This window comes from Tritonibacter litoralis (genome assembly GCF_009496005.1).
Classification (GTDB): Bacteria; Pseudomonadota; Alphaproteobacteria; order Rhodobacterales; family Rhodobacteraceae; genus Epibacterium; species Epibacterium litoralis.
The window spans coordinates 455,056-512,021 of sequence record NZ_WIBF01000001.1; the positions used below are offsets into that span (position 1 = coordinate 455,056).

At 57.6% G+C, this 56,966-nt stretch carries 55 protein-coding genes, 1 tRNA gene and 1 other RNA gene (2 of these 57 only partly in view); 17 read left to right on the plus strand and 40 right to left on the minus strand.

The genetic code is table 11. From position 1 onward, the window contains the following. On the minus strand, window positions 1–37 hold the 5' portion of the coding sequence (pyrH, locus tag GFB49_RS02175) for a UMP kinase (protein ID WP_153214151.1). The gene continues 713 nt to the left of window position 1, outside the view; 37 of the gene's 750 nt are visible here — the first part of the coding sequence; it begins with the start codon at window positions 35–37; the stop codon falls past the left edge of the window. 130 nt (window positions 38–167) lie between these two features. Here pyrH and miaA point away from each other — a divergent pair, with 130 nt between their 5' ends. Next, a complete protein-coding gene (miaA, locus tag GFB49_RS02180; protein ID WP_153214152.1) occupies window positions 168–1,031 on the plus strand; it encodes a tRNA (adenosine(37)-N6)-dimethylallyltransferase MiaA in 864 nt (287 codons plus the stop codon). 178 nt (window positions 1,032–1,209) lie between these two features. Continuing rightward, window positions 1,210–2,019, plus strand: coding sequence for an AraC family transcriptional regulator (locus GFB49_RS02185; RefSeq protein ID WP_153214153.1), 810 nt, complete (start codon window positions 1,210–1,212; stop codon window positions 2,017–2,019). Here the strand turns inward: GFB49_RS02185 and GFB49_RS02190 are convergent, their stop codons facing one another. Together GFB49_RS02190 and GFB49_RS02195 are read right to left on the minus strand one after the other, a co-directional pair. Next, a complete protein-coding gene (locus GFB49_RS02190) occupies window positions 2,020–2,391 on the minus strand; it encodes a hypothetical protein (protein WP_153214154.1) in 372 nt (123 codons plus the stop codon). Between the two features lie 129 nt (window positions 2,392–2,520). After that, window positions 2,521–3,105 (minus strand): lytic transglycosylase domain-containing protein, encoded by a 585-nt coding sequence (locus GFB49_RS02195; protein ID WP_153214155.1) that lies wholly within the window; start codon window positions 3,103–3,105, stop codon window positions 2,521–2,523. 266 nt (window positions 3,106–3,371) lie between these two features. Here GFB49_RS02195 and ssb point away from each other — a divergent pair, with 266 nt between their 5' ends. Next, window positions 3,372–3,911, plus strand: coding sequence for a single-stranded DNA-binding protein (gene ssb / locus GFB49_RS02200; protein ID WP_153214156.1), 540 nt, complete (start codon window positions 3,372–3,374; stop codon window positions 3,909–3,911). 70 nt (window positions 3,912–3,981) lie between these two features. On the opposite strand, the gene hypE is transcribed toward ssb, so the two are convergent. From hypE to GFB49_RS02305, 21 genes are all read right to left on the minus strand, one after another. After that, window positions 3,982–4,998: a hydrogenase expression/formation protein HypE gene (gene hypE, locus GFB49_RS02205; protein WP_153214543.1), complete on the minus strand. Its 1,017-nt coding sequence runs from the start codon at window positions 4,996–4,998 to the stop codon at window positions 3,982–3,984. A gap of 31 nt (window positions 4,999–5,029) precedes the next feature. Continuing rightward, window positions 5,030–6,172, minus strand: a complete 1,143-nt coding sequence (hypD, locus tag GFB49_RS02210; RefSeq protein WP_153214157.1) for a hydrogenase formation protein HypD — start codon at window positions 6,170–6,172, stop codon at window positions 5,030–5,032. After that, window positions 6,169–6,459, minus strand: a complete 291-nt coding sequence (gene hypC / locus GFB49_RS02215) for a HypC/HybG/HupF family hydrogenase formation chaperone (protein ID WP_153214158.1) — start codon at window positions 6,457–6,459, stop codon at window positions 6,169–6,171. The genes hypD and hypC (GFB49_RS02215) overlap by 4 nt, the downstream gene beginning before the upstream one ends. A 2-nt stretch (window positions 6,460–6,461) precedes the next feature. Continuing rightward, entirely contained in the window at window positions 6,462–7,952 is a 1,491-nt protein-coding gene (locus GFB49_RS02220) for a sigma-54-dependent transcriptional regulator (RefSeq protein WP_153214159.1), read from the minus strand. 3 nt (window positions 7,953–7,955) lie between these two features. Next, window positions 7,956–8,828 carry a hydrogenase nickel incorporation protein HypB gene (gene hypB, locus GFB49_RS02225; RefSeq protein WP_153214160.1) on the minus strand — a complete coding sequence of 291 codons (873 nt, stop codon included), beginning with the start codon at window positions 8,826–8,828 and terminating at the stop codon, window positions 7,956–7,958. Continuing rightward, window positions 8,828–9,169, minus strand: a complete 342-nt coding sequence (gene hypA, locus GFB49_RS02230) for a hydrogenase maturation nickel metallochaperone HypA (protein WP_153214161.1) — start codon at window positions 9,167–9,169, stop codon at window positions 8,828–8,830. The genes hypB and hypA overlap by 1 nt, the downstream gene beginning before the upstream one ends. Next, complete coding sequence (locus tag GFB49_RS02235) at window positions 9,162–10,049, minus strand: hypothetical protein (RefSeq protein ID WP_153214162.1); 888 nt, start codon at window positions 10,047–10,049, stop codon at window positions 9,162–9,164. The genes hypA and GFB49_RS02235 overlap by 8 nt, the downstream gene beginning before the upstream one ends. A 3-nt stretch (window positions 10,050–10,052) precedes the next feature. Continuing rightward, complete coding sequence (gene hybE / locus GFB49_RS02240) at window positions 10,053–10,868, minus strand: [NiFe]-hydrogenase assembly chaperone HybE (RefSeq protein WP_153214163.1); 816 nt, start codon at window positions 10,866–10,868, stop codon at window positions 10,053–10,055. Further along, complete coding sequence (locus GFB49_RS02245; protein WP_153214164.1) at window positions 10,865–11,704, minus strand: hydrogenase expression/formation protein; 840 nt, start codon at window positions 11,702–11,704, stop codon at window positions 10,865–10,867. Before GFB49_RS02245 ends, hybE begins: the two co-directional genes overlap by 4 nt. Before the next feature lie 11 nt (window positions 11,705–11,715). Then, window positions 11,716–12,099, minus strand: coding sequence for a thioredoxin domain-containing protein (locus tag GFB49_RS02250; protein ID WP_153214165.1), 384 nt, complete (start codon window positions 12,097–12,099; stop codon window positions 11,716–11,718). A gap of 17 nt (window positions 12,100–12,116) precedes the next feature. Then, entirely contained in the window at window positions 12,117–12,443 is a 327-nt protein-coding gene (hypC, locus tag GFB49_RS02255; protein WP_153214166.1) for a HypC/HybG/HupF family hydrogenase formation chaperone, read from the minus strand. Between the two features lie 4 nt (window positions 12,444–12,447). Further along, window positions 12,448–13,056, minus strand: coding sequence for a HyaD/HybD family hydrogenase maturation endopeptidase (locus GFB49_RS02260; RefSeq protein ID WP_153214167.1), 609 nt, complete (start codon window positions 13,054–13,056; stop codon window positions 12,448–12,450). Between the two features lie 280 nt (window positions 13,057–13,336). Continuing rightward, window positions 13,337–14,113, minus strand: coding sequence for a Ni/Fe-hydrogenase, b-type cytochrome subunit (gene cybH, locus GFB49_RS02265; protein ID WP_153214168.1), 777 nt, complete (start codon window positions 14,111–14,113; stop codon window positions 13,337–13,339). 3 nt (window positions 14,114–14,116) lie between these two features. Beyond that, window positions 14,117–14,305 (minus strand): hypothetical protein, encoded by a 189-nt coding sequence (locus GFB49_RS02270; protein ID WP_153214169.1) that lies wholly within the window; start codon window positions 14,303–14,305, stop codon window positions 14,117–14,119. 12 nt (window positions 14,306–14,317) lie between these two features. Further along, complete coding sequence (locus GFB49_RS02275) at window positions 14,318–16,108, minus strand: nickel-dependent hydrogenase large subunit (RefSeq protein ID WP_153214170.1); 1,791 nt, start codon at window positions 16,106–16,108, stop codon at window positions 14,318–14,320. 3 nt (window positions 16,109–16,111) lie between these two features. Further along, window positions 16,112–17,206, minus strand: a complete 1,095-nt coding sequence (locus GFB49_RS02280; protein ID WP_153214171.1) for a hydrogenase small subunit — start codon at window positions 17,204–17,206, stop codon at window positions 16,112–16,114. A gap of 234 nt (window positions 17,207–17,440) precedes the next feature. Continuing rightward, window positions 17,441–19,699, minus strand: coding sequence for a carbamoyltransferase HypF (gene hypF / locus GFB49_RS02285; protein WP_153214172.1), 2,259 nt, complete (start codon window positions 19,697–19,699; stop codon window positions 17,441–17,443). A gap of 35 nt (window positions 19,700–19,734) precedes the next feature. Further along, the gene (locus tag GFB49_RS02290; protein WP_153214173.1) at window positions 19,735–21,165 is read right to left on the minus strand and encodes a nickel-dependent hydrogenase large subunit; all 1,431 of its coding nucleotides are present in this window, start codon (window positions 21,163–21,165) and stop codon (window positions 19,735–19,737) included. Beyond that, window positions 21,162–22,154 carry an NADH-quinone oxidoreductase subunit B family protein gene (locus tag GFB49_RS02295; RefSeq protein WP_153214174.1) on the minus strand — a complete coding sequence of 331 codons (993 nt, stop codon included), beginning with the start codon at window positions 22,152–22,154 and terminating at the stop codon, window positions 21,162–21,164. Before GFB49_RS02295 ends, GFB49_RS02290 begins: the two co-directional genes overlap by 4 nt. Continuing rightward, window positions 22,151–23,488, minus strand: a complete 1,338-nt coding sequence (locus GFB49_RS02300) for a sensor histidine kinase (RefSeq protein WP_343032465.1) — start codon at window positions 23,486–23,488, stop codon at window positions 22,151–22,153. Before GFB49_RS02300 ends, GFB49_RS02295 begins: the two co-directional genes overlap by 4 nt. Before the next feature lie 146 nt (window positions 23,489–23,634). Next, a complete protein-coding gene (locus tag GFB49_RS02305; RefSeq protein WP_153214175.1) occupies window positions 23,635–24,264 on the minus strand; it encodes an NAD(P)-dependent oxidoreductase in 630 nt (209 codons plus the stop codon). Window positions 24,265–24,355: 91 nt separating this feature from the next. Here GFB49_RS02305 and GFB49_RS02310 point away from each other — a divergent pair, with 91 nt between their 5' ends. After that, on the plus strand, window positions 24,356–24,940 hold the full coding sequence (locus tag GFB49_RS02310) for a TetR/AcrR family transcriptional regulator (protein ID WP_153214176.1): 585 nt from the start codon (window positions 24,356–24,358) through the stop codon (window positions 24,938–24,940). A gap of 23 nt (window positions 24,941–24,963) precedes the next feature. Here GFB49_RS02310 and aroB read toward each other — a convergent pair whose 3' ends face one another. Both aroB and GFB49_RS02320 read right to left on the minus strand, forming a co-directional pair. Then, entirely contained in the window at window positions 24,964–26,067 is a 1,104-nt protein-coding gene (gene aroB, locus GFB49_RS02315; RefSeq protein ID WP_153214177.1) for a 3-dehydroquinate synthase, read from the minus strand. Next, on the minus strand, window positions 26,067–26,654 hold the full coding sequence (locus GFB49_RS02320) for a shikimate kinase (protein ID WP_153214178.1): 588 nt from the start codon (window positions 26,652–26,654) through the stop codon (window positions 26,067–26,069). Before GFB49_RS02320 ends, aroB begins: the two co-directional genes overlap by 1 nt. Window positions 26,655–26,733: 79 nt before the next feature. Here GFB49_RS02320 and GFB49_RS20975 point away from each other — a divergent pair, with 79 nt between their 5' ends. The 5 genes from GFB49_RS20975 to GFB49_RS02340 all read left to right on the plus strand — a co-directional run bounded on the left by GFB49_RS20975 (window position 26,734) and on the right by GFB49_RS02340 (window position 31,364). Next, complete coding sequence (locus GFB49_RS20975; protein WP_194269245.1) at window positions 26,734–26,883, plus strand: hypothetical protein; 150 nt, start codon at window positions 26,734–26,736, stop codon at window positions 26,881–26,883. Beyond that, window positions 26,873–28,420 carry a hypothetical protein gene (locus GFB49_RS02325; protein ID WP_425505176.1) on the plus strand — a complete coding sequence of 516 codons (1,548 nt, stop codon included), beginning with the start codon at window positions 26,873–26,875 and terminating at the stop codon, window positions 28,418–28,420. Before GFB49_RS20975 ends, GFB49_RS02325 begins: the two co-directional genes overlap by 11 nt. Before the next feature lie 2 nt (window positions 28,421–28,422). Next, window positions 28,423–29,370: a site-specific tyrosine recombinase XerD gene (locus GFB49_RS02330; RefSeq protein WP_153214180.1), complete on the plus strand. Its 948-nt coding sequence runs from the start codon at window positions 28,423–28,425 to the stop codon at window positions 29,368–29,370. Window positions 29,371–29,466: 96 nt separating this feature from the next. Then, window positions 29,467–30,780, plus strand: a complete 1,314-nt coding sequence (locus tag GFB49_RS02335; RefSeq protein WP_153214181.1) for an HlyC/CorC family transporter — start codon at window positions 29,467–29,469, stop codon at window positions 30,778–30,780. Beyond that, entirely contained in the window at window positions 30,777–31,364 is a 588-nt protein-coding gene (locus GFB49_RS02340) for a nucleotidyltransferase family protein (protein WP_153214182.1), read from the plus strand. The genes GFB49_RS02335 and GFB49_RS02340 overlap by 4 nt, the downstream gene beginning before the upstream one ends. Before the next feature lie 51 nt (window positions 31,365–31,415). On the opposite strand, the gene GFB49_RS02345 is transcribed toward GFB49_RS02340, so the two are convergent. The 9 genes from GFB49_RS02345 to GFB49_RS02385 all read right to left on the minus strand — a co-directional run bounded on the left by GFB49_RS02345 (window position 31,416) and on the right by GFB49_RS02385 (window position 44,735). After that, window positions 31,416–34,571: a Hint domain-containing protein gene (locus GFB49_RS02345; RefSeq protein WP_153214183.1), complete on the minus strand. Its 3,156-nt coding sequence runs from the start codon at window positions 34,569–34,571 to the stop codon at window positions 31,416–31,418. 890 nt (window positions 34,572–35,461) lie between these two features. Next, window positions 35,462–35,551, minus strand: a tRNA-Ser gene (locus GFB49_RS02350). Window positions 35,552–35,712: 161 nt separating this feature from the next. Continuing rightward, the gene (locus GFB49_RS02355; RefSeq protein WP_153214184.1) at window positions 35,713–38,049 is read right to left on the minus strand and encodes a DUF3772 domain-containing protein; all 2,337 of its coding nucleotides are present in this window, start codon (window positions 38,047–38,049) and stop codon (window positions 35,713–35,715) included. Between the two features lie 17 nt (window positions 38,050–38,066). Further along, entirely contained in the window at window positions 38,067–39,101 is a 1,035-nt protein-coding gene (locus tag GFB49_RS02360; protein WP_153214545.1) for a cysteine synthase A, read from the minus strand. Window positions 39,102–39,180: 79 nt separating this feature from the next. Beyond that, entirely contained in the window at window positions 39,181–40,305 is a 1,125-nt protein-coding gene (locus GFB49_RS02365) for an NUDIX domain-containing protein (protein ID WP_343032442.1), read from the minus strand. Window positions 40,306–40,329: 24 nt separating this feature from the next. Next, window positions 40,330–40,770, minus strand: coding sequence for a TrgA family protein (locus GFB49_RS02370; protein WP_153214185.1), 441 nt, complete (start codon window positions 40,768–40,770; stop codon window positions 40,330–40,332). Window positions 40,771–40,782: 12 nt separating this feature from the next. Then, window positions 40,783–41,991 carry an SAM-dependent methyltransferase gene (locus GFB49_RS02375; protein WP_153214186.1) on the minus strand — a complete coding sequence of 403 codons (1,209 nt, stop codon included), beginning with the start codon at window positions 41,989–41,991 and terminating at the stop codon, window positions 40,783–40,785. An 80-nt stretch (window positions 41,992–42,071) separates the two neighbouring features. Continuing rightward, window positions 42,072–43,490 (minus strand): cryptochrome/photolyase family protein, encoded by a 1,419-nt coding sequence (locus tag GFB49_RS02380; protein WP_153214187.1) that lies wholly within the window; start codon window positions 43,488–43,490, stop codon window positions 42,072–42,074. A gap of 18 nt (window positions 43,491–43,508) precedes the next feature. Next, window positions 43,509–44,735, minus strand: a complete 1,227-nt coding sequence (locus GFB49_RS02385) for an aminotransferase class V-fold PLP-dependent enzyme (RefSeq protein ID WP_153214188.1) — start codon at window positions 44,733–44,735, stop codon at window positions 43,509–43,511. A 140-nt stretch (window positions 44,736–44,875) separates the two neighbouring features. Here GFB49_RS02385 and ssrA point away from each other — a divergent pair. The 3 genes from ssrA (at window position 44,876) to GFB49_RS02400 (ending at window position 47,354) form a co-directional block, all read left to right on the plus strand. Continuing rightward, window positions 44,876–45,250, plus strand: a transfer-messenger RNA (tmRNA) gene (gene ssrA / locus GFB49_RS02390). Window positions 45,251–45,491: 241 nt separating this feature from the next. Continuing rightward, window positions 45,492–46,787, plus strand: a complete 1,296-nt coding sequence (gene chrA, locus GFB49_RS02395) for a chromate efflux transporter (protein ID WP_153214189.1) — start codon at window positions 45,492–45,494, stop codon at window positions 46,785–46,787. Window positions 46,788–46,871: 84 nt separating this feature from the next. Next, entirely contained in the window at window positions 46,872–47,354 is a 483-nt protein-coding gene (locus GFB49_RS02400; RefSeq protein ID WP_153214190.1) for an SspB family protein, read from the plus strand. 86 nt (window positions 47,355–47,440) lie between these two features. On the opposite strand, the gene GFB49_RS02405 is transcribed toward GFB49_RS02400, so the two are convergent. Continuing rightward, on the minus strand, window positions 47,441–48,064 hold the full coding sequence (locus tag GFB49_RS02405; RefSeq protein WP_246149573.1) for a hypothetical protein: 624 nt from the start codon (window positions 48,062–48,064) through the stop codon (window positions 47,441–47,443). Between the two features lie 211 nt (window positions 48,065–48,275). Here GFB49_RS02405 and fumC point away from each other — a divergent pair, with 211 nt between their 5' ends. From fumC to GFB49_RS02425, 4 genes are all read left to right on the plus strand, one after another. After that, window positions 48,276–49,670, plus strand: a complete 1,395-nt coding sequence (fumC, locus tag GFB49_RS02410) for a class II fumarate hydratase (RefSeq protein ID WP_153214191.1) — start codon at window positions 48,276–48,278, stop codon at window positions 49,668–49,670. Between the two features lie 116 nt (window positions 49,671–49,786). Next, on the plus strand, window positions 49,787–50,383 hold the full coding sequence (locus GFB49_RS02415; protein ID WP_153214192.1) for a protein-methionine-sulfoxide reductase heme-binding subunit MsrQ: 597 nt from the start codon (window positions 49,787–49,789) through the stop codon (window positions 50,381–50,383). 37 nt (window positions 50,384–50,420) lie between these two features. Further along, complete coding sequence (locus GFB49_RS02420; protein WP_153214193.1) at window positions 50,421–50,597, plus strand: DUF4169 family protein; 177 nt, start codon at window positions 50,421–50,423, stop codon at window positions 50,595–50,597. Next, a complete protein-coding gene (locus tag GFB49_RS02425) occupies window positions 50,597–50,833 on the plus strand; it encodes a ribbon-helix-helix domain-containing protein (protein ID WP_153214194.1) in 237 nt (78 codons plus the stop codon). Before GFB49_RS02420 ends, GFB49_RS02425 begins: the two co-directional genes overlap by 1 nt. Here the strand turns inward: GFB49_RS02425 and GFB49_RS02430 are convergent. The 3 genes from GFB49_RS02430 to GFB49_RS02440 all read right to left on the minus strand — a co-directional run bounded on the left by GFB49_RS02430 (window position 50,775) and on the right by GFB49_RS02440 (window position 54,286). Next, complete coding sequence (locus GFB49_RS02430) at window positions 50,775–52,169, minus strand: cytochrome P450 (protein WP_153214195.1); 1,395 nt, start codon at window positions 52,167–52,169, stop codon at window positions 50,775–50,777. The two genes, GFB49_RS02425 and GFB49_RS02430, sit on opposite strands and share 59 nt — an antisense overlap. Further along, the gene (locus GFB49_RS02435) at window positions 52,166–53,425 is read right to left on the minus strand and encodes a hypothetical protein (protein ID WP_343032443.1); all 1,260 of its coding nucleotides are present in this window, start codon (window positions 53,423–53,425) and stop codon (window positions 52,166–52,168) included. Before GFB49_RS02435 ends, GFB49_RS02430 begins: the two co-directional genes overlap by 4 nt. 108 nt (window positions 53,426–53,533) lie before the next feature. Continuing rightward, window positions 53,534–54,286, minus strand: coding sequence for a cytochrome c biogenesis CcdA family protein (locus GFB49_RS02440; RefSeq protein ID WP_153214196.1), 753 nt, complete (start codon window positions 54,284–54,286; stop codon window positions 53,534–53,536). Between the two features lie 93 nt (window positions 54,287–54,379). Here GFB49_RS02440 and GFB49_RS02445 point away from each other — a divergent pair, with 93 nt between their 5' ends. Beyond that, on the plus strand, window positions 54,380–54,616 hold the full coding sequence (locus GFB49_RS02445; RefSeq protein WP_153214197.1) for a sulfurtransferase TusA family protein: 237 nt from the start codon (window positions 54,380–54,382) through the stop codon (window positions 54,614–54,616). 47 nt (window positions 54,617–54,663) lie between these two features. Here GFB49_RS02445 and GFB49_RS02450 read toward each other — a convergent pair whose 3' ends face one another. Further along, window positions 54,664–56,966, minus strand: the 3' portion of a protein-coding gene (locus GFB49_RS02450) for an Rne/Rng family ribonuclease (RefSeq protein ID WP_153214198.1). The gene runs 787 nt beyond the window's last position; 2,303 of the gene's 3,090 nt are visible here — the last part of the coding sequence; its start codon lies beyond the right edge, outside the window; its stop codon occupies window positions 54,664–54,666.

A 56,966-nucleotide genomic window follows, 5' to 3' on the forward strand; every position in this document is an offset into this window, starting at 1 on the left:
CCGAACTGAAATCCGGCTGGTCCGAGGTAAGGGGCATGTTGCGCTCCACAAGATGTAGGGGTTAATTTGCGCGCAAAATGGAGCAATTCTGTCTTGGGATCAATGCGGTCTATGACCTCAAACCGGCAAATTTGTCCCAAGATTGAAAATAGCCAGGACCGCCCGAAATGAAATTGCCCGAGACCGACCCAGATTTGCCAGTTCTTATCGCAGGCCCCACCGCCTCGGGCAAATCAGAGCTGGCCTTGCGTATTTCAGAGGCGCAGGGAGGTGTGGTGGTCAACGCGGACGCCAGCCAGGTCTTTGACTGTTGGCGCGTGGTCACCGCGCGCCCATCGGTAGAGGAAGAGGCGCGCGCGCCACATGCGCTTTATGGTTATGTCGCCTATGATCAGCCCTATTCCGCGGGCCATTGGCTGCGGGACGTGAAACCGCTGCTGAAAGGCGCGCAGCGTCCAATTATCGTCGGCGGCACAGGGCTTTACTTTCAGACGCTTACGCGCGGCATGGCCGATATTCCCGCGACGCCACCAGAAATCCGCGCCGAGGCGGATAGATTGTCCCTGGATGTGCTGCGCGATGGTATAGACGCAGAGACAGCCGCTGGCATAGATCTGCAAAACCGGATGCGTGTGCAACGGGCCTGGGAAGTGCAACGCGCAACCGGGCGCAGCCTGGCACAGTGGCAGGCGGACACCCCGCCGCCAGTGCTGGATTTACCCGCCTGTACCCCAATTGTGATGAATTCGGAAAAAGGCTGGCTGGAAGATCGCATTCGCCAGAGATTCGATAAAATGGTCGCCGCTGGCGCGCTGGATGAAGTGGAGGCGATGCGCGATCACTTTGACCCCAACCTGCCCGCATTCAAAGCCATTGGCGTGCCAGAATTGATGAGCTTTATCACTGGCGAAATTGACCTGGACACAGCACGCGAGCGCGCCTCTGTCGCGACCCGGCAGTTCGCCAAACGGCAACGGACCTGGTTTCGCTCTAAAATGAAAGACTGGCATGTCTTTCATCCGGACCTTTGAAAACGCACTTCGGAATCAATTTGCTAACTATATTCCCTAACATACCCTATCAAAGGCGCATAAAAACCATTCCGAAGCATTGAAGTCACAGGAAATGGCCGCCGCTCGACTTGCGAGAATCGAAATTCCATGTCGATGTGAGTCGAATTACAAGTTTAGAAGTAACCAAACGCCCGACATGCTGCTTTCCGCACCAACCTCTTCGCATATCGAGGTGACAACCTTACCACAGCTTTCGCCCGTGGGCCCTTGGCAGATTGAGCTGTCCCACGACCGTGCGCAGGATCTGATCGTTTGGATCACCCGCGGTCAGGGTCAGGTACTGTTGGATGGCAAACGGTATGGGTTTGGGGCGCACAACCTCTTCTACATCCCCGCAGGCTCCCTGTGGTCGCTGAACTTAGGGCGGCAATGTTTTGGAAGCTGTGTGTTCATCCCAAGGCCCGATCAAAAGACACAAGATCGCCAGGCGGTCTTTCTGCGTGTGAATGGCGGTCAGGAACAGGCCTTTATTACCTTTTTGCTGGACCGCCTCCAGCGGGAGCAACGTGAACAGCAGGAAGGTTGGAGCGAGGCGATGTCCTCATTGGCGTCGGTTTTGCAAATCGAGCTGCGTCGCGCAGCCGACGCGGCAGGCACGCCGTCCCGGATCAGCGCCGCACAACGCCTCAGCCGCGCTTATTGCAACCGTGTTGCCCGCCATTATTGTGAAGGTGCAACGATGTCGGACCATGCGGAAGCGCTAGATGTGACGCCAACGCATTTGACACGGGTCTGCAAGGCCGAAACCGGCAAAACCGCCGCGAGCCTGTTGACCGAGCGCCAATTGCATTCGGCTCGTTCGCTGTTGACCTACAGCGACACCCCTATTCAGGAAATTGCCAGCAAGCTTGGCTTTCGCAGCCCCGCCTATTTCACGCGGTTTATCAGCCAACACACGGGTCTGACGCCCAGTCGCCTACGTAAAACCGCGCGTGAATTGGCCTGATCAGCTGAGCACCAGCACAATAATCATCAGCATATTGGTCATGGAAAACCGCATCAACTGCGGTAAACGACGATAAAGCGGCAGTGAGGCCAGCGCCAGCCCAACGGAACCAGCCGCCGCCAGCAAAGACAGAGCTCCCACCACAAAGCCCATCATCTCTGCATCGGCCCCAAATGGGCCGTCCACGGCGGCGGTTCCTTTAACACCAAAGCCAATCAAAATGCCCAAAAGCATCCCGGCCAGCATCCACCCACCCGAGAACCGCTCAACGCGCTTAACGCCTAGTACATCATCAATAATTTTCTGCGAAGGCACGGCCGTTGGCTGCCAGCCCATCTGCGCCGCACGTTGATCAACACTACTTACTGTCACGGTATTCTCCCACTTCCGCGACAGTTTTCATGAAATTTTAAGGCAACTTAATGGCAGTTAAGGGTCGTTAACGCGGCATTAACCCTTATGAACAATTTGTTTACCTGTGCCGAACAATGCCGAGGCGATTCAGCTGCCCAGGATCTTCAGCACATAGTTCTTGGTCTCTTTGTAGGGCGGAACACCGCCGTATTTCTCAACCGCTCCGGGGCCTGCGTTATAGGCTGCCAAGGCCAAGCGCCACGAGCCAAATTTGCGGTATTGCTGGGCCAGATACCGCGCGCCGCCTTCCAGGTTTTGCTTAGGATTGGTCGGGTCCACCCCCAATGTCGCAGCGGTGGCCGGCATCAACTGCGCAAGGCCCAAGGCCCCTTTGTGGGATTTCGCGTTTGGGTTCCAGTTGCTCTCTTGCTGCACAAGACGCAGGAACAGATCTTCGGGAATGCCATTTTGACGGGCCGCGCGACGGGCGATTTTCAGATAGCGCCCTTTGTACTTCCCGGTGTAGCGCAGGTTTTTTGGTGCAAGGTCAATGCGAAAGCTCTCAGGCTGCAGGCGCGCAGACCCTTTGTATTGGCTGGCCGCACGCCCATCCAACACCCGCGTATGAGACGCAAACAAGTCCCTGCGGTTTTTACTCGAGAACACCTGAGCTGCAGCCGCGTTGGCAATCAACGCACAAGCCACGCTTGCCCCCACCAGTGAAATTCGCATTTGGCGCTCTGTCTCCCCTGAACCGCTTCAGAATATAGCGATTTTTTGTGAATTTTTAAAGCACATGATCGTCAGCCAGCTTACGATTGCACAAGTCTTATCAAAATGCCCCTCTGTCCAACAAGCCTTTGGCCCCCGATTGGCGACTTTCCTCCGATGGTCCAGAAAGATAGTGTAGCGAAAACCGCGCCGCATAGGATTCGACGCGGGGTTCGACTTTTATGCATCCCTGATGCACAAGCTTAATGATAAAGGACACGACCAAGATGGCCGGATCTCTCAACAAAGTCATGATAATCGGCAACTTGGGTCGCGACCCAGAGGTGCGCAGCTTCCAGAACGGTGGCAAAGTCTGCAACCTGCGGATTGCGACCTCTGAAACCTGGAAAGACCGCAACACCGGGGAGCGTCGCGAAAAGACCGAATGGCATTCGGTTGCGATCTTCAACGAAGGCCTGGTGCGTGTGGCGGAACAGTATCTGCGCAAAGGTTCCAAGGTCTATGTCGAAGGCCAGCTGCAAACCCGCAAATGGCAGGACCAAAACGGCCAGGACCGCTATTCGACCGAAGTTGTTCTGCAAGGGTTCGGCTCCACGCTGACCATGCTGGACGGCCGTGGCGAAGGTGGCGGCGGCGGCTTTGGTGGCGGCCAAGGCGGCGGCGGCAACTTTGGTGGCGGTGGCTATGACAGTGGCCCACAAGGCGGCGGCTACGACAGCGGCCCGCAAGGTGGTGGCGGATTTGGCGGCGGCAACCAAGGCGGCGGCGCATCCCACAACATCGACGACGACGAAATCCCGTTCTAAGTCGACCAAAGCAAACCAGAAGAAACCGCCGCCCATTTGGAGCGGCGGTTTTTCGTTGAAATGCAATCCCTTAGCAAATCCGCGGTAACTGTTCACCCACCAACATGTCAACAATCCGCTGACCGCCAAACAGCGTCTGCATTGTAACCCGTCCCCGCGGACCCTCGCAGATTTTGCCAATGGCCACAGCACCCTTCCCCTCGGGCAAAGCCCGCATCGCCGCAAGAGCCGCCTCGGCCTCATCCGCGGGCACAATCAAAACCAGCGTCCCCTCATTTGCCAGATACAGGGGATCAAGCCCGAGGATCTCACACATGCCTTTGACCTCGGCGCGCAGGGGCAAGGCGGTCTCTTGGATCTGGATAGACGTCCCGGCGGCTTCGGCAATTTCGTTTAAAACCGAGGCCACCCCGCCACGCGTTGCATCGCGGGCCGCACGGGTATTTGGCGCCGCCGCCAACACCGCCTCCATCAGATGACCAAGGCCGGCACAGTCCGATTGGACCTCTGTCGACAAGGCCATGTCGCCGCGCGCGGCCAGAATGGCAGCGCCGTGATCCCCCAGCATCCCATTCACCAGCACCATATCGCCAACCTGCGCCTGGTCCGCAGACAGTCTGCGCCCCGGCGGGATCACCCCCACGCCGGATGTGGTGACAAACACTTTGTCCGCGCTGCCCCTGCCCACAACCTTGGTATCGCCGGTGACAATCCGCACGCCCGCTTTCTCGGCCTCGGCAGCCATCGAGGCCACAATGCGCTGCAAGAGGGCGATCTCGGTGCCTTCTTCGATGATAAAGGCGGCCGACAGCCACAGGGGTTTTGCGCCCCCCACAGCCAGATCATTCACCGTGCCACAAACCGCGATTTTGCCAATGTCGCCGCCGGGAAATTCCACGGGGTCCACCACAAAACTGTCCGTGGTAAAGGCCAGCCGTGCGCCGGGCTCCTGCAAGGCGCTGTTCATCAACCGGGCCTGATCTTCCATCGTGTCGGGTTGAAAGACCGAGGTGAACACGGTTTCAATCAACTCACGCATGGCTTTGCCGCCACCACCATGGGACAGCGTTACCCGCGCATCACGCATAGGTTTGGGAAGTGTCACTGCTGTTGTCCCCTTACTCTGCGGGCTCAATGGCGCGGGCACCGCCGTATTGGTAATAGGCCGCACAGGCCCCTTCGGAGCTGACCATTAGCGCGCCCAGCGGCATTTCCGGTGTGCAGCCTTTGCCAAATTGCGGGCACTGAACCGGTTTCATCCGACCCGTCATAACAGATCCGCAGGCGCACCCTTCGGGTTCTGCAACCAGACGGCTTTCTGCGCCATAACCGATGCCGAACTTCTCCTCGGCGTCAAAGGCTGCGTATTTGGGACGAATACGCAGGCCGCTTTCATCAATTTCCCCCAAACCCCGCCATTCAAAGGTTGGGCGCGCCTCATAGACATCGGCAATGGCGGCCATTGAGACCGGGTTGCCACTTTCCGGCACCACGCGGGCATATTGGTTCTCCACCTCGGCGCGGCCATCGCGGATCTGTTCCAGGACCATCAAAACGGATTGCAGCAGATCAAGCGGTTCGAACCCGGCGACAACAATTGGTTTACCATAGTCTTGAGCAATGAAATCATAAGGATGGGTGCCAATCACCATCGACACGTGCCCCGGACCGACAAACCCATCCAGCACCATATGCGGATCCTGCAACAAGGCCAGAATCGGCGGCGGGACAGTGATATGATTGCAGAAGACGGTGAAATTGGTCAGCCCTTCGCGCGCTGCTTGCTGGATCGACAGCGCCGTCGACGGTGTCGTGGTTTCAAACCCAAGACCAAAGAAAACAACCTCGCGTTCGGGATTGCGGCGTGCAATTTCCAGCGCATCCAGTGGCGAATAGACCATGCGGATATCCGCGCCGTCCGCCTTGGCCTGCATCAGCGATTTCTTGGTGCCGGGCACCCGCATGGCATCCCCGAAGGTGGTAAAAATGACTTCGGGACGTTCGGCCAGCTCCACACATTCATCCACGCGGCTCATGGGCAGGACACAGACCGGACAGCCGGGGCCGTGGATAAACTCGATCCCCGCAGGGGTCAGCTTGTCCAGCCCATAGCGAAAGATCGCATGGGTGTGGCCGCCGCAGATCTCCATAATGTGGACGGGTTTTTCGGCCGTTGCGCCAATGTCTGCCACAACTTTGCTGATCTCATCCAACAGAGCTTTGGCGGCAACCGGATCGCGGAATTCGTCGGCGTATTTCATTGTGTGCCCTCCAAGGCCTTGTCCCCTTCGGCCATGGCCTCCAACGTTTCCTGCGCTTCTCCCAGACCGCGTAGGGCTTCCAGCGTTTTGGCGGCTTCCTCCTCGTCAATCTCGCTCATGGCAAAGCCAACATGGATCAACGCCCATTTCCCCACCAGAGCGTCCAGATCACCCAGCGCGATGCAGGCCACATTGACCTCGCGCCGCACACCAGAGACTTCGGCCATGGCCATCATCCTGGTTTCATCGGTGATGGCTACTATCTGGCCTGGTATCCCAAGGCACATGGCTATTCCTCCTCTTGGTGCTGGGCGCCGCGCTTCTTGTCCGGAGCAGCGATCCCGTATCGGTCAATCTTGGCGCGCAACCCCACCCGGCTGAGGCCAAGTTCATTGGCGGCGCGGCTTTTGTTCCATTTCAGCCGTGTCAGCGTTTCCCGCAGGATACGCATTTCAATCTGCTCCACCCGGTCTTTCAATGTGCCTTCTGACACCAGAACACTGTCCAGCTTCGCGTCACTTTCGCGACCTGTTTCTGGATTGGCTTGCAAAATGTGGCGGCTGATCAGCTCGGGGCCCAGAATGCTGTCCTGCGAGAAGATCAGCATGCGCACCATTTCGTTTTCCAGCTCGCGCAGATTTCCGGGCCAGTCATAGCGTTCCAGAAACCGCAGCGCGTCGTCCGAAAGACCATGCACCGGCTTGCCATGTTTGGCGGCGGCATCAAACAGGTAGTTCTGCGCCAGAACCGGCAGATCGGCCAGACGGGACCGCAAAGGCGGCATGGTCAGCGCGGTTGTGTTGATCGCATAGTACAAATCAGCCCGAAAGCGATCGGCAGCGACCTCCTTGGCCATGTCTTTTTCACAGCCCACAATCAGGCGCACATCGCTGCGCTCCATCTCTCCACCGCCAATGGGGCGGAATTCACCGGTGATTGCAAACCGGGCCATAGAAAGCTGCAGACGCGCTGTGAGTTCGGTGAACCCGGTCATATAGAGCGTACCCTGATCCGCCTTGCGCAGCAGGCCCAGTTTCTGCGTGTTCCGCCCTTGCATACCGCGGCGACGCACGCCAAACAGCTCCTCCTCCAACAGATCCTCATCAACTCCGACGCAGTTGATCGCATAAAACGGCCGATCCGAGCGTAACGAGCTGTAATGCATCGCCCGTGCAACCGAAGCCTTGTCTGTGCCGGCTTCCCCATGGATCATCACTGGCACGTCAAAACTGGCAAACTGGCGCGCCTGTTCGATGACACCGTTGACGGGCGAATTGGGCGCACGCAGCACGTTTTCAAAACCCAGACCTTCACGCAGGGCGCGGCGCTGCTCTTCGACCTTGCTTTCCACACTGCGTGAGAGGTAGCGCATCTCCAACGTCATCTGCGCATTTTCCCGGTTAAGGCGGAACAGATCAGCGGCGTTCTTGGCGCTCATGACCAGTTGGTCCGGGTGCCAGGGTTTGGTCAGGAACTGATAGATACCCGCATCATTGATCGCCGCGATAATGTCGTTGGTCTCGGTATAGCCGGTGATGATGATCCGCACCGTGTCCGGCCACTGCTCCCGCACTTCGCTGAGGAAAGCGACACCGGACTTCCCCGGCATACGCTGATCACAGAAGATCACCTGAACAAAATGCTCCTGCATCAGACGTGCCGCGTCATCTGCGTTGGTTGCGGTCAGACAGTCAAAGTCATCCTCAAGCGCCATGCGCATGGAGGCCAGCGAATGTTCCTCATCATCAACCAATAGAACAGTGGGGAGCGTCTCTGACATGGTTTACTCCGCTGCGGCCCGGCCCTGTTTACGTGCCAGACTGCCTTTGAGCCAATTGACCCAATGCTCCATCCCTTCGCCGGTGCGGGCAGACAAGCGGATCACTTCGATACCCGGGTTCACGCGACGCAGGTTTTTCTCATAGAGGTCCAGATCCACGTCGCAATAAGGGGCCAGATCGACCTTGTTCAGCAAAGCAATCCGGGATGCGGTGAACATATCCGGGTATTTCAACGGCTTGTCTTCACCTTCGGTGACGCTGATCACCGCGACTTTGCAATCTTCGCCCAGGTCAAAAGCCGCAGGGCAGACCAGATTTCCGACATTTTCGATAAACAGGAACGATTGCTGCGCCAGTTCCAGATGCTCCATGGCGTGCCCTACCATATGTCCATCCAGATGACAGCCCTTGCCAGTGTTGACCTGGATCGCAGTGGCACCGGTTGCACGAATACGCTCGGCGTCATTGGCGGTTTGCTGATCACCTTCGATAACGGCCAAGGGTTGATCCCCCAGCATCTCGATCGTTTTGCACAACAAGGTGGTCTTGCCCGACCCTGGCGAGGAGACAAGGTTCACAGCAAAGGCGTCCAACCCTTTCAGCACAGCGCGGTTGGCATCGGCATAGCGGTCGTTTTTGGCCAAGATATCAGTTTCGATCTCGATCAGCCGATCCTGGCTCATTCCCGGTACGGCCACACCCGCCGGACCTTGGCCAAAATGCATGTCATGGCTATGGACATGATCATGAGAATGGCTGTGGTCATGCGCGTGGCTGTGGCCATGGCTGTGCGCCTGGTCCGAGCCGCTGCCATGATCATGATGGTGATGATGCCCTTCAACGCTGGCTGTTCCGCATCCGCAAACGGTACACATCAGTTGACCTCCAAGTCTTTTATTCGCATTTCGTCGCCGCCCATCGGCATCAAGCGGCCTCCGCCGCATTTCGGGCAAGGCGCAAGACGATCGTCAATTTCAACCTCTTGCGCGCAATCATAACACATGGCGCGCCCGGGCAAGTCGAGCATGATCAGCTCCGCCCCTTCGGCCACAGAGCCGCGCATCACCACCTCAAAAGCGAATTCAAGCGCGGGCTTTTCAACACCGGCAAAGCGGCCAATTTCCACCCGCACGCGTTTAACCTGCGTGATGTTGTGTTGGGTGGCCTGATCCTCGATCACCTGCCGGATCCCCTCACACAGAGACATTTCATGCATGGCTTGCCCCTTCTTTGATGGCCACCGGCTGGCACGGGTCAAAAATATCAATCACCAGCGACGCGCGATGCGCCTTGTGATCCGGAAGATTTGCCAAAGCCTGCTCCAAAACGCCGCCTTGCGCCAGCAAATGATCGGTTGGCGTCACCCGTGTAAAGCCTGTGACCCGCCCCGCAGACTGGCTGGCCCGTACCACAAAAAGACCGCGCGCAGCTGGAACACACACCGAGCGATGACTACAGACGGGCGCAGGCAACAGCTCATTCTCTGTGTTTTCGACGTCGAGTATGCGCCCCACAATCTGCCACAAAGGGCCGTGCCCGCGGGTTATTGCAATATGCTGCATCACCGGGTGATGTGCAGAGCGCGCGGCAACCGTATTGTCCTGCGGCGCAAGTGTTTCTGCCGTCTCAATCGAAGTGGGCACAAGGTCGTGATAACAGGCCTCTCCCGCCGCAAAACAGCGATCAACTGCGTGCAGCAGAAGCGAGGCCGGAGATAGCCCTGTCAAAAACCGCTCGAACGCCTCCGCAGTATCCGGAAACCCGGATGTGCCAACAAAGGAGGCAAGCCAATCCGTTGCGGTCCCCTCCCCGTTCGGCATCGCCAAAGGTTGCAGACCCAACCGGCCAGGCAACAGGATACCCAGACGAAACTGATGCTCGCGCAGAATATCCGCCTGCAACTGCGCTTGCCAATCTTGGGGCAACTCCACGTCAAACGCGAGTTTCACCGCCACCTCTTGCGTCATGCGACAGAGGTTAAAGATCCGCGGCACAATCGCCACCGCATCGGCCACAGAACGCCCGATCAAATAGTCCCCAATCGGCGGCGCCGGGGCGATATCAAGATCCGATAGCTGCGGCGTGCGGTCCAACATGTCTCAGCTCGCGTCACCGGACAGACCTGCGGTCAGCACCTGACGGCGGGTGGCCTCGGTCGGCAGATCGCTTGTCTCCTCTGTTTCGGAGGAGGCGGCGTCTTCTTCGGCCTGGCGTTTGGCTTCCAGTTCATCCTCCCGCATTTCGCGGATGTCAGCGGCGCGGTCGGTTTCAGCACGGTGCTCTTCCATAAAGAGCGCCTGCATCACCGCACGTCCTACATCCACCGCTTGCTGCTGTGAACGAAACTCGCCCATAGGTGAAAACAGCGAGCAGGCTTTGTAGCCACCTGTCATCTCCCGCGTGTTGTGGATGAACTCATAGTCCCCGGATTCAAAAGACAGATACTCTTTTGCTCCCGGTGTCAGATCTGACCAATCCTCATCTTCCCCCGGCAGTTGGATCAGGTTCATGAACCAAGGTGATATCAGCACACCCAAGGGGCGGCCCTTGTGGACCACCCACCCCACGGCCTCCACGTTCAAGAGTTTGTTGACCATGGGAACATCCCGCATCTTGGCGTGCCAGACCTCGGTAAAATCCGCAACCAACGCGTCAGTCTTGTTTTTCAGAACCTGCGCCTCACGCACCATATCGGCACCCGGATCATCAGAGACCATGAACTGTTCCTTGGGCGCGTCACAGGTCGGGCATTTCCAATCCTCGGGCAGGGCCAGAAACGCGGTGCCGGGCAGGATCGAACGTGTGTCATCCCCTTCGGCCGGATCATACGGCGTCCAGCAGATCTTACATTCCATGATCGCCTGGTCGCTGATCTTGTCAGCAGCCCCCATAAATGAGCCTTCAAAACCGCTCATCGGATCGCCTCCAGCACTTCGACGATGCGTTCGCCGCTGTCGATCAAATCCTCGGGCGCGGCAATCGCAACCTCCGGCATGGCGGTGACCTCATAGGTGTCGAGGATGAGCACATCCATGGAATTATAAAACCGAACCTGCCAGACATGCGGCAACGCCGTTGCCGTAACCCGGCAGTTGCCATAGCCGCGCGACAGGATTTCCACCGCGCCTTGGCCCATGGCCTGTTCCAGCCAGGCCAGATCATCCTCGGTATGGGGCAGAAGGGTCAGGTTCACCACATGAGTGTCCGTCTCTGGCGTGAAGGCCCTGGACTTGTCTTCCAGCTCCACCAACAAGGGCGGCGCATTGACCACCGATGGGGTGCGTGGTGTCTTTTCGCCAGTGGGCTCACGTTTCGCCGTAAACGCCTCATCCCGTGCGGCGCGTGGGACCGCGCCGACCTCAACTGCGTCCACATTTGCTCCGCCCAGCACCCAGACCCCGGCAAACACGCTCTCCTGCACGCCAATTGCGGGGATCGAGCGTATTTTCATAGCCACTTCGCCCTCGCCCAGGGTTTCCGCCATGAGGTCCCGGTTTTCCTTGTCGAGTGTCGACAGATCAAAGGTCTGGTTTTCGCCACCCTGCCCGACCGCAGTTGCAGCCGCGGCGATATCGGCCAAAAGGTCCAAGGCAGGTTGCAAATGGGTGGTGTCTTCGACCTCGGGCAGATGGGTTACATAGGAGCTCATGTCCTGCGGCATCTGCAAATACTTCAGCTCGTTGCCGTCCTCTTCGGAAGGTTGTGATCCTGGGCCGTACCCCATAGGGGGCATATGAAAATTGCCAACCATTTTATGGCTCCTTACTGAACGGCTTCGGGTTGCGAGATAATCTGGGTGATGCGCAGAACATATTCGTCCCAATCGCGCACCTTGGGCAGTGCACCGATCATCTTGCCTTCGCGGAAGAAGATCAGGCTGGGCGTTTTCAGAACTTTGGTGTCCTGACGCAGATCAGCCTCGATCGCATCGGCCACCACTGCACAGTCAAATTTGCCCTGAAAGGCCATTCTTAGCTCGGGCAGGATCACCGCCACATCGGCGGTTTCCAGATTGCGTTTTGGGTCGCCCGGCACAAACAAGACATGTACACCCGGGCGCCCCACATACGCGGCCAGCGCCTCTTTTTCGGCCAGCAACGGCCAGCCCATTTCATCGGTCAGTCGGTCAATCAAGGGATGTGTCATTTTACGTATTCCTCCGGTCAGCCCACTGTTTTGCCCTGCGCGGCTGCCGCCTGCAGATGGGGGGGTAAACTTGGTGTGCGCGCTTCCAGATCGGCAAAGGCATTGCCCAGATCGCCCCCCTCCATCAGAGAGCGCAGACCATCCAGCGCGTTTGATATGTTTCCGGCCTCTTCGGCACTGATCACCTCACGCGCGGCCCCCAGGAAGCTGAGCACCCAAGCGCCCGGCTCAAGCGGGCCGGTGAGTGACAGGTCAATGATCTCGACCGGTCTGTGTGCACTTTCCCTGGCCTGCGCCGCAATGCCTTCGACCGAGAGGATCTGCATGGGAATGCCAACACACATCCCCTTAAACCTCACTCGGGAAGAAACGATCGTCGCCGGTGCGGCACGCCTCTGCTGCGTCGGGTCGCCCTTTTTCGTAGGCGCTGCGCTGAATGGAAGGGTCAGCAATCATGCTGTCATCACCCCGCCCCTTTTCAGCAACCGCGCCCCAGATTGCGAGCTTTTCCAAAGCAATCTTAACAGCCGGTTCGATCTGGGCGGCCACGATGTCCCGCAGACCTCCGCCATAATCATCCAGTTCTTCGGGCTGGCAGCCGATCAGCGTCAGCGCTTCCGGGCAATATCCCATCAGCTGCGCTGTGGCGATCACGTCCTGAAACCCGGTCTGATGCAGGCTCATCTTCTTGGCCCCCATAAAGCGGGGCACCTCGTCATTTTCGACGATTTTCAAGGTTCCTGGTGCAAGACCGTAATCAATGGCGTCAAACACCAAAAGCGCGTCTGCCTCTTCCAGAAACGGCAAGAGATATAGCCCCTGCGTGCCACCATCCAGAACAGTTACATGGGGCTCGAACTTATAATTCTCGCTCAGATGTTCGACACAGCGAACCCCGAAGCCCTCATCCGCCCATAAAACATTGCCGATGCCCATCACCAGGATGCGTAACGCCATATTGGCCTCCTCCAGCGCCGGAAAATTGGTTGCTAGCTTTCCGGTTTCCTCTGGAATGAAAACTATCTGGCTCAGGCATCACAGGACACAGATTTATGGAATACCATTGAATACACTGCAATACGTTGATTTTATTCTCATTTAACCAAAAATACACATTTTCACCGCAGCTTTTGGCGGTAATCAGACTACCACTCTAGGCAAAAACTGAAAACCCACATACCAAAGGGGCGGAACGCACTGTCCCGCCCCCTTGATTCGAGTACCGATTTCAACGCAATTACGGGCGGTCGTCCTTGAAGGTCCGAGTGCCCGAGATCATGGTTGAAACCATGGACTGGCGGGACATGATGTCTTCGCGGATTGCCACATAGATGTGGATGATCATAAAGATCAGGATAAACCACATGCCCATATGGTGCAGCGAATGCACAGCCTGGGAATTACCCACAAGCGTCAGGAACCAGCCCGCCACCATATCGGCAAAACTGCCCCGGCCTGTGCCTTCGGAATAGAGTGCCCAGCCCGAGATGATCATGAAGGTCGACCCCAGCGTGATAAACCCAAACATCGCCAGCTGTGCCAACGGGTTGTGGCCCACGTATTTCTGCGGCTCTTTCTCCAGGAACATATACCAGCGGATCTCAAAGAAGATCTCTTTCCACCAGTGTTTGTTAAACAGAGGGATAATGAACAGCTGTTTGGCGTGATGATTGCCCGCCCAGGCCCAATACATGCGGCCAAAGAAGCCCACAGTCATGATCATACCCGCCGCAAAATGGGCAAAGCGGATATAGCCGAACACAAACTGATGGGTCGCCTCGGCGATCTGCATCGACGGCGGCGGCGAGCCAATAAACCAACCGGTCAGGCACAGCACTGTAATCGCCAGCGCATTGACCCAATGCCACAGGCGCACCGGCCATTCGTAGACAAAGACCGAGGTCCGCACACGCACGCTTTCAATGTCTTCCGCCGTTGCATCCCCCGTCAGCTGCGCGGTTTCAAGCGGCGGCGGACTTTTGGGATTTGGAATATGGATTGTATCCTCTGACATGGATCACTCCTCCTGACGGGAGGCGCGCCATGACTTCAGGATCTGCACCCCAGCCCAGACAATACCCGCTGCCAAGACGGCCAAAAGGATATGCGCCAATGTGTGGCCTGCGGCCCCCGGCAGCTCTGCGTGGCCCGGATGAGCCAACGCAGGGGTTGCAGCAGTGGCAAGAACAACAGCCAGTTTTTTCATGATCTTCCTCCCTTAGCGCACTTTGACGGTGCTGAGCTCATCGCCATCCGGCGACATGACATGTGTGGAACAGGCCAGGCAGGGGTCGAAACTGTGCAGGGTGCGCAGGATTTCCACCGGCTCTTCCGGACGTTCCATCGGTGTGTTCATCAGCGACGCCTCAAAGGCGCCGATATTGCCCTGGGTGTCGCGCGGAGAGCCGTTCCAGGTGGTTGGGACCACCGCCTGATAATTCTCGATGCGGCCGTCCTTGATCTTGATCCAATGCCCCAGCGCACCGCGCGGTGCTTCGGTGACACCCACACCTTTGACCTCTTTGGGCCATGTGGACGGATCCCATTTGGCCACATTGGCCGTATTCTCGTCGCCGTTTTTGATGTTGGTGATCAACTTGTTCATGAAGTGCGTCATCAAACGGCACTGGTATTCGGATTCCAGCGCCCGCGCCGCCGTCCGCCCCAAGGTCGAGAAGACTGCATCAAACGGCAGATCCATGGTGCGCAGGAAACCATCCACCTGGTTCTTGATGTCCTCGTGACCGGCGGCGTAGCCGACAATGTAACGCGCCAGCGGTCCCACCTCCATCGGATGCCCACGCCAGCGCGGCGCTTTGATCCAGGAATATTTACCAGCCTCATCCAGCTGTTTGATGTTGGTCTTGGTGCCTTTGGCATTGGGACCCAGTTCAAATTTGGGGCTGGTGTCGCCGTCCCAGGGGTGCAGACCTTTGCCCGGCTCCCCATAGGTGTACCAGCTGTGGTCCACAAACTCCTGAATTTCATCAGGGTTGCGGATGTCCACATCATGCACTTCGTTGAGGTTGCCGTTGATGATCGCACCGCGCGGCAAGTGTAGCTGACCGGCCGAGAAGTCATTGGGATGTTCGGGAATATCGCCGTAAGACAGCACCGACTGCGAAGAGATGCCGCCGCCATAAAGCCAGGATTTATAGAACCCACCAATGGCCTGCACATCCGGGATGTAGACGTTGCGGCAGAAATCCGTGGTCTGTTTGATGATGGTTTCCACCAGGTTCAAACGTTCAATGTTGATCGCCCCCACTGCACCGGTGCTGTGAACATTGATCGGGCACGGCACGCCGCCCACCAGCCAATTGGGGTGCGGGTTCTTACCGCCAAAGATCGTGTGGATCTTGACGATCTCTTTCTGCAGATCCAGCGCTTCCAGATAGTGAGTGGTCGCCATCAGATCCGCTTCGGCAGACAGCTTATAGGCCGGGTTGTCCCAATAGCCGTTTTTGAACAGGCCAAGCTGGCCGGATTCCACGAATTTTTTCAGACGGTTCTGAACATCGCGGAAATACCCCGGCGACGACATCGGATGCGACGGCGACACGGCCTGTTGCAGCTCAGATGTTGCCTTGGGATCCGCGCGCAGCGCATTGACAGGATTGACCCAATCGAGCGCGTGCAAATGGTAGAAATGCACAACGTGGTCGTGGATATGCAGCGCCAGCTGCATCAGGTTCCGGATCGAATTGGCATTGTCCGGGATGTCGATTTTCAACGCATCCTCAACCGCACGTACAGACGTCAGCGCATGGGTGCCGGTACACACGCCGCAAACACGCTCCGCAAAGGCCCAGGCATCCCGCGGATCGCGCCCCTTCAGGATCACTTCCAACCCGCGCCACATGGTGCCGGTGGAGACTGCGTTGCGGATGACACCGTCATCATCCACGTTTACTTCGCATCGCATATGGCCTTCGATCCGGGTCACCGGGTCCACAACAATACGGCGGCCGGAATCATCAAGGTCGAAACCATTCGGGGTCGTCGCCATCTATCAGGCCTCCTCTTTTTCAGTTCGGGTTTGGGTTTTACGTTGCGCCGCCTTGAGCGCCGTGACAGCCGCATGCGCCGCGACACCAGCGCCCACCACCCCGGTTGCCGCGATGCCGATTTTGTCAGCGTTTGCCTCGACCCCGAATTGGGTCAGATCGGTTACCCGGTCATAGAAACTGCCTTGATCCCAGAAGCCATCCTCGGAACAGCCGATACAGCCATGGCCGGATTGGATCGGGAAAGAGACACCTTCGTTCCAGCGCACGGTGGAACAGGCGTTGTAGGTGGTCGGGCCTTTGCAGCCCATTTTATAAAGGCAGTAGCCCTTGCGCGCGTTTTCATCGTCCCAGGCTTCGACGAACTGACCCGCGTCAAAGTGCGGACGGCGGTAGCATTTGTCGTGGATCCGCTGGGAATAGAACATCGCCGGGCGACCCTGACGGTCCAGTTCGGGCAGACGGTCAAAGGTCAGCATATAGGTGATAACACCGGTCATCACCTCGGCAATCGGCGGGCAGCCCGGAACCTTGATGATCGGCTTGTCGGTGATCACCTTGTGGACCGGAGTCGCCTGGGTCGGGTTCGGCTTGGCCGCCTGCACACAGCCATAAGAGGCGCAGGCCCCCCAGCTGATAATCGCCTTGGCGTCCTTGGCCGCATGGCGGAGCTTCTCAACAAAGGGCTTGCCACCGGTGATGCAGTACATCCCATCTTCGTTCAAAGGCGGGTTGCCCTCCACGGCGAGGATGTAGTTACCCCTGTATTTCTCGATGGTCTCTTCAAAGGCCGCTTCGGCCGCATGACCCGCAGCCGCCATCAACGTGTCGTCGTAATCGAGCGAGATCATCGACAGCACAACATCCTTGGCCAGCGGGTGGGCGGAACGGATGAAGCTTTCAGAACAGCAGGTGCACTCCAGACCGTGCACCCAGATCACCGGTGTGCGCGGCTTGTTTTCCATCGCATGGGCGATTTTGGGCACAAAGGACGGCGACAGGCCAAGGGCTGCTGCCGTCAGCGAACAGTATTTCATGAAGCTGCGGCGGGTAATCCCCTGCCGGCGCATCACGTCGTAAAAGGTCTCAATCTCGCTCAATGCTGGTCCTCCCAAACGCGTCTGGTGTGCGGTGGAATGCAGCTATCGCATTCCGTTGCATACATCAGACCAGCCCAGAGACAGCTAAAGCAATTTCAAAGCCAAAAGAGGCACATATGAAATTTCCACATTAAATATCATAACCTTATCGGATAAAATCGGCGCAGCCATCGCAAACGCGCCGGCCAGTGGATAACCGGCTTCCAGAATATCCGGTCAATGGCTTTCCGGCTGTTAAATATGGCGCGCCGCCGCAACCACCGCCTGCCCTAAGGCCAAACCACCATCATTGGCGGGGGTTTGGCGATGCAACAGGACATCATGTTGATGCAGCGATCCAACCATTAATTCCAGCAACAAAGCGTTCTGAAAGCATCCACCAGACAAAACAACCGCCTTGGCCTCTGTCTTGGCTATGGCAGTCGTCACGGCCCCCTCAAAACACCGGGCAAGCCAAAGATGAAACGCAAAGGCCAGATCGGCGAGTTCAGCTCCCGCTTTGCGCATGGTGATCAAATGGCGGATCATTTCCGACGGGTCCAAGGCCCCATCTATCATTGACGCCACAGGAACCCCAATCGCCAGGCTATCGCGACGCAACCCTGAAGACGTCCGTGCCAAAGCCTCAAGGCTCATAGCCGCCTCCCCCTCATAGCTCTGACCATCCGCGCAGTGTCCAAGGATCGCCGCCACCGCATCAAACAGCCGCCCGGCGCTGGACGACATCGGCGCATTCACGCCACGCTCTGCCGCCATCCGCGCCATGGCCAATGGCTTGTTCGCGAACAGCTCATCGGCCCAATCGGACAACCCCGCCTGATCCAGCCGGACCAACGCGTTGCGCCAAGGCTCCCGCGCGGCCATATCGCCGCCAATCAACGGCGCCGGCTTCAGCCACGCCCGTCGCTCGAATCCACGATAATCGCCAAGCAAAACCTCCCCACCCCAAAGCGTTCCGTCATCGCCAAGCCCGGTCCCGTCAAGGATGATCCCGGCCACCTTGCCCCCATCCAGAGGCCAGCCATTCTCAGCCAGACACGAGGCAAGATGCGCGTGGTGGTGCTGCACACGCTCAAGGCGCAGCCCGTCTTGGTCTGCCCGCGCCTGACCATGTTTGGTGGCGCGATATTCGGGGTGCAAATCGACCGCCACAACCTCGGGGCGATGATCAAACAGATCCGCGTAATCCGCATCTGCTTGCAGGAAAGCGTCATAGGTCAGCGCATCGTCCAGCTCTCCCAAATGGTGACCCAACAGCGCCTGGCCATTTTTGATCAGGCAAATCGCGCCCTTCATCTGCCCGCCAAAGGCGGCAACCTGCGGAGCCTCTTCAAATCCCGGCGGAAGCGGCAAGGTTCCCGGCACCCGCCCGCGCGCCCGTCGCAGCACCATGGGCCCCTGCGAGGTGATCCGCTCCACACTGTCATCCAGCCGTCGGGCGATCTCTCGATCATGCATCAGGAACGCATCTGCAAAACCGCCGAGTTTCTCCCTTGCTTCCTCATTGTCGATGACCTGCGGCTCTCCCGACAGGTTGCCAGAGGTCATGACCAAGGGGCCATCAAAAGCGTCCAGCAGAATGTGATGCAGCGGCGTATAGGGCAACATCCACCCCAGCGTCACCTGCCCCGGCGCAATACCATCGGGCAGTGCAGCGCCAATTCGTTCCAACAAAACGATCGGCGCCGCAGAACTGCAAAGCAGGTCGCGTTCCTGTTCGGTAGGGGCGGCATATTCACAAACCACATCCAGCGCCCCCATCAGGGCAAAGGGCTTGCTGGGCCGGTGCTTCCGGCGGCGCAACAGGTCAATCGCTTCTGCATTGCGGGCGTCCACAGCCAGGTGAAACCCGCCCAAGCCCTTGATGGCCAATACCCGCCCGGCTTTTAGATGGCGCGTGGCTTCTGCGATGGGGTCCAAATCGGTTCGCGGCTCGATCCAGAGCTTGGGCCCACACTCCGGGCAGGCGACGGGCTGCGCATGAAACCGTCGGTCGGCGGGATCCTCATAGTCAGACCGGCAATCAGAGCACAGCACAAAAGGGGCCATGGTTGTTTTTTCACGGTCGTAGGGCAACGCCTTGAGAATGGTGAACCGCGGGCCACAATGGGTGCAATTGGCAAAGGCATAGCCAAACCGCCGTTCTTTGGGGTCACGGATCTCAGCCAGACAGGCCGGACATGTGGCAGCATCGGGGGTCACGCGCGTTTCAGCCCCCGTCCCGGTGGAGGCAGCAATCCGGAAATCTGGGCCAAAATCCCCCTGAAGCGTATGGCTTTCCACCGCATCGACCCGTGCAAGCGGTGGTGCTTCTGCGATCAAAGCGGCCTCGAACCCATCCAGATCTGCGCCGACGGCATGGATCAAGACACCTTCTGGGTCATTCAGCACATGTCCCCGCAGACCCAAACGCCGAGCCAAAGTCCAGACAAAGGGACGAAAGCCAACACCTTGAACCTGTCCCCGCACGCGGATTGAACGTCCGTTCTCCATTCACGCCTCCCAGTGCAGCGATGCAAAGCCCGCCCTCAGTGAACCGTGCAAACCATGCACGGATCAAAGCTGCGCACGATATGTTGAACGCTCAGCGGTGTCTCTTCCCCTTCGGCAACCGGCGCGCCAACCAAGGCAGCCTCAACCGGACCTGGCACCCCCCGGCTGTCGCGCGGACTGAAATTCCAGGTGGTTGGTGCGATGATCTGATAGGAGGAAATTTTACCTCCTTCGATCCGCAGCCAATGACCCAGACTGCCGCGCGCGGCTTCCACCAGCCCGATCCCCTCACCCTCCTTTGGCAGGGTCACATCACGCATAAACGCGGCCTCTGGCTGAATGCCCTGCACAAGCGCCTCTACCGCGATTTGGGTCAGAGCGATTTCCAGCATGCGCCCGACCACGCGCGCGTGGACACCGTTTTCATCTGCCAGAGCACGTGCCAACGGGTGGCCGTCAATCACCTGCCGTGCCAAAGCACCGGTTTCGTAGACTTCCCCACCCAGGCGCGGTGCCTTGCACCAGCTATAGGCCTCCTCGCGCATGGTTTCATCCGGCACGGTCATTCCTTGCGTCGGATGGGCGGCCTCCCCCAGCATCCAGGCATGGCTCAGATCTTCCTGAAGGTTGTCCAGGGCCAAGGGCACAAGCTGCCCCTGCTCCCACAGACCTGGGGCAAACATATGCCCATCCGCAGTTGGGTAAGCGCCGTAGGACAGATATCGCGCCTGTCCAACACCCGATGAATTCAGGTCAAGCTCCGCAGCAATCTCCAGAAACAGCCCGATGTCGCCGGTGCGCCAGTTTTCCAGAGCCTCCGCCGAGGACAACGCTGCAAAGTCTTCCACCGGGGCACCAAACAGATGTTCTTCGAGGTAGTGACGAAAAGTCTTGAGATCCGCCGCAATCCGGATCTTGTCCCGAAGACTGGGCGCCCGCGTGGCCCCTCCGGGTTGAATGGCCAAAGTATGCGGCCACTTGCCCCCCAAAAGCCCGACGATATGGAAAAGCTGCGCGCGCGCCTCGGTCGCGGCCCGCAAACCAGAGCCCTGTAACGCCGTAAACCGGGCAACTGCACGGTCGTGCCATGGGCGCTTGGCGTAATCCGGGCGGGCAAAATCCGGCATAAAGAAGAGATTGAAATGCGTCAGATGATCCGCGAGATTTTCCACCGCATGCAGAAGAGCGGCAACTTTCTCCCCCTCGGGCGCAGGCTCAGCCCCTGCGACATCTGCCAATGCCCGCGCCGCAGCCGCTGATTGGCTGATGGAACAAATGCCGCAGATCCGTGGCGTGATGGTCAGCGCATCAATTGGGTCTTTGCCCTGCAGGATCCGCTCGAACCCGCGAAACAGTGGCGAATTCACATAGGCCGCGCTGACATGACCCTCACTTACCTCAAGCCGGATCTCCAAATCGCCTTCAACCCGGTTAAACGGCCCCACCAACAGGGAAGTTTTGGTCATGATTTTGGTGCTTTCAGTGTAGGCGGGACTTTAATTCGGTCAGAGGTCGCATTGGCACCGATCCGTTTTGGTGTTGCCGCCTTGGACAAGGACGCCAGTGCCATAAACCAGGCTTTGGGCATATCGCTGGGCAAGCCCACCGGAATGCCGCCGAACTTTGGCGTTTCAGTGAATTTATGGCCGGGCTCTTCGAACTCGGGGGCGGTACAGTTGATACATGGATAGCCTGCACGCGTGCAACTGCCGGCTCCGTTCCAGCCCCGAATGTTGCAATCCCCCACGGCCTGGGTTCCAACGCAGCCCAGATGCTCCATCATGCAGCCGATCTCGGACAGTTTGGTGGCACTGGCCTTATATTCATAAAACTCATTCTTGGGACACGCATGGTGGATCAGCGTATCCGCGTAAAATCGCGGGCGGGCAAAGCCGTCCAGACTGCTGGCCCGCATCTCTCCGGCGGCCAGCATCATCAACGTCTCTGTCACCCAATCCGGGTGGGTCGGGCAGCCTGCAACATTGATCACCGGCAACCCGGATCTGCTTTTGAAGTCCGCTGGCAGCACCCCGCCTTGATGCGTGCCTTCATATTGCAGGCCAGAGGCGTCCGTTACATTTTCACCAGCCGAGCTGACCCCTCCAAAGGCTGCACAGGTGCCAACGGCCACCACATGCTGCGCGAGCGGTGCCAGACTTTGCACCCAATCGAGCATACTGCGCCCCGTCCCCCCCAGCATGTGAAACTTGCCCGTGCCGTTGGGTCCGCGGGTCACAGCACCCTCGACACAAAGAATATCCAGAGACCGCTCACCCGTCTCGATATTGTTCAGCAGGCGGCGCACTTCGGCGCCGGTCTCAACACTCAGCGAGGGGTGCCACAGAAACGACAACCCCGCCCCCGACAGGAGATCCAGCACATTCGGGCTTTCGGCGCATAAAAGAGACATGGTGCAGCCGCCACATCCCGCAGATTGCAACCAGAGAATATTCAAAGAGTCTCTCCTCGTGGCAGATCCAAACGGAAACAGGCCCCGCGTTCAGTTTGCGGCAACAGCGTGAGCGTTCCACCGTGTTCCTCTGCGATCTTGTGGGAAATCGAAAGTCCAAGCCCGGTTCCATCCCCCACTGGTTTTGTCGTGAAGAACGGATCGAATATGGCACTGCGCAGTTCATCCGCAATCCCCGGCCCATTGTCACAGACCGTAAGCATGGCGCGACCTTCACAATAAGTGAGATCCATGGTTATTTCCAAAGTATTATCAAGTGTTTCGTAGCCATTCATCGCATCAACAGCATTTTGAACAAGGTTCATGACAACCTGTTGCACGTGCCCCGGACGCCCTAGAGCGATACACCGGGCTTCGCCTTTGAACATGATGCGAATTTCGGATTTTGTCCCGCGCTTGACCCATTCCGCAGCGACACGCGCCGTATCCGTCAGATCAAACGGTGCAAAATCGCCCGATCCGTCGGCCGACAAGCGCCGAAGGTCTTCGACAATGCTGCGCACCCGTTCGGAGCCATCACGCGCACCTTCAATTGCAGTTCGCAAGTTCCTGAGATCACGGTCTAATTTCAGAGTTTTTCGCAGTTCGATCAAATCTTCCCGCGCCGCACCAGCCTGCACCTGATCGAAATAGGTTTCGAAACGATCCAGATATTTTTCAAGCGCATGGGTATTGGCATAAACAAAGCTGATTGGATTGTTCAGCTCATGTGCAACACCGGCCAGCAACCGACCCAGAGAGGCCAGTTTTTCGTTTCGCACCAGTTGCATCTGGGCCTGTTTTAAATCCTCGTGGCTTTGTTCCAGCTTGGAAAACGCCCGCCGCAGGACCCCCAAAGGCCGACCAGTTAGAACAAATCCCGTGACCCGGCGACGCTTATCCAGTCGCGGTGCCAGTTTGAATTCCACAGGTTCCGCGCCCGACGGTGTGCGCAGATTGGCTTCAAAGGTTACCTCCTGTTTGAGAGCACCAACCTCTGCCAACCCGTCCAGCAATATCTGTTTGTGCTCTTCCGTGACGAAATCCACGATATCGCAGCCAATCAGCTGATCCGGTGTCAGCCCCACCACCGCCGAAAACGAGGCGCTGACCTCGGCCATACTGCGATCCTTTGAAGTCACCACCAGATAGTCACTGATCGAAGCCATGACCGATGACAGGAACGACCGAAGCTGCAACATCTCTGCGTTGCGCGCTTCCAGTTGCTCCTGATAGTCGATCATCTCCGCATAGGTTTTGTCGACGGCCTGAAGGACGTCGTTCCATGCTTCTTCTCCAAGATCGAGTGAGTTTTCGATGGCTCTACCTCCGGGACGGATCTGCACGACCCAAGGCAAAGCCTAAGACATTTTCCACCAAAAGCAAAACCTTACAGAGAACCTTCGCTTTTGCCCCTATGGTAACGCCCGTTTATCAGGGCGTTACCTGCATTCGTTCATCTTCGCGGTTTGACTGCCTCTGACAATCAATATGACAGGCTCGGCGCTTGGTGCAGAAAGGTGGCGTTGTCGATCTGGCGCACCATAAAGTCCGCCACATCCGCGCGCCGCATTTTCAGCGACAGCTGACCGCGTTTTTCCCGCAAATCTCCGACGTGATATGTGCCCAGCGGATCACCATCCTGAAAGGCTCCGGGGCGTACAATGGTCCAGTCCAGACCGGAGGTTTTTACAAGATCTTCCTGCGTGTGGTGGTCCGCAAAGGCAGCGCGCAAGAGCAGGCCAAACATGATACGCCGCCACCAGAAATTCAACACTGGCGCGCTGTCACCCACCCCCAGAGAAGACAAGCAAATCAATCGCTTAACACCAGATTCTTGCATGCCCGCGATGATGGTTTCTGTTCCCATTGTGCGAATTTCCCCCTTCATCCCGGCCCCCAAGGCACAGATCACGGCGTCCTGCCCTTCGATCGCGGCCGCGACTTGCCCGGCGTTCAAAACATCCCCGCGCAACATCCGCGCATCATTGCCGCCTATGCCATCGGGCCACACCCCGCTGCGGGAAAACCCTGTTACTTTGTGTCCATGGGCGAGCAGGCTTCTTACAATATGTCGTCCAAGGCTACCGGTTGCCCCAAATACAATCACTTTCATCGTCGCTTTCCTTTCTTCTCCAAAACTTGACAGCATGTAAATTTACACAGTGTCAATTGACATGCTGTAAACATTGTGATTGATTGACATCATGTCAAGTGAAAAAAATGATACCCGCTCAAAAATCCTGACTGCCTGCTGGCAGCTCACCGAAGCCAACCTGGGCAAAGGGGTCCGTATGTCGGACATTGCCAAGACCGCCGGCGTGTCACGTCAGGCGCTGTATCTACATTTTGAAAACCGCGCTGATCTTTTGATTGCGACAACAAAATTTATTGATGAAGAACAGAATATTGGCGCACGTCTTGAACCTTATCGACAGGCCGAAACCGGACGGGACAAGCTGCGTGAATTGATAACGTTCTGGGCCAATCAGATGGAAATCATCCAAGGCATGGCGCGGGCGCTGTTGGCGCTGCGGGCGACGGATCCCGAGGCCAGCGCGGCTTGGAACGAACGTATGGACGCGCTGCGCGATGAGATTCGCACAACCTTTGAACAGATCGAGGCAGAAGGAGATCTAGCCCCCGGTTGGACCGTTGACAGCGCCACAAATCTTTTGTGGTCAGCGATGTCTTTTCAAGGGTGGGAGCAATTGAAGCAGGCGCCGGATTTCAGCACCGAGGCGTATATCGCCGATATGTGGTGGCTGGCAAAACGTGGGTTCCTTACCTAAAGGAACCCACGTTTATCAAACCTTTACATCGCGTCTTTGACAACCTGCGCGACGGCATCCCGCGGCACATCGGCCGTTACAAAACTGTTGCCGATGCTGCGCGCCAGGATAAACCGCAGCTGACCGTCGACCACTTTTTTGTCCTGCGCCATAAGATCAACCAGGGCTTCGGCGTCGGGCAGATCACCGGGGATGTCGCGGATGTCGGTCATCATTTGCATGTCCTTCAAATGCGCCCGCACACGACTGGGGGCTTCTTGGCTGCACAGCCCCAATCGCGCCGAAAGCTCAAACGCCAGCGCACAGCCAATGGCGACCCCTTCGCCGTGTTTCAGCCGGTCCGAGTATCCGGTTGCGGCCTCTAACGCGTGGCAGAAGGTATGCCCCAGGTTCAACAGCGCCCGGTCGCCCTGCTCTGTCTCATCCCGTGCGACGATGTCGGCCTTCATCTGGACAGACCGCGTCACCGCCTCAACCCGCTTGTCCATGTCGCCTGCGGCAAGAGCCGGACCATTGACCTCCAGCCAATTGAAAAACTCTGCATCCCCCAGCAGGCCATATTTGACCACTTCGCCATAGCCTGCCAAAAAATCGCGCGCTTCCAAAGTGCCCAGCACTTCGGTGTCAGCCAGAACCAGCGACGGTTGGTGAAACGATCCCACCAGGTTTTTCCCGTGCGACGTGTTGATGCCCGTTTTGCCGCCGACCGAACTGTCCACCTGAGCCAAAAGGCTGGTGGGAATCTGAACAAAGCGCACCCCGCGACGCAGAACAGCCGCAGCAAAACCCACCAAATCGCCAATCACACCACCGCCAAAGGCAATGACCACATCGTTGCGTTCGACCTTTTTGTCCAAGAGCCATTCAACAGCCCGCGTAAACTGGGGCCAACCTTTGGTGCTTTCCCCCTCGGGCAGCGCCAGCGCCTCCATTTCCACACCGGCTGCGGCAAGCCCCGCGCGCAAGGCATCCAGATGCAAACGGGCCACCGTTTCGTCGGTGATCACCGCAACCTTTGGGCGGCGCAACAACGGCAGAATCCGCGCGCCTGCCTCAGGGATCAAACCAGGGCCAACACTGACATCATAAGATCGTTCGCCCAATTCGACATGAACTGTCTGTTCCATCACTTCCATTCCAATACATCCGGGCGGGCGCGCAGCGCTTCCAAGACCCGGTCAACCATATCTTCGATTGTGCTGCTGCCGTCTGACACAACAGACACATCTGCTTGTTGATACAACGGCACCCGTTTTTCATAGAGGTCGCGCAATGTCGCAAATGGATCCGCGGTGCGCAGCAACGGCCGTGTATCGCGGTGGCGCACCCGGTTCCACAGCACCTCAAGATCCGCCTGCAAGCAGACAGCAACGCCAAAATTCGAGATATTGCGACGGTTTTCTTCTGCCAAAAAGGCACCGCCACCGGTTGACAGCACACCGCGCTCTTCTTCCAACAACCGCCGGATCACCATCCGCTCTTTCTCACGGAAAAACGCCTCACCATGGCGTTCAAAGATCTCGGGGATGCTCATATTGGCGGCGGTCTCGATCTCATGGTCGCTGTCCAGAAACGGCACACCAAGACGTTGGGCCAAAGCCCGCCCCACCGCAGTCTTGCCGGCGCCCATCATGCCGACCATGACAACCGTCTTGTGCAGCTTGGGGCTTTGCGCTGCTTCTGCAAGCGCTTGTTTGTGCTCTTTTTCGCTCATTCTTCTGTGAATGACGTGATATTCGTCAAAAGGCCATATATAACTTTTAGAAAAGATAGAGAAACAGGCAGAGCACACCATGGGGCGTATATTCAAATATTTGTTTTATTTGGTCATTTTGGCAGGCATCGCGCTGGTCGGCTACGCATATATCGGGCCGTGGTTTGGCGCTGATTTCGCGGCCCCTACAACAGAGGTGCGCAAACCGGTGATTTTGGATGCAGATTAGACCGGTCCTCGTGACCATGGCGACAACAGTCAGCCTGCTGGGCGAGGCAACGCATGCCCAACAGCCGCTGGCCGCGATTGACTGGCTGACGCCTGAGCCGCAGTCCACCACTTTGCCAGAAACGATTTTGCTGGAACCGCCGGTGACCAAAACCGCACGGCGTCCCGAGATAACAGTTAAGCCCTTGAAGTCCTTGCCTCAGCCCATCGGCCTGGTCTCGGCTGCGGCCACCGGATTGCCGATGGATCTGTGGAGCGGCAGCAGTCCTGAGGATTTGACCCGCCTATTGGCCACAGTGCGTGTCACCGACAGCCCGGCCATGCAGTCGCTGCTGTTCACGCTGTTGCTGTCCGAAGCCCGCGCTCCGGAAGAAGACGACGATCAGCTGCTGTTGGCGCGCCTTGATCGTCTGATGGATCTGGGTGCTACGGATCCGGCTCAGGCCCTCGCCGAACAGGCTGGCCCAACTCAAAGCCCGGCGCGGTTTCAACGTTGGTTTGACGCAAGCTTGTTGACTGGGGACGAAGATCGCGCCTGCGCTGCGCTGCTGCGCATGCCGCACTTGGCACCAAGCTATGCCGAGAGGATTTTCTGTGACGCCCGTCTGGGTGATTGGACAACCGCCGCCCTGTTGTTGGAAAGCGCGCATACGCTGAACCTGTTGCCCGAGGCTGAGCTGAACCTGTTGGACCGGTTTCTGAACCCCGATGTCTTTGAATTTGCCCCGCCGCCGTCTGCGCCTGACACTGTGCGCCCGCTGACCTTTCGCTTGTTTGAATCGATTGGTGAGCCGCTGCCGACCACAAATCTTCCACGCGCCTTTGCTGCCGCAGATTTGCGCGACATCGCCGGATGGAAAGCACAGCTTGAGGCGGCAGAGCGGCTGGTGCACATCGGCGCGCTTCACCCCAACCAGCTGTTGGGTCTGTTCAGCGAACGCAAACCGGCAGCCTCCGGCGGTGTATGGGATCGGGTCTCTGCCCTACAACGCTTTGAAACAGCTCTTAAATCCGGAAGTTCAGAAGCCGTTGCCAAAACTCTGCCGACCGCTTGGGTGGCTGTAAAACAATCCGGGATCGAAACCGGATTTGCTGAGCTGTTTGCAGATGCGTTGACACAGTTTAACCTGACAGGATCTGCCGCCGAGCTGGCTTGGCGCGTGCGCCTTTTGGCACCTGAATATGAGCTGGCAGCCCTATTGCCCCCCAGTGGCGGCGCCAATAATGATTTTCTGACCGCAGTTGCCATGGGCAAAGATGTCGCTGCGGAGGCCCAACCTGCGCTGACACCGGTGCAAGGGGCGATTTCTCGCGCCTTTGCCGCCGATGCTCCCCAAACCGAAGTGCCCACCCATTTGCGTCAGAAGATCGAAAGCGGCCGTTTGGGAGAGGCGATTTTGCAAGCTATGGTCTTGTTTGATCAGGGAAGTGATGGCAATTGGTCCGCGCTAAGCAGCGCCTTGGCCACCTTCCGCCTGGTTGGGTTGGAAGACACCGCGCGCCGTGCAGCCCTGCAGCTGGCGATTTTGGAGCGATGACTATGCCTGTGCCCCCCACGTCTTTGGACTGGATCTCCCTTTTTCTGGAGGCGCAGGCCGCTGAAATCGGAGCCGCGCGCAACACATTGCTGGCCTATGGCCGGGATCTGCGGGATGTTGCCGGATGGCTGCAAACGCGCGGTTTCAGTTTTGCGGATGCGGACCGCAGCCACATCGAAGAATACCTGATGTCCTGTGATGCACAGGGCCTGTCGCAATCTACCCGCGCCCGGCGGTTGTCCGCGATCAAACAAATCTATCGCTTCGCCTTTGAGGAAGGCTGGCGCAGTGACAATCCGGCGATCCAGATCAAAGGCCCCGGGCGTTCCAAACGGCTGCCCAAAACACTGGACGTGGGCGAAGTCGACCAATTGCTGGAGGCCGCACGCGCCACGGGCCGCAACCAAACGGATCGGCTGCGCAATACCTGCCTGTTGGAACTTCTTTATGCCACCGGCATGCGGGTGAGCGAGCTGGTGTCCCTGCCCGTGGCCAGCGCACGGGGCAATCCGCAGATGCTGTTGGTTCTGGGCAAAGGCAGCAAAGAACGGCTGGTTCCCCTGTCTTCAACCGCGCGCACGGCGCTTGCGGCCTGGATCACCGCCCGGGACGCGGCCGAAGAAGCGGCGCAGGCCAAGGGCAAGCCGATTTCCCGCTTTCTGTTCCCGTCGCGTGGCAAGGATGGCCATCTGACCCGCCACAGGTTCTATTTGCTGGTCAAAGAGCTGGCCGTGGCCGGTGGCGTCTCTCCGGATAAGGTGACACCCCATACCCTGCGCCATGCCTTTGCGACACATTTGCTGGCCAACGGCGCGGATCTGCGCGCCATCCAAGTCATGTTGGGCCATGCCGATATCGCCACAACTGAGATCTACACACATGTCCTGCGCTCACAGCTGGAAGAGCTGGTTCACGACCACCACCCGCTGGCGCAGGCTGAGAGTGAATGAACCAATAAGCCGCATTACCAGGATCTTGGCCACGAACCCTTGATCGAACCGGGGAGGATGCCCATAACCACATCAAAGAATGGCAGGGCGTAACCGATGGACATTTCTGATATTTCAAGTTTTGACAGCACCTTCTGGATCACCTCAGGGGGTATCTTGTTGCTCTTGGTCCTGTCGGGCTTCTTCTCTGGCTCAGAGACGGCCCTGACCGCAGCCTCTCGTGGGAAACTGCGGGTCCAGGCCGACAAAGGGTCGCGCGGTGCGCAGCAGGCGTTGACCATCACCGAAGACAACGAACGGCTGATCGGCTCGGTCCTGTTGGGCAACAACCTGGTCAACATCCTTGCCGCGTCCATGGCGACCGCCCTTTTTACCCGGGCATTTGGGGAAAGCGGCGTCGCGCTGGCAACACTGGTTATGACCCTGTTGGTTTTGATCTTCGCGGAAGTTCTGCCCAAGACCTATGCCATCTCGAACGCAGAAAAAGCAGCCTCGACCGTAGCGCCCATCATTGGCTTTTTGGTCACGGTGCTTGCGCCCATTGTCGGAGCGGTGCGCTTTTTTGTGCGCGGTGTTCTGCGCATCTTTGGCGTCAAAATTGACCCCGACAGCCATATTATGGCGGTGCGTGAAGAGATCGAGGGCGCGCTGAATCTGGGGCACTCCGAAGGCTTGGTTGAGAAGGAAGACCGCGACCGGATCCTGGGAGCGTTGGATCTGTCGGAACGTCTGGTGGAAGAGATCATGCTGCACCGGTCCAACATCGAGATGATCAACGCCGATGATGAACCCGAAGCGATCCTGACCCAATGTCTGGAAAGCCGCCATACCCGTCTGCCGGTCTATAAGGATGAGCCTGAAAACATCATCGGCGTGGTTCATGCCAAAGATCTGTCGCGCCAGCTCTATGCTCTGGTCAGCGCGGCGGATGGCGACAGCACCGTGTTGAAAAACTTTCAGATCACCGATGTGGCCAAGCCGCCGTATTTTGTACCCGAAACCACATCCCTGGATGATCAGATGCGCCAGTTCCTGCATCAACGGTCGCATTTTGCGCTGGTGGTGGATGAATATGGCGCGCTGCGCGGACTGATAACGCTGGAAGACATTCTGGAAGAGATCGTAGGCGAGATCACCGATGAGTTTGACCCAGACGCCGAGAAGGTCGCGATCAAAAGCGAAGATGGCCATTTCCTGGTGGAAGGGGCAACCACCATTCGCGATTTGAACCGGGCCACGGACTGGTCCCTGCCGGATGACGAAGCCAACACAATAGCGGGCCTGGTGATCCATGAGGCGCAGATGATCCCAACCACCGGTCAGGTGTTTTCCTTTCATGGGTTCCGGTTTGAGGTCACCTCCCGCGAAGGCAACCGGGTCACAGGGCTCAAGATACGCCCCCTGAAATGAGCGGCATCGCCGTCCTAATCCTTGCGGCCGGGCGATCCGCGCGCATGCGGGGCGGGGACAAAATGTTTGAACAGGTTCAGGGCCAGCCTTTGCTGACCTGCATTTGCGCCCGCGCGGCGGCAACTGGGCTCGATGTTCTTGTGACCCTGCCGGATCTGGATCACCCCCGTGTAGGGCTGATCGACGCGGCAAAACCAGTGCCTGTGCCCGATGCATCCGAGGGGATGAGCGCATCGATCCGCCGGGGTGTTGCCGCCCTGCCAGACGCAACGCGCGCCGTGATGATCCTGCCCGGCGATATGCCAGAGGTTGAGACATCAGACCTTCTGAGCGTCGCAGCGGCTTTTGATCCGGACCAGGAAAACATCGCGCGGGCCGCAGCCGCAGATGGCAGGCCCGGACATCCCGTTTTGTTTCCCAAACGCCTGTTCCCGCAATTGACGCGCCTGCATGGCGACCACGGGGCCCGGTCCGTTTTGAAATCTGAGCCGGTCACCCCTGTGCCCCTGCCTGGTCAACGCGCCCTTGTGGACCTAGACACGCCCGAAGCCTGGGCGCACTGGCGCGCATCGTTAGATCCATAGAAAAAGCGGGCCGCACAGGCGACCCGCTTTTGCACATTCTTGGCGCTGGGCTTAGTGAACCAGCAGTCGCGCCTCATGTTTCTTGAGCGAGCGACGCGCCGCCACATAAGCCTCACGTCCGGTCTCGGACTTAAGCTCGGGGAACAGTGCAAAGATCTCTGCACGTTGGGCGCTGTCCAGTCCGCGCAGGGTTTGATCCCCCGGCTGGAAGCTCTCGGTCCAGGACCCATCGGACAAGACAACCTCATGCTGGTCGAACATAAAGTGGATATAGGTCACACTGTCCGCTTCAACCGCGTCGACGCCTTCCAGACCAACCAGATGTTTTGCAGCCACCAAAACCTCGCGATCCTCAAAATAGAGCGCGGTCTTGTCATTGGCCACCAACACGCGGTGGTTGGGCGACACCATCATATCCCGCTCTGGCAGGCCATTGCCCAACGCGCCTTGACGGATCAGGATCGGCTGCAGCTTGGCATTCTCTGACAGTTCTGCGCCAGTCATGTGGCGCTGGCCGAACCAGCGGATCTCTTGGATGCCATTGTCACGGGTGATCACCCGGTCACCCACCTGCAGATCCTCAACCCGGCGTTCGCCTTCGGGAGTTGCGATCAATGTACCCGGCGTAAAACACGGAATGACGTTTTCGATTTCCGAGAAGGTCGCCGTACCAGTCAACACGCCATCGGCATCAAAGTAAGAGACCGTACCGCTTTCGGCATCCCCCGGCGTGAAATCAACGCTGATCGAGCCTCCCGGTTCCGCAGTGCCGCGCAGGTCCAACACGTCGACGTCCGAGCCATCCGGATCTTCGCCACCGACGATATCGTCGCCAACGCCCGCACCGGTAAAGAGGTCAGAGTTCAAACCACCCGTGGCCGTATCCGCCTGACCGTCAGTGCCCAGATCGATGGTATCTTCGCCCAGACCACCGGACAGATCATCCGCGCCCTGACCACCAAGGATGCTATCGTCGCCTTCACCGCCAACAACGGTGTCGTCGTCGATGCCCGCATCGATCGTATCATTGCCTGTGCCGCCGTCGATGCTGTCGTCATCGTCCTGACCAAAGATCAGATCGTTGCCTGCGCCGCCGTCAATGGTGTCCATACCATTGGTTGGATCAGGGTCCACGGGACGGCCATCAGAGCCATCGTCGGTGATGTTCAGCCCATCCGGGAAAACCGGGTCCAGGCCGCCATAAATGGTGTCATCGCCTTCGCCGCCCAGGAGACTGTCCGAACCTTCGCCTCCGGTGATCTCATCCGCGTCGTCACCGCCATCGATGGTGTCGTCATCAATGCCGCCATCGATCACGTCCAGACCGTCACCCCCTGTGATCAGGTCAGCATCATCGCCCGTGGTAATGGTGTCATCACCCGCGCCACCGTCGACCGTGTCGCGGTCATCCTCTGGATCTGCATCCGCAGGAACCGCAGGAATATCGGGTGTTGTCCCGGTATAGCCATCAAATCCGCGATCCGGCAGCGGTGCAGGTCCGTTGCCAGAGGTATCAATGACGTCATCGCCATCATCGCCAGACACGCTGTCAGAGCCATCGCCCCCGATGACAGAGTCATCGCCATCCCCGGCAATGATAATATCGTCGCCGTCACCGCCATCGATGGTGTCATTACCTGGATCCGTGACCGGCACATCAACAATCGGGTCAAAATAGACGTCAGTGACCTGAATACCAGAGTTGCCGCCATCCTGTTCGTGTTCAATTTCGATCCGGGAAACGGGCCCCGGAATATTCACCAACAAGGAATAGCTCGGATCATCGGTGCTGGAGTAAGCGCCATCGGAAATGGCTGTATCATCCCCCGGCACCGTATCCGTGTCTGCCAGGGTCAGGTTTGGCCCACCGCCGATATTGACTTCAACCGGGTTACCATCCGCGTCAAACGCGGTGACACGCACGACGCCGCCGCCGTCAATGTCGTTAATCCGGAAAGAGACATCTTCAACCGGGCCAGAGAAATCCAGACGATACTCTGCCTCATTGCCGCGACCATTGGTCAGGGAGCTCAGCGAGCTCCCGGTGTCAACGGTGCCCCCGCCCGAGTTGATACCCGTCACATGGTTGGTGACGTTAGAAAACTCTGTGTCGACATTGGCATCCTGGTTCAGCACCGAAAACTCAACAGTGACCGAACCGGTGTCTTGGCTGAAACCACCACTCAGATCGTCGCGGCTGTCAACTTGCCCGCCGTCGTCTGGATCTGGTGCTTCGTCCCAACGGAACACTTCGCGGCCAGGGCTTGTGGTCGCCCCCGGCACGTTGCTGTCACCATGCAAAACATCGTCACCGGTGCCGCCTTCGATACTGTCGTTACCGCCGCCGCCGTGGACGGTGTCGTCACCCTCGCCCGCCAGAACGGTGTCATCACCGCCGCCGGCCTGGACCAGATCATCATCCGGGCCATCTGCAGGGTTGATTGCATCCCCGGCGTCAATGCGATCGCCTTCGGGATCCCCCAGGTAACTTTCGTCGATCAGGTCACCGCCTTCGGTGCCTTCAACGATCCCATCCAGCCCCTCGGCGATAACATCGTCATCCAAGACTGCGACATAATCGATACCACCTGACAGGTTCTGATCGTATATGCCTTCTGTGGTTTCGCGCGCACCAATGGCAAAGCTTTGCTCGCTGGGGCTGGTGATATCCAAATCCAAGCTGACCGTATCATCCGAGGCCGTGGTGCTGGTTCCATCGGTTGTGTTCTCAAACACCGCCTTTACGCCGTCCGGTGTCCAAGAATAGATGACTTTGACCTGATCACCCGCATCCAGGAAACCGGGATCCGTTGTCAGAAGCGCGGTTTCGCCCCCCTCGGCATGAAACACTTGCACGCGCCCATCTTCGGTCACGCGGATTTCGAACTGTTCAGGATCGGACCCATCAGCGCCGGCCAAACCACGGCTGACAACGGTTTGTGTCCCATCCAAAGTGTTCAGGTTAAACGATGTTACAATCGACCCTGCAGTCAGGTCGAATTCCTGGTCATCGCCATCATCGACATCAAACCGTGCGCCAAAACCGTCACCAAAGAACTGGTCACTGGCGAAAACACCACCACCGGCGGCGGCACCATCCTGTGCGATCCCGTCACCAAGGCCAGTGTCGTCATTTTCAAACCCGTTCCGAAAATCCCACAAACCAATGAGATTTGCGGCATACGGGTTATCAAAATTATCCGCCATCACGTTCTCCTTTTCGACGCACAAGCGCCAAACCGTACCTAAACATCGCGACGTTCCAGGCATGACCAAAACGTCGTAAAAAATCCATTCTAGGAGATGAGATAGCCTGACGATCACCGAAGGTAACGGCATAGCCGATTACCTTTACAGGTCTTACGTATACAAATGCAGTTCCCGCTGCGTTTGTATCGCACGTACGGCGACGCCACCGCGTCGCACATCACAGGTTTTCACCCCCCCAAGGGCAACATTCCTTTTAAAGCTCACCTGCGCTGCAACAAAGGTTAATCTTTCTTAACTTTCGTACAGGTGTGATCGTACCAAGCGCGGGACAACCTCTAAATCGGTCTTAAGTGGTAAAGTTACGTAAACTTCGTTTCTAAATATGAAACAATTCCGGCCCAAACCAACAAAACTCGCTATTTTTTTGGAAATTGTACCAAAACGGTAAACACACACACCCAAAGCGGGAGTTGGTCTCCGACGCTCGCTGAAATTTGTTGCTGTTTTTTGAATATCCAAATTTCGGCAACAACCGCTTCAAATACTTGGCCAATGTGTCTTCATTTCGAACAAAGCGTGAGTTGAACATGATTCGCCGAATTTACATTTATGTGAATGGACTCCCCTGACCGCGCTTCGTTCTCTGTTGGCACCGTGTCGAGAGTTGCTCATTTGCCTTTGCGACACGCCCTTTCCTGAGCGGGTGGCTTCATCCCGGCTCAATCCCCTGTGCACTCAACAAGCGAAAGAGCGGAACACGGACCATCATCCACACACCGACCGCCGCAGACCACACCTGATACCCTTGTGAAATCGGCTATTGAACAGCTGCAAACACTCCATCGTTTGATGAATTGGTCAGGTCGTTTTTCTAAAGAAAGGTAAAATGGCGGAGAGACAGGGATTCGAACCCTGGAGACGGTTTCCCGCCTACACACTTTCCAGGCGTGCGCCTTCGACCACTCGGCCACCTCTCCGTGAGGCGGATATATCTTTGATTACAGAGGGGATTGCAAGAGCGAAAACCGATTTTCTTTGCTGAAATGTGACTGTTTTTTGCGAGGCTTTTTCTCCCCACAAAGAAAGGGCCCGACACTGTGAATATCGGGCCCTCTGCGTGTCACTCTCAGCTCTCTGTTTAGGCGTCAGACGCCCCGCGCAGCGCTTCGGGATTGCGAATCCACAAGTCGCGTTGGGCAAAGGGAATCTCGATCCCCTTCTTGCGGAACTGCTTTTCGATCTCGTAGTTGATGTCGGATTTCACGGACAGCATCCAGTTGACGTCGCGCAGGATCGCGCGGATCTCGAAATCCAAACTGTCCGCGCCAAAGCCCTGGAACACCACGCTGGGCGCGGGTTTGGCCAGAACCATCGGGTGGGCATTGGCAATATCAAACAGGATGCCTTCGACCAGGCGCGGATCGGTGCCATAGGCCACACCAACCGACACGATCACCCGCCCCACGGTGTTGCCGCGGGTAAAGTTAGTGACGGTCCCAGTAATCAGATCCGAGTTCGGAACAATCACATCAGTCCGGTCAAAGGTTTCAATCCGCGTCGAACGTACCGAAATATCGCGCACATAGCCCATCATGCCGCCGACCTCGATCCAGTCCCCTTTGGAGATCGGGCGTTCGATCAACAAGATGATGCCAGAGACAAAGTTCGACACAATCGTCTGAAGGCCAAAACCGATACCAACCGACAAGGCACCCGCCACGATGGCCAGCGAAGACAGATCAAGCCCCGCCGCAGAAATAGCCACCACAGCGGCCAGGAAGATCCCGATATACCCCGTGCCGGAGACAATTGCGTTCTGCCCGCCCGGATCCAGCCGCGTCTTGGGCAAGAGCGAGGTGCGCAGACTGCTTTGGACGATGCGAGTGACCATATAGCCGATGGCAAAGATCACCGCAAAGCTGAGGAACGCGGTTGGGGAGATGGACACATCGCCAACCTGAAAGCCATTGCGCAGCTTGTTCAACAATTCCAACAGATCCGCCTGTCGTGCGCCCCAGATCAACGCAAACAATGGTGCGCTGAGCAAAACCAGCAGAAAGCCCAGCAGAACGGCCACCAGGCTGTCAGAGGCGGTCTCGCGGTTTTGTTTGCTGAAGAAGCCATAAACATCGACCAGGAACCGCTGCAGCACCAGAAGTGTCGCAATCAACGCCAGTGTCAGGATCGAGGGGTAAATCAGCGCTTCTGCCGCATTGATGTAACCCGCTGCCGCCAAAACCGGTGACAGGAAGCCAAAGAGATAGGCCACACGTCGCACTGTTTGGATAATGCCATTGACCCCAACAACCAGCGCGCCTTCGTCTCCCTCAGAGTCCGGTGCGTCACTGCGTTGTTGTTTGCCAATCCGGTGCAGGCGCAGCATCAACAGGGCCGCCATGAGGATCAGGGGAAACCGGACAACGGCCAGCGCACCTTCGGAGAAGAAGATGAAATCCTCCAGCGTGCTCAGCATCTCTTTGGCGACCAAAATGACCGCTAACAGATCCACCACCAGCCAGGTGGCCGCGGCGTTCTTGGGATCGACCGGGAACAAGGGGTTTTCATCGCGTCGCGCATAAAGTCGCCCGCCCAGCCAGTGAAAGGCCAAAAGGATCAGCGCCCAACGTGGTACCCCATCAATCAACAGGGACCCGCGCACGCCCACCAGGTTTGCCATCTTGATCGCAGTGACAATCAGAACAATCCCAGCATAGGGCAGGATCACCTGCCACAGGGAGACGCAAAACTCCCAGATGGCCGTGCTTTGCAGGGCATGTCGGCGGACATAAGCGGCCGTCTTCAACGAAATGGCGCGACCGCGCAGAAGCAACGCACCACCAATCGCCAAAAGCACCAGCAGCGTCGGCCAGTTACCTTCAATCTTGCGCAACGTGGTTTCCTGCGCGACCTGCTGGGCCGTTTCATTCCACATGGAATAGCTGGCCGAGGCCAGGCTGGCCAAAGCATCGGTCCAGTTTTCGGGGTTCAGCGGTGTGGCGCCCCGCTGCAGCAACACTGTCTTACGCCGGTCCCGGATGATCTTGTCGACCTCATTGATCAACCCGTCCGCCCGGCGAAAGGCTTCTTCGGACACGATACGCGGCACGCGGAGGTCCAACAGCTGCTGGGTCAGGCGCGCGCGCAGGGTTGCCAGGTCTTCGGGCTCACTTTCGCCCTCAGCAGGAGCCTCGCCCAAGGCATCCAACTGCGCCTGAAGCGTGACAATACGTTCGCCGTTCTTGGACTGCTCTTCGCGGAAGCGATCGCGATAACTGGCCAGATCCAGTCTGAGTTGTTCCAGCGACACCGTTGACGCGCGCTTGGCGTCGATCACCTGTTCGGCGCGATCTGCGGTTTTCAGCCAGGCCTGATAATAGGCGCGGCCCTCGTCCGTGGTTTGTGCGGCTGCAAGGGTGACCTGTACAGAAACACAAAGGCTGACCATTACGATCAGCCTCAGGAAAAATTTTAACATGTGGGTCAATCCACCGCTCATACGTCTTCAAACACACCAGGGATCGAGGACGGCGCGTGGGTCATCCAATCAGGCACGGGCAGCTGCTTGTCACGCAGGAAGTCCGGGTTGAACAGTTTTGACTGATAGCGTGTTCCATAGTCGCAAAGGATCGTCACAATGGTGTGGCCGGGGCCCATTTCCTTGGCCATGCGCACGGCACCCGCGATGTTGATCCCAGAAGAACCACCCAGCACCAGACCTTCGTCATGCAGCAGATCAAACACATAAGGCAGCGCCTCTGCATCCGGGATCTGGTAAGAGAAATCCGGTGTGAACCCTTCCAGGTTCTTGGTGATCCGGCCCTGGCCGATGCCTTCGGTGATGGAGGAACCTTCCGAGGCCAGCTCACCGGTGGTGTAGAACGAGTAAAGCGCAGCACCCAGCGGGTCAGACAGCGCAACCTTGACACCTTTGGGCTGCAGAACTTCGGCCACGCCTGCCAGTGTGCCGCCTGAACCGACTGCACAGGTGAACCCGTCCACTTTGCCGCCGGTCTGTTCCCAGATCTCAGGGGCTGTGGTTTCCACATGCGCCTGACGGTTTGCCACATTGTCGAACTGGTTCGCCCAGATCGCGCCGTTTGGCTCTGTCTTGGCCAGCTCATTGGCCAAACGTTCAGAATAGCGCACATAGTTGTTGGGATTCTTGTAAGGGGCCGCAGGCACCTGCACCAATTGCGCGCCCGCAAGCCGCAACATGTCTTTTTTCTCTTGCGACTGGGTTTCCGGGATCACGATCACGGTTTTGAACCCCATCGACGCACCAACAAGCGCAAGGCCAATACCGGTGTTGCCGGCAGTGCCTTCCACAATGGTGCCGCCCGGCTTCAGATCACCACGCGCAATTGCGTCTTTGATGATGTAAAGCGCGGCGCGGTCTTTGACCGACTGGCCGGGGTTCATGAACTCGGCCTTGCCCAGGATCTCACATCCGGTCTCGTCGCTGACACGGTTCAAACGGATAAGTGGCGTGTGGCCAATGGCATCGGCCAAGTCGCGTGCAATGCGCATGGTTTCCCTTTCGATCATTCCCTCCCTGATGTAGCGAAGCCAACCCGGCTTCACAAGGCAGGAACCTCAAGGGATTAGGTCATTTCGATTGCTGCTGCAGCCGTTCGCGGTGCCGTGCCAGCCACAAGGCGCAGGTCACCAAAGGGCCATCCCGATAGGCGCCCGCGTCAATTCCGTCCATGAACTCTTGGAAACCCAGAACGCGGTGACGAATATCCTCGCCCTCGCAGTCCAATCCTCCCCCTTGGGCGATCCGCTCAAAGCTGCCGACACCCACGTACAAGTAAACAAATTCACCCGATGATCCGGAGGACGGAAAAATTTCAGAAACCCGTTCCAATTGCTGTACACGGATGCCTGCCTCCTCTTTGGATTCTCGAATGGCTGCCTCTTCCGGAGATTCGCCGGGGTCCACCACACCGGCCACCGCCTCCCACAGCCAGGGGCGACGATCGCCCGCGATGTAGACCGCGGCGCGGAATTGCTGGATCAACAGCACCTCATCCCTCCACGGGTCATAAGGCAAAACAGCCGAGGCCCGCCCAACCAGAAAGGACCCGCGATTGATCACCTCGCTCATCGTTCCATCAAAACGACGATACTGCAGGTCCATTTCATCCATGGCAAAATAGTTGATGTATTCGCGTTTGTGCGCATGCACCACCACATCGCGCTCTAACGGATGGTCAGGATGCTCCTCCCCCGCCTGCAGCGCGACCCAAGCGGACGCGCGATTGCGGATCGAATTGAGGCTTGCCGCCATTTGTTCAGGTGCGCGGCGTCCCTTCCAGGCCATGATTTCTTCGGTTGCGCGGATGCAAAGTGGTTCCCATTGCCGCTGCCAGGCCTGAAAATCCCAAAGCGCCCCCAGAGTCCAATCCTCTTTGTCCGGGACGAACATCTGCGCGTGCAAGACGCTGCCATCCGCCAAGGTGACCCGGCATTCTTCCACATCACAGGAAAACCCGGCCTCGTAATGCGCAAGCGCATCCAGATCCTCAGGCCCGAGATCATGGACCAACAACCCTGTGGCCTGCGCGCCTGCTTCTGCTGTGATGGTCGGGAACGGTTGCCCCGCCACCTCATAGACCTGGTAGCCGTCCAAATTGGCTTCAGCCGTTTTCAGCTGAGCTACGGGACGTCCCAAAACACGTTCCAGCACCGGCAACGACCGCAAGGTGCCGTAAAAAAACAAATCAATCACTGTAATTGGATCCTTGATCCCAGATTAACTCCAGCGTCGCGCAGCACGTTCGGTCAGCATGCCAACCAAACAGCCACCAACAATCAATGTTGCCCAAACATTTGGTACAGCGATAACAAAGAAATACTCCAAGGCAATCGTGAAAATCGCTGCAATGGCTTCAAATGGCCCATCATAGCGTAATCTGTTGGCCAAACGGAACATTTCCCAGGCACCTTGCGCGAAAAGCGCGCCCATCACCAAAAGGGCCATTCCCGTCAAACCGTTGTTGAGCGAGGGGACAAACCCATGCCCCGCCCGCGCACCCATGTAGACCCAGCCCACCATTGACCCCAGAACCACGTTAAAATGCACGAAGTAACCGAAATCTGTGCCCTCGGGCATCAGTGGCATAACCTGAAGTGACACCACAAATGCCAACGCAGCCATAAATAACGCGGCGGCTAATCGGGCGGCAGTGGGCATTTGGGTAACTTCCTAAGAACGATGGGCAATTGTGATCTGCGTCACATCACAGGTACCGGTTTTGAACGCAGCCGCACAAGAGGTTAGGTAGAAATTCCACATTTTACGGAAGCGCTCGTCAAACCCAAGTCCCTGAATCTGGTCCCAACGCTCATTGAATGTGCTGTGCCAGCGTCGCAAGGTCTGATCATAGCTTGGGCCGAATTCAACCGATTGTTCCACTTTGAGACCTGCGTTCTCCACTTGCTGACGCAAGACGGCAGGGCTTGGCAGCATACCGCCGGGAAAGATATGTTTCTGAATGAAATCAATCCCGCGCTGATAAATCTCCCAGCGGCGGTCAGCGACCGTGATAATCTGCAAGGTCGCGCGCCCCTCGGGTTTCAGCCGGTTGCGGATGGTGTCGAAATAAGTGGGCCAGTATTTCTGCCCCACAGCCTCGAACATCTCGATGGATGCGATGCCGTCAAACCGACCCTGGCAATCGCGATAGTCCTGCATCCGCAGATCCACCTGCCCAGAAAGCCCTGCCCGATCAATACGTTCGCGTGCGAATTTCAACTGTTCTTCGCTGATCGTCAGCCCTGTGACCTTTAATCCCCGTTCTTTGGCTGCGTATTCAGCAAATCCCCCCCAACCACAGCCGATTTCCAACACGTGATCGCCGGGTTTCACCCCCATCTGATCCACCATCGACGCGTATTTGGCAGTTTGCGCCCCTTCCAGGCTTTCTTGGCCCGTGTCGAACTTGGCACTGGAATAGGTCATGGTGTCGTCGAGCCACAGGCTGTAGAAATCATTCCCCAAATCATAGTGATAAGAGATGTTCTTGCGTGCTTGTTTGCGGTGATTGCGGTGCAGCCAAAACCGGAACCGCTCATAGGCCCGGGCCAGGGATTGCCCCGGAAACCCGTCATAAACGGTGTCCGCGCCCATATGAACCAGATCCATAAAGGCTTGCAGGTCGCTTGTGCTCCACCAGCCTTCCAGATAGGCGTCCGAAAACCCCAGATCGCCTTCGCGGATCAGACGCGCAAAACTGTCGGTATGGTGGATGTGTAAGTCAGCGGCCGGGCCGGGCGCATGCCCTTTGGCGCGAAAAACCCGCCCGTCCGGTAGATAAATGTCTAATTGCCCTGCTTCCATTTTGCAGAGCGCATGAAAGACCTGCGAAAAATAACGTGGCAGGTTCTTGTGGCCTTCGGTGGTCGTGAATGGCATTCGCTTCCCCGTCGTAATCATTATGTTTTCAGGCTAGAAAAGAAACAGATTTGTGACAAGTTTTCTCTGCGCTTTTTTCCCTAGCCCCTTTGTTTCATTGCCTGATATGCCGCAAGCGCCCGATTGCGCCCCTCGGTCAAATTGACAACCGGATCGGGACGTAGCGCGTTTGCCGACAGCGTCCAGCTTTTTGGACAGGCTTTAAAAAAATCAATTGAAAGGGACGCAGGCGTCAATTGCCCCTCGGCGATCCAACGGTTGCAATAGGTTCCAGCCGGGTCGAATTTTTGACGCTGACCGTCGGGGTTAAAAATTCGAAAGAATGGCGCTGCATCAGGTCCACAACCGGCCACCCATTGCCAACCCATCGCATTGGCCGCCGGATCCCAGTCAACAAGGCAGTTTTCAAACCAGTCCATGCCGGTTTTCCAGTGTGCCATCAAATGCTTACACAGGTAGCTTGCGGAAACCATGCGAACCCGGTTGTGCATCTTTCCGGTCACCAAAAGCTCGCGCATTCCGGCATCGACCAAATCGATGCCCGTCTGCCCCCGCTGCCAAGCCAGCACTTCTGGGCCGATCTCATGGGTCCAGGGAAAGGCATCCCAGCCCTCCCGCCAGTTTCGGGTCAGGATATGTGGTGTATGATACATGAGATGGTAGGAAAACTCCCGCCAAACCAGCTCTTTGCGAAAGGTCTCAACCGCCCGCGACGGGGGCGCCTTGTCACACATCGCCCAGATCTGGCGCGGGCTGATTTCCCCCCAGGCAAGGTTTTCAGACAGGCCTGACGTTGCATCCTGTCCCGGCACATCCCTCAGCACATCATATTGCGCAAGGGTTTCCTGCACAAAAGTCTCTGCCCGTGCCAAGGCCAATTCCTCCCCCACCCGGCAGTGAGAGGCCACCACATCCGCCGCGTGATGCATGCGCCGGTCATAGTCCAGATCCTCCAGCCTCAGACTGTTTGGCCAACGCATCGGCTGTCTGAGATCACTTGGCGCAGACAATGGTGGCGGCACTGGCAATGGAGAGACGGCGCGCCAGAATGGCGTGTAGACCTGAAAGAAGCCACCTGATTTCTTTTGAACCGTCCAAGGCTCAAACAGCAGGCGACCACCAAAGGAACGCGCCGTAACACCTTGTGAACGCAGGGTTGTCTTGACCTCGGTGTCGCGCTCAATCGACGCGGGATCATAAAGACGCGACCAATAGACCCCATGGGCCTGTGTCTCCTTGGCGAGATCGCTTAGAACCGACCGCGCATCGCCGCGTTTCACAATCAGACGCAGGCCTTGCGCTTTGAGGGATTGCGCCAGCTTGGCCAGCCCCAGGCCCAAACGAAACTGCGGCGCTGCTCCCAGCGCGTCCTCGGCGGGATCACAAATATAGACCGGCAGGACCGCGCGCCCCTCACGGGTGATCTGATGTAGTACCGGATTGTCAGACAGCCGTAGATCACGCCGGATCCACCAGATAATCGGTTGGTCTTCTGACAATTCAATCTCCTTTTGCGCCTACAGGACATCCTCCAACGCGTTGAGAAGATGATTTATTTCGTCGGGCGACGTGTAATGTGTAAAGGAGATACGCAACACTCCACGATCTGGATCAATTCCCAGTGCACGAAGCGCACGCACTGCGTAAAAATCGCTGGCACCCGCCATAATGCCGCAATCTGCCAAGGCGGCCGCGATATCTGTTGGCGGATCCTCTAACGCCAGCGCCAAGGTCGGCGCGCGCTCCACGGGGTCGACCGGCCCCAAAAGACGCAGATTGTTCTTGGCTTTTATCCAATCCAGCACGGGGCGCATCAACGCCACTTCATGCGCACGCATCAGATCATGGACCAAACCAGCGCGCTGCCCCTGATCCAAAGCGCCAGCGCCGTGGTGAGCGGCCAGGCTTTCGAAATATTCGACCATGCCTGTACAGGCAGCAACCTGCGCGTGATCCGGACCGGCGGGGGTAAAGCGCTTGTACCGGACATCGCCGTTGAAAAAATGCCCCTGGTTCGGCAACAGATCTGCCAGGGCACGCCGCACAACCATGATCCCTTGATGCGGTCCATAGGTTTTATAGGCGGAAAACAAATAGATATCGGGCCCAAGTGTTTCGACATTGGGCAACCCGTGCGGTGCATAAGAGACCCCGTCCACGCAGACAAACGCGCCCGCCGCATGGGCGATGGCTGTGATATCCGAGACCGGGTTCACCTGCCCTACAACATTGGAGCAATGTGGGAAGCAGACCAGACGCACATCCTCGTCCAACAGCGCTTCCAGCGCCTCAAGCTTAAGCTCGCCCGTTTCAGGGTTCATTTTCCATTCGCGTATGTCGATCCCATCCTCCGCCAGCCTGCGCCAGGGGCCGCTGTTGGCTTCGTGGTCTTGATCCGTCACCACAATGGCTTCGCCGGGCGACAGAAACTGGCGAAAGGCCTGCGCCAGAACATAGGTGTTTTGCGTGGTTGACGGGCCAAAGCTCAGCTCGTCCACTTCCACCCCAAGCCAAGCAGCCAATCCAGACCGCGCAGCGTCCATTTCATCCCCGGCAATCCGCGACGCCTCATAGGGGCCATAGGGCTGTACCTTGCGCTGATGGTAAAACCGCGTCAGCCGATTGATAACCGGCGCGCAGGTATAAGACCCGCCTGCGTTTTCAAAAAACGCCTGCCCGGCCAGGCTTGGTTCTGCAAATGCCGGAAACTGCGATCTGACAAAATTGAGGTCAAGGTCCGCCATGGCCGCATGCTCCTGTTTTGGGTTGGCTCCAAGCTTGATTAATCCCGACCTTAGCGCAAGGGGTGTGACAATCTCGTTTTTGAAAAAAATCGCTTTGCCGATGCAGACGCCGTAATCTGCCTAACGCTTTCAAAATTTTGCCTCTTTAACTCCCCGTGCTCTCAGCCTATATTTGATACGTTCCTTCGGGGACTATGGACATAAACGCGCTCGTAATAAACGGATCGGACCCGGGGGCGGTACCCGGCGGCTCCACCAAATCACAATGGCGACTTTCTTCGTTTGGGAAGGCTGTCATGATCTTGGGGCCGAAATAGGATCGACGGACGTCTAAAGGGGTTAGCTTTGTCTCGGCTGTCTGCCACCGTTATCGGCGAAACTAGTACAATTGCAAACGACAATCGTGCTCCGGTTGCTCTGGCTGCGTAAGCAGTTCGAGTCGAACCGACTTTAAGCCCTTGCGCCTAGCCGCGTAAGGCGGGGTTCGCAGGTACCTGGCAACAGAAACCTGCACTTTCCCCCAATGAAACACGGTAAACCACACCATAAATCTCTGCTACGTCGCTTCTTTTTTGCGAGAATGACACATTGATAAACGAGCTTGTGTCGCAGACGTAGGCTTGGGGTGTTCAGCCGCAGTGTAACAAGGCACCAAGAGCAAATCGTTTCGCATGCGCTCTATCGCTGGGCGCGTGATGGGTTTGACGAAGGCCACAACGGGCCCAGCACGCGCGGCTGAAGAACGGAGCACAAGACATGTCCCCTCATTTTTCGGAGTTGCTCCGGGTGTTTGGCCGGATCGGCCTTTTGTCGTTTGGTGGCCCCGCCGCGCAGATCGCGTTGATGCATCAAGAGCTGGTCGAGAAGCGTCCTTGGCTCAGCGAAGATCAGTTCCTGCGCGGGCTCAGTTTTTGCATGTTGCTGCCGGGGCCCGAGGCCATGCAGTTGGCGACCTATGCCGGATGGCGTTTGCGCGGGACCTGGGGCGGGGTGCTGGCCGGGGCCTTGTTTGTCTTGCCCGGTGCTGTGGTGATTGCCCTGCTGCTTTGGCTTTATGTCACCTTTGGCAACCAACCCCTTGTTGCGGCGGGTTTCATCGGGATCAAAGCCGCTGTGATCACCATCGTGTTCAAAGCGCTCTGGGGGCTCAGCCAAAAGGCATTGCACCGACCATTGGATGGGGTGTTCTCGCTGTTTGGTTTTGTGGCGCTGTTTTTTCTGGACCTGCCCTTTCCAGCGGTGATCCTGGTGGCCGCCACTATCGGTGCAGCGCTGCCTGCGCTTTTTTCCATCAACGGCACAACGCCTGCGACGACGCCCCCCCGGTCCAGGACACCCATTTCAGGCCATTTGGGCCAGATCGCCCTGTGGGCCGGGCTGTGGCTGATACCACTGATTGCCTTGTCCGCGTTGGGTGCACCGTTTCTGGCAGATATCGGCTGGTTCTTTGCCAAGCTTGCGGTGGTGACCTTTGGCGGTGCCTATGCGGTTTTGTCTTATATGACACAGACTGTGGTTCAGGATCAGGGGTGGATCAGCTCTGGACAGATGGTCGATGCCCTTGGCCTTGCGGAAACCACACCGGGGCCGCTGATCCTGGTCACACAGTTTGTGGCCATGCTGGCGGGACAGACAGCCGGGACCGCAGCAACTGCGCTGGCAGCAGGAGCCATCGCCTTGTGGGCAACTTTTATCCCCTGCTTCCTCTGGATTTTTGCGGCTGCGCCTTATGTGGAACAACTGACCACGATCCCGCGCCTGAATGCGGCGTTAAAAGCAATCACGGCCACGGTTGTTGGCGTCATCCTGAACCTGTCGTTATGGTTCGCCCTGTCGATCTTGTTTGATCAACACCACCGCATCGACACCGGGCTGTTCCGCTTTGACTTTCCGGAATGGACCCGCATCAATCTGCTGTCATTGACCCTTGTGATCCTGGCACCGCTGACCTTCAAAGCCCTGCGCGGCAACCTTTTCTTGTTGCTTCCCGTCATGGCTGCCCTGGCCATCGCCGCGCAACAGCTGCCTTTTCTGAGCCAGACGACAGGGTAAAATAATGTGCACGCCATCTGCGCAATCTCTTTAGTTTCCACAAAATTCGGCTATGCTGACTGAAAAAGAGCAAGGGAACACTCTATGACCGGCGAAATCGATTATGGAAATCTGATGCATGCCGCCATGCGGAGCTTGATCAAGACCGTTCTTGAACAAGTGGGCGAAATTGGCCTGCCCGGCAACCATCACTTTTTCATAACGTTTGACACCAATCACCCCGATGTGCAGATCGCGCAATGGCTGCAGGATCGCTACCCCGGGGAAATGACCGTTGTGGTTCAGCACTGGTTCGAAAACCTGGTGGTGGATGATGAGGGTTTTTCGATTACGTTGAACTTTGGCGACAGCCCAGAACCGCTATACATCCCGTTTGACGCGGTGCGCACCTTTGTTGACCCTTCCGTTGAATTTGGTCTTCGGTTTGAAAGCCCCGAGGATGAAGAGGAAGAAAGCCCCGTCCTCTATGAAGTCACGGACGAGGATGAGGCTGAAGACACACCCGAGGAGGATAGCGGTGAAAGCAAGGATGCTGAGGTTGTGTCGCTGGACAGCTTCCGCAAATAACCCTCACAAAAACCACATAAAAATTGGGGGCTAAGCGCCCCCTTTTTGATTAAGCCGTGTCTTTTGATTTCCCTGTATCGCAGCACTCAGGGCTGGCGCGCCAGGAAGCTTTTTGCCTCAAGCCGGGGGAAACCATTTCGGTGGGCCGAGAAATGCAGATCCAAACCGCCGTCGACCAGCGTCCGGTCGTATTGCTGTATCTCGTAATCTCCGTTTGGATTGATAAACAACGAAAACACCGTCAGCGTGTCGTCGCTCAGGCGCGCCCAGACATAGGGTTCGCCTTTTAACGGGTCCAACGGCACTGCATGCCCAAAGACATTCTGCCGCATCGCTGCAGAGTAGAGATCGCCGCGTCCACCGGGTTCAAACAGAATGTCATAGCTTTTGTCAGAGACTTTGCCTGACGCTTTGGTCCGGCGGGTGGTCCATTTGACCCAGAACCCTTCGCCCGCGGCGCGGATCTCTACATGCATATTGCGGGTCTCGGTCTCGCCGTTTTCCCGCTCCACCTCAGCTGTTCCGGAGTAAATTCCAAAAAACCGGACAAGCTCGGGATCCGCCTTTGATCCGTATTTCTGCGCCTCAGCTGCCAAGGGGGTGAACAGCGTCACCAGCGCCAAGAACAAAACCGCGATACCGCGCAGACCAAAGCTGCAGCAGGCGCGGACGCGCCCGACGGCGGTGTAAAGATGAAGCGCGTGTGTCATTTCAATTCACCCAGTCCGGAACATCTACCCCACCGCGACAGGCGGCAAAGCACTGCTGTTGTAAAGCTATGTATGTCCCGGAATCGGTTTTGAAAAGGTTTCGATGCATTTGTGAGCGTTAGCATGACATCAAACATACCCAAGCCAATTGAACCGTTACCCCCCTTAGGCTAAAGCCTCTGGGACGGTTTACCAGACGGAGAGAGACACCATGTCCGAAACCCGCACCGAAACAGACAGCTTTGGTCCGCTTGAAGTTCCTGTTGAGAAATATTGGGGCGCGCAGACGCAGCGCTCGATCATGAATTTCCCCATTGGCTGGGAAAAACAGCCCGTTGCCATCGTGCGCGCGCTGGGTGTGATCAAAAAAGCCTGTGCCATGGCGAACAAGGCCAGCGGCAAAATGGATGCCAAGATCGCAGATGCTGTGATCCAGGCCGCCGGTGAGGTGTTTGAAGGCAAGTTTGACGACAACTTCCCGCTGGTTGTCTGGCAGACCGGGTCCGGCACCCAGTCCAACATGAACTCCAACGAGGTGATCGCCAACCGCGCGATTGAAATCCTCGGCGGCGTGATCGGCTCCAAAGATCCGGTTCACCCGAATGACCACTGCAACATGGGTCAGTCCTCAAACGATACCTTCCCGACAGCCATGCACATCGCCGCCGCGATGACCGTGCGCGACGTTCTGCTGCCCGGCCTGACCAAACTGGCCGAAGGTCTGGAAGCCAAGTCGGAAGAGTTCAAAGACATCATCAAGATCGGCCGCACCCACACCCAGGACGCGACCCCGCTGACGCTTGGTCAGGAATTTGGCGGCTATGCCCATCAGATCCGCCAGGGCATCGCTCGCGTCGAAGCAGCCCTGCCCGGCATTTATGAACTGGCACAAGGCGGCACCGCCGTGGGGACCGGTCTGAACACAGCTCCCGGCTGGGGTGAAACCGTCGCGGCGAATATGGCTGAAATCACCGGCCTGCCCTTTGTCACCGCGCCGAACAAATTCGAAGCGCTGGCCGCCCATGACGCCATGGTCTTTATGTCCGGCGCATTGGCAACCGTTGCCGGTGCCATGTACAAGATCGCCAATGACATCCGCTTCCTGGGCTCTGGCCCGCGTTCCGGTCTGGGCGAGTTGATCCTGCCGGAAAACGAGCCGGGCTCTTCGATCATGCCGGGCAAGGTGAACCCGACACAGGCCGAAGCCATGACCCAGGTTGCAGCCCACGTCATGGGGAATGACGCAGCGATGAAATTCGCAGGCAGCCAAGGTCACTTTGAACTCAACGTCTACAACCCGATGATGTCCTATAACCTGCTGCAGTCCATGCAGCTGCTGGGCGATGTGGCTGACAGCTTTACCGAACGTATGCTGAACGGCATCAAGGCAAACGAGCCGCGTATCGACAAGCTGATGAAAGAGTCGCTGATGCTGGTGACCGCTCTGGCGCCAACCATCGGCTATGACAACGCGACCACCGTTGCCAAAACCGCGCATAAGAACGGCACCACCCTCAAAGAAGAAGCCATCGCGCTTGGCTTTGTGGACGCCGAAACCTTTGACGCAGTGGTGCGCCCGGAACAGATGATCGGCCCCAAAGCCTGATCCTATGTCACATGACCGACGAAACGCCCGGATTTTTCCGGGCGTTTTTTTTTGTTGCGACGGAAATCACAAGCTGATCCGTTGAACGCCAAAGACTTTTGAACGGAGCCTCCCTTATGCAACGGTTTTCGCCCTATATTTTATGGGTCATCCTCGCCTTGCCCGCCTTTGGCATGGCCTATGATCTGGCGACCTCGACAAGTCCCCGCATCTATCACATTCTGGTCCACCCCAGCGGTGAGTTTGCCGCGCGGTTCATGATCATTGCCATGCTGGCAACCCCGCTGATGCTGATTTTCAAGGGCTGGCGTGGCCCGCGCTGGTTGAAAAAGAACCGCCGCTATTTTGGTGTGGCTGCGTTTTTCTATGCCGCTGCACACACTGTGTTCTATCTGATCGACAAGTCATCGCTTGATCGGGTGATGACCGAACTGCCGCGGCTCTATATCTGGACTGGTTGGGTCGCCTTTGTGATCTTTATTCCGCTCGCCGCGACCTCGATGGACTATTTTGTCCGCACCATGGGCCCGCGCTGGAAACAGCTTCAGCGCTGGACCTACCCGGCTGCGGTTCTGACGCTGATCCACTGGGCTGCCCTACATAATTGGGGCCACCCCCAAGCCGCCATCATCCACTTTGCGCCGCTGATCCTCTTGGAATCCTATCGCATCTGGTATTGGTATCTGCGTCCACGCAGCCCGCGCGCGGCATAGGGCTGGATTTCCCGCAGCACTCGGCTATGGTTATGCCATGGCCGAGATTGTGAACCTGAACCGCTTCCGCAAAGACAAAGCCCGCGCCGACAAAAAGGCGCAGGCCGATGAAAACGCCGTGAAATTCGGCCGCAGCAAATCTGACAAAGCGCTCGAGACCGCAAAGGTGGAAAAATTCATCCGCGATCTGGATGCGCATAAGACCGACGAGTGATGAGCCTGCGGCCCAAAAAACACTCGCTGACATTGCGGGGCCATCGCACCTCTGTCTCGCTTGAGGATGAATTCTGGGACGCCTTTCGCCAGATCGCCCGTCTCGAAGGGCGCGCGCTGAATGAGCTGGCGGCAGAGATCGATGAAACCCGTGGAACCGATTGTGGCTTGGCTTCGGCTATTCGCCTATATGTTCTACGCCATCTGCAAGCCCGCGCGGCGTCAAACGCAGCCTGATCCCATCCTTGGAGCGCACCGTCAGATGCGCGACGGGGCGCGGGGGGGTACTGCCCGCATATTCCACGCGAAATTCCCGCAGGATCATCGACAAAAGCAGCACGCCTTCGACCATTGCAAACCCGGCACCGGTGCAGACCCGTGGCCCGGATGAAAACGGCATGTAAGCCTCCCGTTGGCATTTTTTACCGTTCTCGGTCTGCCAGCGCGTTGGATCAAACCCGTCCGGATTGTCCCACAGCCGCTCATGGCGGTGCAGATGCCAGGGGCTGAGGACGATCTGCGATCCAGTGGCGATATCGCGATCCCGGAACCGTTCCGGGCAGGCGTTTTCCCGCACCATCATCGGCACCGGCGGATAAAGGCGCAGCGTCTCCCGAAACACATCGCGGGACAGGCGCAGTTTCGATACCACGCTGAAATCCGGCCCCGTGATCGCCTGCGCCTCTGCGGCCAGCTTCTCTTGCCACTCTGGATACAGCGCCATCAGATAGAGCGCCCAGGCGAGCGCCGAGGCGCTGGTTTCGTGTCCTGCCAGGAAAAAGATCGCGACCTGATCGACCATTTCATCCGCGTCAAACAAATCGCCGGTTTCAGGATCGCGCGTTGTCATGATCTTGGTCGCCAGATCATCCGGCGCACGGACCGCCGCAATCTCAGCCTGGCGCGCATGGGTCAGTTCTGCAATCAAACGCCGGATTTCAGCCGCATTGGCTTTGGTGCCCCTTCGAAAAAACCGCGGCATCCAACGCGGCAAGGGCACAAAAGCTGCGATATTCAAAAGCGGCTGGCTGCGTTGATAGTCCCGAAACCTGTGGAACACGGCCGCGGCGGTTTCATGTTCGATCGGGATGGAAAACAAGGTGCGGAAAATCACATCCGCTGCGAGGTGCGAGGTGACCTCTTCGATTTCCACCACTGGCCCCTGCCCGCGCAGCCGCCGCACCCCGGCCTCACCAGCGGCAAACATCGCGGCAAAGGTCTCTTTCAGCCGCCCACCTTCAAAGGCTGGGTCAATGATCCTGCGCTGTCGCTTCCACATCTCACCATTGGTCACAAAAACCGATTGCCCCAACAAAGGGCGCAAACCTTCGGCGATGCGATCTGACTTGGGGAAATCATCGGGCCGCTGCCGCAGCACCGTATCCACCAGCTCCGGCTGGTTCATCAGGTAGGACCGAAAGAAGGGCGTGCGAAATTCGGCCATCCACGCCCGATAGAGCCGCGCCGGTTGCGCAGACAAAATGTCATCGCGAAACAGCCGAGCATAGCGCCACAGCGACACCCGATCCGCACGGGCCGGAGGTTTTGGCGGAAGCTGAGGGTCTGTGGTCATTCCAGAGCCATGGATGTGTATTTTGAGACTTCAACATCGATACGTGCTGGCGATGCCTTGCGGGCATGATACCGGGTGCGCAGGGTCTGTGGCCCGGCTGTGATCTGAAAATAATCATAGTCTCCGGGGCGATCAAAGGCGCAGAGATACTGAAAATGCAGCCGAAAGAACCGCCAGCGCAGTTCGGCCCATCGCTTGGGGCTGAGGGTCTGGGTAAAGGCCGCAGACACCACCAAGGGCCAGCGTTTCTGTGGCGTTGCAACCCCGCTGACAGCAACCGGATCGCACAACGCAAAGGCGCAGCCATCTCCCGGTGCGGTGACATCCACCCAGGCCACGTGATCCTGAAGCGACAAAAATTGAAGATCCCGGCGCAACCGCGCCGCTTTGGGCAAAAACGATACCATCGGCACCACCTGCCCCAATGTCAGAAACGACAACGTGGGACCGCCATCTGGCATCCCTTGGCGCAGCAAATCGGCCAGAACACTGACCCCCACATGCGCCCCGGAAGAATGGCCAACCACCAGCACCTCGTCCACATCAGTCTCGTCCAGTGCCGCACGGATACGCGCGGCAAACTCAGCCATACGCGCTTCAAGCTCGGGGGAGTTTTCCCCACGCGATGCGGCGGAATAGGCGTAGTCATGCATCAGGTAATAGGCAAACAGCTTGTTGTCCAAACGTTTAAACCAATGTAGCAGCCGCGCTCCGACAAAACCGCCAGCCACCCAGCCGACCATATCGGCAATAAACCCAGGCACTGTGATCTGTTCCCAAATCGCCACAAACCCCTTGTGCACCAATACCGCCAACCCCAGCGCCAAAAGCGCCTGGATCAACAGCATCAAAACCGGATAAAGGGCTGCAATCACAGGTCCTTTGCGCAGCAACATCAACCGGTTGAGCGTACCCGACGCAATGTAGATCCAGGCGGTCTGGATCAGCTGCAGATAGGTGCCAACAATGCTTGCATCCATGCTGTCGCGCACAATGTCTGACCAGACCATGACCTCAAAATCGGTCTCAACCGTCTGATCCGCAATCTCTGCATCAACACGCCAGCCAAAGGCACCCTGAACCGTGGCAGGCGACAAGGTCAACGCATAGCCCGAGATCTCGGCCTGGGCCGCGCCCTCTTTGCGATAGAGCTCACGATAGCGGCGGGGATGAATCGGATCATAGCCGGGGATGTAAAACACCCGCCGCCTTTGCACCCTACCCTTGGATGGATCCGCAGCCTTTGGTTCGGTCACGCTCTGCTCGCTGGTTCCTGATCGATCCCAGCCACTGTAATCTGCCAATCAGGCAAGAGTAAGGCCCCACGCGGGGGCCTTGCACATGCGTTCTCGCAAAAATCAGTTTTATCCCAGAACCGCCAAAGCCGGGAATGTTTCCAGCAACCACCAGCTGAAGGTGGCAAACAGGCCAGTCACCAGCATAAAGCCAACAAACAGCAGCAAGCCGCCCATGACCTTTTCAATCAGCCCCATGTGGCGCTTCAATTTGTTCATCAAAACCATGGATCGATTGAGGAAAATCGCGGCCAGCAGAAACGGCACGCCAAGACCCAAGGCATAGACGCCCAACAACACGGTTCCCCGCGAGACCGAAGCCTCAGACGCGGCAAGGGACAGGATCGCGCCCAGCTGCGGGCCGATGCACGGCGTCCAACCAAAGGCAAAGGCAAGACCCAGAACATATGCGCCCAAGGCCGATCCACCGGACTGCCCCGCATCCATCCGCGCTTCGCGGTCCAGCAGCGGGATCCGGAAGACCGAGAGGAAGTGCAGACCAAAGATGATCACAACCACGCCCGAGATCTGCGCAAACAGCTGTTGGTTCTGCAGCACAAAGGCCCCAAAGGCGGACGCTGTAAAGCCCAGCAGAATGAAAACGGTCGACAGACCCAAAACAAAGAAGAGCGCCGCAAGGATCGCCTTGCGTCGCGCAGACGTGGTGTCTTGCATCTCATTGATCGAGACACCGCTCATATAGGCCAAGTAGGGCGGCACAATCGGCAGCACACAGGGCGACAAAAAGCTGATGAGGCCGCCAAACAGCGCCACCAGCATGGCAGGAACAAGGCCTGCGTCGATGATATCAATCCCAAACATGCGCTACACTTAACCTCGCAATTTCCAAAGGTCACCCGCACAGGACGTCACATCCTTGTGGACAGTTTGAAACATCCTGATTAACTGCATCCTATGACTGACGAAACCATAGTTCTGGACGCAATTGGACTGTTGTGTCCCCTGCCCGTGTTAAAAGCCCGCAAACGGCTAAAGTCCATGGATCCGGGGGCTGTTCTGACCCTGTTGGTGGATGATCCGGCAGCAATTGTGGACGTTCCGCATTTCTGCAGCGAGGCCGGGCATGAGTATCTGGGCGTGGAAGACGCCGAGAACCACCAAATCCACCGGCTGAAAAAAGCGGGCGGATAGTCCCCACTAAAAAGAAAAAGGCGAGCCACAGGGGCTCGCCTTTTTTGTTACTTGGACCACCAGCCGCGTTTCTTCGGCTTGGGCGGCGCGGCGGGTTCCGCAGGTTCCACCGGCTCACCGACCGCTTCCAGCACCGGCGCTTCATCAGCGGCAGGCTCAGCCTCGGTCACAGGCTCCGTTTCGACGGCTTCCGGCTCCTCTGCCACGGCTGGCTCGGGCTGCGCCTCGGTAGCTTCCGCAACGTCCGGCTCCGCAGCCTCAACTGGGTCCGCGGCGTTTTCTTCAACTGCGGCGGAGACCTCTTCAGGCTCTGCTGCGGCCTCTGGTGCGTCTGCAGCAACCTCGGACGTTTCTTCAACCGCCACTGCTTCGGTTTGCGACGCAGCAGGTTGTGCCGCTTCGCTCGGGGCATCTTGCGCCACAGGATCGTCGCCATCTGTCGCCTGCGCTTCAGCTTCAGCTGTCTCAACAGTGGCCTCAGCAACCGTTTCTGTCTCAGCGTTTTCAGAAGCGGCTTCACCTTCCGAAGCCTCTGCGGCAACTGCTTCGCCTTCGGTTTCTGTCGCGTTCTCTTCCGTTACGTCTTTCTTACGACGACGAGAGCGGCTGCGACGGCTGCGCGAAGACTTCTTCTCTTCCTTTGGCGTATCCTCAGCGGCCTCATCTTCTGACGCGCTGTTTGCCTCGTCTTCAGATTGCTCTTCGTTGTCATCATCATCTGCGTCGGATGAATTGCTATCGCCATCACCCTGTTCCGAGCTGGAGGACTTCCGGCGACGACGACGGCGACGGCGGCGCTTGGGTTTGGTCTCCTCCCCTTCCTCCGCAGTCTCGCTTACCTCGGCCTCGGTCACGTCGCTGTCTTCTTCGGCGTCGACCTCGTCCATGATCTTGGTGTCGACCGAGACAACCGGCGCGTCCACTGCAGGAACAAACCGGGTCGCGGTTTTCAACTTCTCGATCGAGAAATCCGGGCTCACCAGATGAGGGTCACCTTCGATACGCACCGACAGACCATAGCGCGCTTCGATCTGCGCGATATGTTCGCGTTTGTTGTTCATCAGGAAGTTGGCAATATCCACCGGACATTTCACCAGAACTTCACGGGAACGGCCACGGGTGCCTTCTTCTTCGATCTGGCGAAGGATCGACAGGGCCAGACTGTCGTCGGAACGGATCAAACCGGTTCCATGACAATGCGGACAAGGCTGCGTTGTCGCCTCGATCATACCGGGACGCAGGCGCTGACGGGACATTTCCATCAGACCAAAGCCCGAGATCCGGCCCACCTGGATGCGTGCGCGGTCGGTCTTTAGCTTGTCCTTCATCCGTTTTTCAACGGCAGAGTTGTTCTTGCGCTCGTCCATATCGATGAAATCGATGACGATCAGACCGGCAAGGTCGCGCAGACGCAGCTGGCGTGCCACTTCTTCGGCAGCTTCCAGGTTGGTCTTGAGCGCGGTTTCCTCGATCGAGGATTCCTTGGTCGCACGGCCAGAGTTCACGTCGATCGCCACCAGCGCCTCGGTCACGCCGATCACGATGTAGCCACCGGATTTTAGCTGAACCACCGGGTTAAACATACCGCCCAGATAGCTTTCGACCTGATAACGGGCGAAGAGCGGCAGGGTTTCCTGATAGTTCTTCACGTTCTTGGCGTGGGACGGCATGATCATCTTCATGAAGTCCTTGGCGATGCGATAGCCACGCTCACCTTCCACCAGAACTTCGTCGATCTCGCGGTTATAAAGATCGCGGATCGAGCGTTTGATCAGATCGCCTTCTTCATAGATCTTCGCGGGCGCAATCGATTTCAGCGTCAGCTCGCGGATCTGCTCCCACATGCGCTGCAGGTATTCATAATCGCGCTTCACCTCCGCCTTGGTCCGTTTGGCCCCGGCGGTGCGAATGATCAGACCCGCCCCCGAGGGCACGTCCATCTCGGCGGCGATCTCTTTCAGCTTTTTACGGTCGGCAGCATTTGTAATCTTGCGCGAGATGCCACCACCCCGTGCGGTATTTGGCATCAAAACGCAGTACCGGCCTGCCAATGACAGATAGGTCGTCAGCGCCGCACCTTTGTTGCCGCGCTCTTCTTTTACAACTTGAACCAAAAGGACCTGGCGGACCTTGATCACTTCCTGAATTTTATAGCGACGCGGGCGCGGTTTACGCGGCGGACGGATGTCTTCACTGTCATCTTCATCCGCAACGGACTCGATGCTGTCATCCTTGGCCGAAGCTTGCTGTTCCGACTTTGCGTCGTCGTCAGATTGCTCTTCAGCTTCGGGCGCGTCTTCTTCGCCCTCAACGGTTTCTGATGCCTCTGTCGCATCCTCGGATGCAGCCT

What these genes read in the sequence shown, in the direction of transcription:
- miaA (WP_153214152.1), top strand. Translation starts at nt 168, where the DNA reads ATGAAATTGCCCGAGACCGACCCAGATTTGCCAGTTCTTATCGCAGGC.
- GFB49_RS02185 (WP_153214153.1), top strand. Translation starts at nt 1,210, where the DNA reads ATGCTGCTTTCCGCACCAACCTCTTCGCATATCGAGGTGACAACCTTA.
- GFB49_RS02195 (WP_153214155.1), bottom strand. Translation starts at nt 3,105, where the DNA reads ATGCGAATTTCACTGGTGGGGGCAAGCGTGGCTTGTGCGTTGATTGCC.
- ssb (WP_153214156.1), top strand. Translation starts at nt 3,372, where the DNA reads ATGGCCGGATCTCTCAACAAAGTCATGATAATCGGCAACTTGGGTCGC.
- hypE (WP_153214543.1), bottom strand. Translation starts at nt 4,998, where the DNA reads ATGCGTGATGCGCGGGTAACGCTGTCCCATGGTGGTGGCGGCAAAGCC.
- hypD (WP_153214157.1), bottom strand. Translation starts at nt 6,172, where the DNA reads ATGAAATACGCCGACGAATTCCGCGATCCGGTTGCCGCCAAAGCTCTG.
- hypC (WP_153214158.1), bottom strand. Translation starts at nt 6,459, where the DNA reads ATGTGCCTTGGGATACCAGGCCAGATAGTAGCCATCACCGATGAAACC.
- GFB49_RS02220 (WP_153214159.1), bottom strand. Translation starts at nt 7,952, where the DNA reads ATGTCAGAGACGCTCCCCACTGTTCTATTGGTTGATGATGAGGAACAT.
- hypB (WP_153214160.1), bottom strand. Translation starts at nt 8,828, where the DNA reads ATGTGTACCGTTTGCGGATGCGGAACAGCCAGCGTTGAAGGGCATCAT.
- hypA (WP_153214161.1), bottom strand. Translation starts at nt 9,169, where the DNA reads ATGCATGAAATGTCTCTGTGTGAGGGGATCCGGCAGGTGATCGAGGAT.
- GFB49_RS02235 (WP_153214162.1), bottom strand. Translation starts at nt 10,049, where the DNA reads ATGTTGGACCGCACGCCGCAGCTATCGGATCTTGATATCGCCCCGGCG.
- hybE (WP_153214163.1), bottom strand. Translation starts at nt 10,868, where the DNA reads ATGAGCGGTTTTGAAGGCTCATTTATGGGGGCTGCTGACAAGATCAGC.
- GFB49_RS02245 (WP_153214164.1), bottom strand. Translation starts at nt 11,704, where the DNA reads ATGGTTGGCAATTTTCATATGCCCCCTATGGGGTACGGCCCAGGATCA.
- GFB49_RS02250 (WP_153214165.1), bottom strand. Translation starts at nt 12,099, where the DNA reads ATGACACATCCCTTGATTGACCGACTGACCGATGAAATGGGCTGGCCG.
- hypC (WP_153214166.1), bottom strand. Translation starts at nt 12,443, where the DNA reads ATGTGTGTTGGCATTCCCATGCAGATCCTCTCGGTCGAAGGCATTGCG.
- GFB49_RS02260 (WP_153214167.1), bottom strand. Translation starts at nt 13,056, where the DNA reads ATGGCGTTACGCATCCTGGTGATGGGCATCGGCAATGTTTTATGGGCG.
- cybH (WP_153214168.1), bottom strand. Translation starts at nt 14,113, where the DNA reads ATGTCAGAGGATACAATCCATATTCCAAATCCCAAAAGTCCGCCGCCG.
- GFB49_RS02270 (WP_153214169.1), bottom strand. Translation starts at nt 14,305, where the DNA reads ATGAAAAAACTGGCTGTTGTTCTTGCCACTGCTGCAACCCCTGCGTTG.
- GFB49_RS02275 (WP_153214170.1), bottom strand. Translation starts at nt 16,108, where the DNA reads ATGGCGACGACCCCGAATGGTTTCGACCTTGATGATTCCGGCCGCCGT.
- hypF (WP_153214172.1), bottom strand. Translation starts at nt 19,699, where the DNA reads ATGGAGAACGGACGTTCAATCCGCGTGCGGGGACAGGTTCAAGGTGTT.
- GFB49_RS02290 (WP_153214173.1), bottom strand. Translation starts at nt 21,165, where the DNA reads ATGACCAAAACTTCCCTGTTGGTGGGGCCGTTTAACCGGGTTGAAGGC.
- GFB49_RS02305 (WP_153214175.1), bottom strand. Translation starts at nt 24,264, where the DNA reads ATGAAAGTGATTGTATTTGGGGCAACCGGTAGCCTTGGACGACATATT.
- GFB49_RS02310 (WP_153214176.1), top strand. Translation starts at nt 24,356, where the DNA reads ATGTCAAGTGAAAAAAATGATACCCGCTCAAAAATCCTGACTGCCTGC.
- aroB (WP_153214177.1), bottom strand. Translation starts at nt 26,067, where the DNA reads ATGGAACAGACAGTTCATGTCGAATTGGGCGAACGATCTTATGATGTC.
- GFB49_RS02320 (WP_153214178.1), bottom strand. Translation starts at nt 26,654, where the DNA reads ATGAGCGAAAAAGAGCACAAACAAGCGCTTGCAGAAGCAGCGCAAAGC.
- GFB49_RS20975 (WP_194269245.1), top strand. Translation starts at nt 26,734, where the DNA reads ATGGGGCGTATATTCAAATATTTGTTTTATTTGGTCATTTTGGCAGGC.
- GFB49_RS02325 (WP_425505176.1), top strand. Translation starts at nt 26,873, where the DNA reads ATGCAGATTAGACCGGTCCTCGTGACCATGGCGACAACAGTCAGCCTG.
- GFB49_RS02330 (WP_153214180.1), top strand. Translation starts at nt 28,423, where the DNA reads ATGCCTGTGCCCCCCACGTCTTTGGACTGGATCTCCCTTTTTCTGGAG.
- GFB49_RS02335 (WP_153214181.1), top strand. Translation starts at nt 29,467, where the DNA reads ATGGACATTTCTGATATTTCAAGTTTTGACAGCACCTTCTGGATCACC.
- GFB49_RS02340 (WP_153214182.1), top strand. Translation starts at nt 30,777, where the DNA reads ATGAGCGGCATCGCCGTCCTAATCCTTGCGGCCGGGCGATCCGCGCGC.
- GFB49_RS02345 (WP_153214183.1), bottom strand. Translation starts at nt 34,571, where the DNA reads ATGGCGGATAATTTTGATAACCCGTATGCCGCAAATCTCATTGGTTTG.
- GFB49_RS02355 (WP_153214184.1), bottom strand. Translation starts at nt 38,049, where the DNA reads ATGTTAAAATTTTTCCTGAGGCTGATCGTAATGGTCAGCCTTTGTGTT.
- GFB49_RS02360 (WP_153214545.1), bottom strand. Translation starts at nt 39,101, where the DNA reads ATGCGCATTGCACGCGACTTGGCCGATGCCATTGGCCACACGCCACTT.
- GFB49_RS02370 (WP_153214185.1), bottom strand. Translation starts at nt 40,770, where the DNA reads ATGCCCACTGCCGCCCGATTAGCCGCCGCGTTATTTATGGCTGCGTTG.
- GFB49_RS02375 (WP_153214186.1), bottom strand. Translation starts at nt 41,991, where the DNA reads ATGCCATTCACGACCACCGAAGGCCACAAGAACCTGCCACGTTATTTT.
- GFB49_RS02385 (WP_153214188.1), bottom strand. Translation starts at nt 44,735, where the DNA reads ATGGCGGACCTTGACCTCAATTTTGTCAGATCGCAGTTTCCGGCATTT.
- chrA (WP_153214189.1), top strand. Translation starts at nt 45,492, where the DNA reads ATGTCCCCTCATTTTTCGGAGTTGCTCCGGGTGTTTGGCCGGATCGGC.
- GFB49_RS02400 (WP_153214190.1), top strand. Translation starts at nt 46,872, where the DNA reads ATGACCGGCGAAATCGATTATGGAAATCTGATGCATGCCGCCATGCGG.
- GFB49_RS02405 (WP_246149573.1), bottom strand. Translation starts at nt 48,064, where the DNA reads ATGACACACGCGCTTCATCTTTACACCGCCGTCGGGCGCGTCCGCGCC.
- fumC (WP_153214191.1), top strand. Translation starts at nt 48,276, where the DNA reads ATGTCCGAAACCCGCACCGAAACAGACAGCTTTGGTCCGCTTGAAGTT.
- GFB49_RS02415 (WP_153214192.1), top strand. Translation starts at nt 49,787, where the DNA reads ATGCAACGGTTTTCGCCCTATATTTTATGGGTCATCCTCGCCTTGCCC.
- GFB49_RS02420 (WP_153214193.1), top strand. Translation starts at nt 50,421, where the DNA reads ATGGCCGAGATTGTGAACCTGAACCGCTTCCGCAAAGACAAAGCCCGC.
- GFB49_RS02425 (WP_153214194.1), top strand. Translation starts at nt 50,597, where the DNA reads ATGAGCCTGCGGCCCAAAAAACACTCGCTGACATTGCGGGGCCATCGC.
- GFB49_RS02430 (WP_153214195.1), bottom strand. Translation starts at nt 52,169, where the DNA reads ATGACCACAGACCCTCAGCTTCCGCCAAAACCTCCGGCCCGTGCGGAT.
- GFB49_RS02440 (WP_153214196.1), bottom strand. Translation starts at nt 54,286, where the DNA reads ATGTTTGGGATTGATATCATCGACGCAGGCCTTGTTCCTGCCATGCTG.
- GFB49_RS02445 (WP_153214197.1), top strand. Translation starts at nt 54,380, where the DNA reads ATGACTGACGAAACCATAGTTCTGGACGCAATTGGACTGTTGTGTCCC.